Origin of the sequence: Pseudomonas poae RE*1-1-14, from assembly GCF_000336465.1 — a bacterium.
In the GTDB taxonomy this organism is placed as follows: domain Bacteria; phylum Pseudomonadota; class Gammaproteobacteria; order Pseudomonadales; family Pseudomonadaceae; genus Aquipseudomonas; species Aquipseudomonas poae.
Map to the genome: position 1 here is coordinate 2,466,521 of NC_020209.1, position 57,671 is coordinate 2,524,191.

Consider the following 57,671-nt stretch of genomic DNA (forward strand, 5'->3'; position numbering starts at 1 on the left):
AACTGCGAGAACGGCGACTTCAGCCTGTTCGACAAAATGCTCGGCACCATCGAAGAACGCTTTGGCGCGCTGCTGCACAAGGTCAAGTGGGTCAGCCTCGGCGGCGGCATCCACTTCACCGGTGAAGGCTATGCGCTGGATGCGTTCTGCGCGCGGCTCAAGGCGTTCTCCGAGAAGTACGGCGTGCAGGTCTACCTGGAACCGGGCGAAGCGGCGATCACCAACAGTGCGTCCCTGGAAGTGACGGTGCTCGACACCCTCTACAACGGCAAGCACCTGGCCGTGGTCGACAGCTCCATCGAAGCCCACCTGCTAGACCTGCTGATCTACCGTCTCAACGCCAAGCTGGCGCCGAGCGAGGGTGAACACACCTATATGGTGTGCGGCAAATCCTGCCTGGCCGGGGACATCTTCGGCGAGTATCAATTTGATCGTCCGTTGGCCATCGGCGATCGGCTGTCGTTCATCGACACCGCAGGCTACACCATGGTCAAGAAAAACTGGTTCAACGGCCTGAAAATGCCGTCCATCGTAGTGAAACAACTCGACGGTACAGTCGAAGTGGTTCGTGAATTTGGTTACGACGACTACCTGTCCAGCCTTTCGTAAGCTGGCGGATATAGGAGAAATAAAGCAATTGAAAAAGAACGTTCTTATCATTGGTGCAGGAGGTGTCGCCAAGGTGGTGGCCCACAAGTGCGCGCAGCACAACGACGAACTCGGTCGTATTGCTATCGCGTCGCGCAACATCTCCAAATGCCAGGCCATCATCGACAGCGTCAAGGCCAAGGGTAGCCTCAAGGTACCCGCCGACATCCAGGCCTTCGCGCTGAACGCTCTGGACGTGGAAGCGACCAAGGCCCTGATCCGCGAGACCGAATCGCAGATCGTCATCAACGTGGGTTCCGCGTTCCTCAACATGTCGGTACTGCGTGCCTGCATCGACACGGGCGTTGCCTACCTTGACACCGCCATTCACGAAGAGCCGGGCAAGGTCTGCGAGACCCCGCCGTGGTACGGCAACTACGAATGGAACCACCTGGAAGAGTGCAAACAGAAGAACATCACCGCCATCCTTGGCGTGGGCTTCGACCCGGGTGTCGTCAACGCGTATGCCGCGCTGGCGCAGCAACAGCATTTCGACCGCATTGATTCGATCGACATTCTCGACGTCAATGCCGGCAGCCATGGCAAATACTTTGCCACCAACTTCGACCCGGAAATCAACTTCCGCGAGTTCACCGGGCAGGTGTGGAGCTGGCAGAACAGCCAGTGGACCAGCAACACCATGTTCGAAGTCAAACGCACCGACGACCTGCCGGTAGTCGGTTCGCAGAACCTCTACCTCACCGGCCACGATGAAGTGCACTCGCTGTCGAAAAACCTCGACGTGCCCAACGTGCGTTTCTGGATGAGCTTTGGCGAACACTACATCAATGTGTTCACCGTCCTGAAAAACCTCGGCTTGCTGTCCGAAAAGCCGGTCAAGACCGCCGAAGGCCTGGAAGTGGTGCCGCTGAAAGTGGTCAAGGCCGTGCTGCCCGACCCGTCTTCGCTCGCACCTGGCTACACCGGCAAGACCTGCATCGGTGACCTGGTCAAAGGCACCAAGGGCGGCCAACCACGTGAGATGTTCATCTACAACGTGGCCTGCCATGAAGAAGCCTTCGCCGAGACCGACAGCCAGGGCATCTCCTACACCGCAGGCGTGCCACCGGTTGCCGCAGCGCTGCTGGTTGCCCGTGGCGAGTGGGACGTGAAACACATGGCCAACGTCGAGGAACTGCCGGCTGAGCCGTTCCTGAAAGCGCTGGACGTGATGGGCTTGCCGACCCGGATCAAGGATGAGAAAGGTGATCGGGCCTGGGATGCGATTGCCTGATAGGCGATAGCTGACCGAACAAAAAAATGCGCCCTCAGGGGCGCATTTTTTGTTGGGGGTGAGTAACGATTCCCAAAACACCGGAGATCCAAATGTGGGAGGGGCTGGCCCCCGATGGCAGTGTTTCAGTTAACACATTTCCATCTGACCCACCGCTATCGGGGGCAAGTCCCCCTCCCACACTTGAATCTGCAGTGGCTGTTATTCCAGATGCCTGGCCGAGTTACTCAATGCCCTTGAACACTGCAACAACGCCGACGCCAGCTGCTTCTCCGCATCCGCCCTGCTCCACCGGCTGGTCGGCGCCACCACATGCACCGCCGCCACCGGGCGGCCATTCGCCCCCAGTACCGGCGCGCCAATGGTCATGTCAACAGCTCCTGGCCATTCCTGTGGCGAGCAGGCTTGTCCTGCGCTGGGCTGCGCAGCAGCCCCAAAACCAGGCGCTGAGCCGTATCAGGTACACCGCGTTTTACTGGATTGGGGGCGCTTCGCACCCCAACGCGGGGCAAGCCCGCTCGCCACAGAGACTCCGGTTTGCTGCGCGACAGTGCCAAGTCGAAGTAATCAAAACACCGACCACCCAATCCGCTCACTCAATAACTCCAGCGCCTTCATCCCCGCCAGCGAGTTCCCCGCCGCGTTCAACTCTGGTGACCACACGCACACCGTGAACTGCCCCGGCACTACCGCGACAATCCCGCCGCCCACCCCGCTCTTACCGGGTAACCCCACGCGATAGGCAAAATTGCCCGCCTCGTCATACAGCCCGCTGGTGGCCATGATCGAGTTGACTTGTTTGGTCTGGCGCGCGGTAAGGATCTGTTCGCCGCTGTGGGCGCTTACGCCTTCGTTGGCCAGAAAGCTGAAAGCCTTGGCCAGGTCCAGGCAGCTCATCTGTAAGGCGCAGTAGTTGAAGTAGCTGTGCAACACTGCGTCGACGTCGTTGTGGAAGTTGCCGAAGGCTTTCATGAGGTAAGCCATGGCCGCGTTGCGCGCGCCGTGCTGGGCTTCGGAGTCGGCGACGATGCTGTTGACCAGGATCTGCGGGTTGCCTGACAGGCGCCGGACGAAGTCGCGCATCGACAGGATCGGCACGGCGAAGCGCGACTGGTTGATGTCGCAGATCACCAGCGCGCCGGCGTTGATAAACGGGTTGCGCGGGCGGCCACGCTCGAACTCCAGCTGCACCATGGAGTTGAACGGTTGCCCGGAAGGCTCATGGCCCAGGCGCTCCCAAATGGTTTCGCCGCCGTGGTCGATGGCCTGTACCAGGCTGAAGACCTTGGAGATGCTCTGCACCGAGAACAGCGTATCGGCGTCCCCCGCGCAGTAGGCCGCGCCGTCGTTGCCGTACACGGCGATGCCAAGCTGATTGGCGGGCACATCGGCCAGCGCGGGGATGTAGTCGGCGACTTTGCCCTGGCCGATCAGTGGACGAACTTCGTCGAGAATCGCGTCCAGCAGTGCCTGCATGTCTTGTCCTGTCATCGTGCCTTGCATCATGGATAAGCGGGGCGCGGAGGATACCGCAAAGCGGCGGATCAGGCAGGTGCAGCGCTCACATTAGCGCTGCACCGGAATGCGGATATCGCCGCCCCGGCACTGCGTCTTCACACTTCTGGGGCAACCGGCAAAGCGCAGTTCCTTGCTCAGGCATACGCGCACTTCGGACAATACCTTGCCCTTGCAGATGACCGCCACGCTGTGGTTGCCCATGGCAGGGTTGCTTTGGCGAAAAAGCGCTTCGATTTCAGCGGCCTCCAGATAATTGGGCACGTTGAACGGTTGCAGCTGTTGCGGAATCTGCACGGAGGCCAGCGCGGCGTCCGTCGCGTCGAGGTAGCGCGTAGCGTCCAGGCCGCTACATGTGCCGTGCTTGCTCCACTCGTGCTTGAGCAGCGCCCGCGTGGGGAAGATCAACGCGCCCTTGGCCAGCTCGGCGTCCGACAGCCGTGACCGTGAATCACACGCCGACGGCCAGCCACCCTTCGCATACTGCGGCCAAAGCCCGTGCAGCACGAAACCATAGCCCTTGCCCGAACACTGCTCGTTGTCCGGATGGGTGAGGCAGAACGTCGGTGACCACGACAACGACAACACATAAAAATCAAAATCCCCGGCCGGCCGCTGCTCCCGGGGCGCTGCGGTCACGGTTGCGGCCAGGACCAGCCACACGGCCATCCAGTATTTCATGGGTCAATTCCTTGAAAAGACTGATCCTGGCACGCTTAGCCGGGATGGTTGGGGTTACGTTGTAGCACCTTGTCGAGGATACGATCGGTCTTCAGCGCTTCGATGGCCTGGGATGGATGCTCGGCCTCACCACGGATGTGCGCGTTCATTGCCAGCACGTGATGCCATTGGATATGTGCGTGGCACGGCACTTCCAGCACCTCGTGGGTCTGTCCTTCAAGGCGCAGGGGCTGGTCTTCGAACACGGAGAAGGTAATGCGACCCAGGCTGCCGATCAGCTCGACCTTGTCTTCACGGCGATCCGCGACGAAATTCCAGCAGCCCATGCCCAGAGCGCCGTTGGCGAAGGTCCAGCACGCCGTCACCGCGTCTTCAGCCGCATAGTGCCCGGCCTGCCGTGCGGTAAAGCCCGACACCTCGACAATATCCCCGGCCAGGTACTGGAACAGGTCGAAGCCATGACTGGCCAGGTCGGCAAAATAGCCGCCGCCAGCAATGGCAGGGTCGGTGCGCCAGTTGGTGGCGCTGGCGTCATTGGCGGCCGGCGGCTTGCACAGGGTCCAGGTCAGGTGGCGCAGTTCGCCAATGCGGCCCTGCTGCAACCAGTCGCGTACCTGCTGAAAGCGCGGCAGCGAGCGCCGGTAATAGGATACGAACAAGTGCAGCCCGGCGCGCTCGAAGGTGCGCTGCATCAGGGCACTTTGCTCGGCATTCAGCGACATGGGTTTCTCGACGCAGCAGTGCTTGCCGGCTGCGGCCACCATCAGGCTGTAGTCGAGGTGGCTGTCGGGGGGCGTGGCGATGTAGACCGCGTCCACTTCGGGGTCGTCGATCAGCGCCTGGGCGTCAGTGTAATAACGTGCAATGCCATGGCGCGTCGCATAATCGCGCACGGCCTCCTCGCGACGCCCCATCACGGCCACCAGGGCAGAACCTGGCGCTTTATAGAAAGCGGGTCCACTCTTTAACTCAGTGACACTGCCACAGCCGATCATGCCCCAACGTACGGTGTTCATCGGTTTTCCTCGTCCGTTTCTTTCAATCGGGCAGTATCCACATACACACCCCGGCACGCCATAACCACTTAGCATGACAATTGCATTACACTTTTGTGACATTCATTTGCTGCGGGGGCACAGACAATGAAAATCAGGGCCACGGTCATTTGCGAACACGAAGGACATATCCTTTTCGTGCGCAAGGCCAGATCGAAATGGGCCTTGCCGGGTGGCAAGGTCGAGCGCGACGAGCGTCCGGTGGGCGCGGCAGAACGCGAGCTGGAAGAAGAAACCGGGTTGAACGTCGATGGCCTGCTGTACCTGCAGGAACTCAAGGCACGCGACACGCTGCACCATGTGTTCGAGGCCTCGGTGGTCAATATCGACGAGGCGCGACCGCGTAACGAGATTGTCGACTGTTGCTGGCATGCCTATGAGAACGTCGATCAACTCGATACCACCGACGTCACTCGGCATATCGTCAAATCGTTTGTACGACGCCTGTAACGTGCAGGGTGCGTTGGCTTGCCCCTTACTTGTGATCCTGCTCACTCAGTGTGCGGCAGTTTGCACTCAGTCTCACGCCCCGGACAGAGGCCACACTGGCGACCCTTTCCATCTGTGAGCACAGCAACCAACGCTCGACGGCCGCTTGCCGCTGCTGATCCACCTTGGCGTTGTACTGCACGAAGCAAATGCCCAGCAGCACCGCCACGCCCAGCACGGCGGCAACGAAGTAACCGAAACTATCGGACGATGAAGGTTCTGGCGCATTCATGAGTGACGGGCGCCCTGCTCTTTCCGGGGTGTGCATACAGGCCTCCAGGGTGAAGTGCGCGATTGTATGCAAATAGAGACACAGCATCTGTCGTGGATTTGTAAGCGCTCCGGCGGATAAACCGGCTTGCCTCAGCCCCTCACTTGCGCGCGACCCGGTAGCGCAGGCATTCCTGATAGAAGCTTTGGCGAATCGCCTCGGGTTTGAGCCGTGAGCGACTGTCGTAGGTTTGTTCGGTGATGCCCATGGCCATCATGTGCATCCACGGTTTGTTGAACTTGATAGTCTGGATCTTCTGTCGAGCGGCGTATAACGACACGCCCGACAGCTTGAGTTCCTGGGCTCTGGCCGCCGTACCGGCGCCCCAACTGCACATGTACTTGTCGCCTTCGCGCAGCTCCCGTGCCTGCACGGTAGCCGCGCCGCCGGCCAGGGAGCAGGCGAACAGCATGATTCCAACAGTGCGCATTTGCTTCCTCACCTAACCACCTGAAAATAAAAGCGATTCTGGCGAGGATTTTGTTACATGGGGGCCATCAGATTGCCTTATTTACCACTGATAAGTGGCGCTCGCCTGCACGGTGCGCTGTGAGCCATACCAGCACCACGAATACGACAGGCACGACGCCACATACTCTTTGTTCGCAAGGTTGGAGGCGTTCACAGCCAGGCGCAGGTTGTCTTTGGGGTTGGCAATATTCGGGATGTCGTAGTGCACCGCCGCATCGAACAAGGTGTAACCCGGCACCTTCAGGGTGTTGGCGGTATCGCCCCATGAAGAGCCGACATAGCGCGCACCGGCCCCCACACCAAAGCCTTTCAACTGGCCGTCGTGAAAGGTGTAGTCCGCCCACGCCGATGCCGTGTGACGCGGCAGACCGTAAGTCGTGGTGCCTTTGACCGGAACAGCCGGGCCGATGCCGACATCGCTGATCGGCGCATACTGCGCGGTGCTGTTGGACTGGCTGGCGCGGTTATCCAGGTAGGCATAGGCAGCGGTTAGATCCAGGTTGTCGTTGAGGCTGGCCTTGCCTTCCAGTTCAAAGCCGCGGGATTGCTGCTCGCCGTCCTGGATCGAACAGCGACCGTTGCCGCACATATGGGACGGGTCCGGATCAAGGGTCGGAACATTACGCTGGCGCAGGTCGAAAATAGCGGCGGTGATAAAGCTGTTGCTGCCCGGCGGCTGGTACTTGATGCCGATTTCATACTGCTTGCCTTCAGTCGGCTTGAACACCGAACCGCCGTAGCCGGTGCCCGACTGCGGGTTGAATGACTCCGCATAACTGGCATACGGCGCCAGGCCGTTGTCGAACAGATACACCAGGCCGACGCGGCCGGTAAATGCATGGCTGTCCAGGGAGGACTTGCTCTTGGCGCCGTTGCTCAGCGACTTGGTGGTGCTGTCGGTGCTGGCCCAGTCATAGCGACCGCCAAGCAGCAGCACCCATTTGTCCCACTTCATTTGCTCTTGCAGGTATACCCCGGTCTGTTCACTGCGCGACGTGGCGTCGGTGCCAAAGGCCGGTGTCGACACCGGTGCGCCGTAGACGGGGTCGAAGATATCCAGGCTTGGTCCCTTGCCGTAGCCCGCCTTGGTGTCGGTGCTGGTGTTCTGGTAATCCAGGCCCGTCAGCAACGTGTGCTGAAGCGGCCCGGTGTCGAATCGGGCCTGCAGCTGGTTATCGAGGGTGTAGGCGTCCATGTCCACATCGGTGGCGATGGTCGAGCGCGTGGCCGTGCGGTAATCGGCCTGCAGGTAGCTGTTGTAGATACTGCGGTAGACACCTTCGGCACGCAGGTAACGGGCGTTCTGGCGCACGGTCCAGACATCGTTGAAGTGATGTTCGAACGCATAGCCGAGGGAGTAGTACTCGCGGTCACTCTTCTCGAAATTCTTCTCGCCATCGTAGAAGTCCACATCGATTTTGCGCCCGGTCGGGCTGTGCAGCACCGAGCCCCAGGCCGGCACCGAACCGTAGGAAGCGCCCTTCGGGTCCTTCTGAAAATGCCCCAGCAAGGTCAGCGACGTGGCGTCATCCGGGCGCCAGGTGAACGCGCTGGACAGCGATTGGCGGCGGGTTTCGGTGTGTTCCACTTGGCCGTCGGCGTCATCGAAAAGTCCGGCAACGCGGTAGGCATATACCCCCTGATCGTCAATCGGTCCGCTCAGGTCGAAGGTGGTGCGTTTTTTGTTGAACGTGCCGTACTCCACGCCCACCTCATGGAACGGTGTGTCCAGCGGACGTTTGGTGACCATATTGATCACCCCGCTCGGCGTACCCTGGCCGTACAGCACCGAAGCCGGGCCGCGCAGCACTTCGACGCGCTCCAGATCGAATGCGTCCTTTTGCGGCAAGGCGTCGCGGCTTGACGGCACACGCAGGCCGTCCAGGTACGTGGCCGGGGCGAAGCCGCGAATGGTCAACTGGTCGAGACGCGAGGCTGTGGCGCCCCGCGTTTCCGGGACCACGGCGGCGCTGTAGCGCAGGATCTGATTGAGGCTTTCGGCATTCTGCGCGCGCATCTGGTCCTTGGTGACCACAGAAATAGACTGCGGGGTTTCGATCAACGCCGTATCGGTTTTGGTGCCCGACAGGCTGCGGCTGGCGACATAACCGACCACCGGCCCGGTGGGACTTTCGGTCTGGTAGGCAGCGCTGATGGTGGTGGCCTGCAACTCCATGGCACCGCCGCTATCCGGGACGGCTTCGAGCCGGTAACGGTCGGCGGCAATCTTCAGCGCCTGCAAGCCACTGCCTGCAAGCAACTGGGCCAGCGCCGTATCCGTCCCGTACTGCCCGTTGAGGCCATTGCTGCGCTTGCCTCGGGTCAGGCTCGCATCAAAGGCAAGTACCAGCCCTGCCTGTTCGGCCAGGCTGTTGAGTGCCTGACTCAGATCACCGGCCGCAACCTCGAAGCGGCGCACGGCGCTGTCGCTGTCTTCGGCAAAAACTGGCTGAGCCGCCAGCAACGGCACTGCGGCAAAGGCGATCGCCACTGACAGGGCCAGTGGATGCAAGGGACGGGCAAGGCGCGACATGGAAAATCCTGCGTAATGAAGGTTCTATTAACCATGACGGCCAGGTCGCGAAATCGGGCAAGGATGAGAGCGATTTTTATTTGGGCGGATATTTTGCAAGCAGACGGGTTGTGATTTTGTGTGGCTAGTTAGCCTGGTTTTCAGCGGGTTTTCTGCACGGTGTGTCGGCCTTTTCTGTTTTGTACAACCGTTCATCCGCGGGGCTTTTTGCTGGGGCAAACTTCGACGCCTTGCCCCCTCCCGAGACGTCACGGATGTCCCACGCTGCCTATACTCCAACTCACCAAAGGTTCGCAGAAAAATGAGCTATCTTGACGACGAAATAGTCAAAGATTTTAAACAACTGAATATCGAATTCGAAATCCCGCCAGAAGCCGAGCACGATTTAATTGTTGAAAAAATAAATGCAATCGTTCCTTTCTTTGGAAACCAGATAGCTTGGAGCCAATTCAAGGAAAACACTCATATTGGTCCGTCTCCATCACAGGCCACGCTAGCGTTATTAGAGAAAAAAATAAAAGAAGCCACTAAGCACAATGTAATTTTTATTGGTGACGCAACCAAGAATGCCTATTCAATTTCAGCCACAGACCTAATGCAATCACTGCAAATTTTTTCAAAAACACCCCAGCACACTTACATACTTCAAAAACAGCTGGATTGGATTGCTTGCATTTCATTTGAGGGCGACATTGATTTCGCGATTTTTTAGCTTGACCCAATAGATAACCAACACTTCTTGAAAAAACATATATCTTACGCAGCTCGCTAAAGAAACATCGTCTGACCCACCCACTAGTCCGCGAACTGGCAAACCTGACAAAGACCGGATCGTTTCTAAAGACTCAAAACGAAGTATTCGCTATGGTTCGCACAAAATGAATAGCAAACCAACCAAACACCACTATCATGAGGAAACGTGGACATTTGAGCTAAAAACAAAAACTATGAATTTGGACAATACAGTCGTTAGAGTTCCTTTAAGGATTCTCCGAACAAGTCCGCAAATGTGATGAAATGTGCCTGACCACCTGATCCGAGCCGCCCATGAGCCAGATGAGCTTTTCCGATTTCGAATACGCCGGAAAACGTAAGCAGACACGCCGCGAACGCTTCCTCGCCGAGATGGATCAAGTCGTGCCTTGGACAGACCTGCTGGGGCTGATCGAGCCGTTCTACCCCAAGGCCGGCGGTGGCAGAAAACCGTATCCGCTGGAAACCATGCTGCGCATCCATCTGTTGCAGAACTGGTTCTCCCTGAGCGACCCGGCCATGGAAGAAGCGCTCTACGAAATCACGCCCATGCGCCAATTCGCACGCCTGACGTTGAGCGCGCCGATCCCGGAAGACACTACGATCATGAACTTCCGGCACTTGCTGGAGCAGCATCAACTCGCACCTGCGATCCTCGCGGTCATCAACGCTTATTTACAAGAAAAAGGCCTGTCGCTGCGTCAAGGCACTATCGTTGATGCCACCATTATTCATGCCCCCAGTTCCACCAAGAACGAGGAAGGCAAGCGCGATCCCGAGATGCATCAGACCAGGAAAGGTAATCAGTATTTCTTCGGAATGAAGGCCCATATTGGCGCTGATGTCGAGTCCGGCCTGGTTCATCACGTTCATGGCACCGCCGCCAATGTGGCCGATGTCACACAGGTCGCCGAACTATTGCATGGCGAAGAAAACGCGGTGTATGCGGACGCTGGATACACCGGTGTCGAGAAGCGTGAAGAGCATGAAAATCGTGAAGTTATCTGGCAAATCGCAGCCCGCCGCAGCACCTATTCCAGGTTGAATAAACGCAGCCTGCTGTACAAAGCCAAGCGCAAGATCGAGTACTGCAAAGCTCAGACACGGGCCAAGGTTGAGCATCCGTTTCGGGTGATCAAGCGGCAGTTTGGTTACGTTAAAGTGCGCTTTCGTGGGCTGATGAAAAACACAGCTCAGTTGACCACGCTGTTCGCCCTGTCAAACCTGTGGATGGCTCGAAAACAGCTGATGGGTATGGGCGAGTTGCGTGTTTAACACGGAAGAGCAGACGAAATAGCCCTCAATACACGAAGCATCGGTCGTTTTTTGGCAAATAGCGCTGCGTCCCGAGGAAATTTGGACTTGCCGCCGCCGCGTGGCAAGTTGATCGGAGCTTCCTTAAAGAAGAAGTAACATGCAAGTACGAATAACCGAAACGTTCGCAAACGAGAACGCATCACATGTGAAATTCCGATCACCTGTTGGAGACGGAATTGGAGTATGTACAGATGCCAGTATTAAAACTGGAGCACGTCTCGACGTGGAACTCGACCTGGACGAGGTATTTTCATGGGGGCGAAATATCAGACCGTCGCTTTGTAAGACTCCGCAAATCATGGTTATAAACGGCATAACACACATCACCGCAAAGCTCATTCAGAGTTCCGACAATGAGTTCGCTGCCCTGCAGGTTGGCGACTCTATAATCCTAATTGAACTCGACGGGCCTATGCCTCAAGAACACGAATTCGTTGATCTAAAAGCTGCAAAGATCCATCTCTATCCGACAAATATCTGAGCAGGCTTGAATTCCAAACCGCTAACAAACGCCCATCGCCAAACACGACGGTGAATTAAAATACCTATTCAACTTGGCAAACCTCGCCCACCCGCCCTCTTGAAAGTCCATCAATTCCAATACTCAAATCATCCTCGCAATATCGCCATGACTATCGCGCCAAACCCATTGCAAATCGCAACAGTGGTACGGTGGCGAATTCGCGGCTGAGCTGTGCGGTGCACCGTTATTGCACCAGGGCTGCTTCGCAGCCCAACGCCGGGCAAGCCCCAATGCCGTTCAGTTAAGGAAAATGTGTGGGCTTATTGTGGCGAGCGGGCTTGCCCCGCGTTGGGCTGCGAAGCGCCCCCAGTCCAGCAAAACGCGGTGTACCTGATACGGCTCAGCGGATGGTTTTGGGGCTGCTGCGCAGCCCAGCGCAGGACAAGCCTGCTCGCCACAGGGAATCTGCGCTTAACTGAACGGCATTAGGGCAAGCCCGCTCGCCACACAAGCTCGCTTTCCATGTATGCAGTTGCCTGGCAAGGCACATGCCCCCTGGACAGCAGAACAGCTACTCCTTCAAACCAGCCTCAACCTTCTGCGCCACATCCGCCGTCAACCAGGCTTTCCACACCTCAGGATGTTCCTTGAGAAACGCCTGGGCCACTTGCCGTGGTGCCGTGTGGTTTTCGCTCATGGTGGCCAGGGCTTTGTTCAGTGGGTCGATGGGGAACTGGACTTTGGTGAAGAACTCGGCGATCTGCGGATATTGCTGCTGGAATGGCGTGGATACGCCGATGCTCAGCTTGGACGCCAGTGACCGGGTAGGACGAGGGTTGGGGTTGTCGGCGTCGGTGAGGGTCTTCCAGGCGTCGGCGTCAAACGGCGGTTCTTCCAGTTGAATCAATTTGTAGCGGCCCATCAACGGTGTCGGCGACCAGTAGTAGAACAGTACCGGCTTGCCTCGGCGGATCGATGAGGCAATTTCGGCATCCAGTGCCGCGCCCGAACCGCTGCGGAAGTTCACGTAGCTGTCGTCCAGGCCATAGGCCTTGAGCTTCTGCTTGTTGACCACTTCGGACGTCCAGCCGATGGGACTGTTGAGAAAGCGGCCCTTGCCGGGCGACTCCGGGTCCTTGAACACGTCCTTGTAGCGCGCCAGGTCCTGCACGGTCTTCAGGTCCGGCGCCAGCGGCTTGAGGCCTTTGGCCGGGTCCCCCTTGACCACGTACTCCGGCACCCACCAGCCTTCGGTCGCGCCCTTGACCGTATCGCCCAGACCCACCACTTTGCCTTCGGCTTCAGCCTTGATCCACACCGGGCTGCGACCGGCCCATTCTTCGCCGATCACCTGGATATCATTTTTCGCCAGTGCGGTTTCCAGGGTGATGGTGGTGCCGGGCAAGGTGTCGGTGGGCAGGTCATAGCCCTTTTCGACAATAAAACGCAGCACTTCGGTTATCAGGCTGCCGCTTTCCCAGTTCAGGTCGGCAAAATGCACGGGCGCCTGCGCCGCGGACACGGGCAACGATAGACTCAACGTCGTCACCGCCGCAGCCAACAGGGTTCTCAATCCTTTCATGCCTTCCCACCTCGCATCTGTGCAGCAACTGACGGACGGCTTGCTGCCTATGCGCGAAGCCTCTGAATAGTTAAGTCAGCTCAACTGTAGTAGAGGTTCCGCAAAGAGAAAGGAATCAAAAAAACCTGCTGCGACTACTCGCTGGCCTTGAAGGTCACCAGCTCACCCTTGCGCCACTTGGCGGCTTTGCCGGTCACGGCTTTGAGGGTCTTGGTCAGGCCTTCCTGCAGTTGTTCATGGGCGGCGAATACCAGCATCACGCTGTGGCCTTCCTTGAACACAATGCCCTGGCCTTCGGCCGACGAAACAAAGGCGTAGTCGCCCAGGCCGTACACCGTCAACTTGATCTCGCGAAATTTCAGTTCGAACTTGCCGCCTTCACGACTGGGCAACACAGCGGCGCGGAAATGATCACCTACCTTCAGCTCCAGACGCGGCTTGTCGTCGACGACCAGGGCCGCTTCGGTGTCTATTTCAGCGATGTAGATGCCTTCCGGCGTCTGCTCAGTGACGTAAACAAAACGTGATTGAAACTGCTTGACCAACTTTGCGCGCAAATCGCCCAGCACGAACAACGCGTGCATATCCAGATTACTGACTGCCAAGGAAACGCCCCCACATTGAAAGAGTGCCGCCCGCCGAAGCAGGCAGCACAAAAAACGGCCCTCAGGCACGATCACATATTCGTTAAAAAACTGAAGAAAACCCTGCTGCGCCTACAAGACTAGTACAGGCATGCACGATGGACCTTGTGCAAGGTCATCCGGCGTCACAGCAGATCACAGGTTCAACGGCCAGAGAATACGGGCCGTGCTACTTCAGAGAATAACCCGGCACGGCGCGCACAATTCCCACGCACCCTACAAAACAAAACACTTGAGCGTGGAACCAGACGGGTTGCCGGCGACAATACTAAAACAGCACCGCCGTTCAAAACCACTCGAAACGCTGCCGATGAGCGCACAGGATCAATCAAAAGGATCTGACCATGCAACCACGCCTACACGATGCTACGTCTTCCCGTACCTGTTCATCTGCGCAGGACGGGCGCCAATACTACTGCCTGCCTGACCCGGAGGGGTACTCCAATTCCGTTCTTTACCGAGTTGTACCGGCCGGACGCAATTTCTTCCATATTCTGGAAGTGACCAGCGGCAGGATTCGCGGCTTTCGTAGCCACCATGGCAAGGCCTGCGAACTGGCCAGGCAAATGGAAGCCAGCCTGAACACCATTCACGGGACGAGCGGTTCGTCACACCGATGACTTTACTGCGCCATCGCCCTTCAACAACTGCCATACTGCCGCGTCCATTGAAGTTTGCCCATGTGGGTGCGGTTTCAGCAGTGCAGTTACCTTGAAGGGAAGGCAATACGTGACGGAATTTGATATTGGCGAGTTTTTCATCCACGGCGATGCCCGGGAAGTGGAAGGAGAGTTTCAAGCGGTGATCGTCATGCGCGCCAAGCCGCCGCTGACCACCGTCACCACGCACCAGGTGGAAAAAGACCGTTGGTTCAAGACATTCGAGACGGCTGCGGTCGCAGGCCGGGAGCAAGCCCAGGCGCTCAAGGCAGCGGTGGATTCCGGCGCACTGACCTCCTGAGAATCGGATCGAACTCTGGCGCGCCACAGGTCTCCCATGCATAACGATGGTCAACCCGCATGGAGAACCCGATGGACACCACTACCCCGACGCTGGAAACCCTGTTCGATCAACTGGGCCTGGATTCAAGCCAGGAAGGCATCGAGCGCTTCACCGCAGAGCACCGCCTGCCTGATGATGTAAAGCTGATCGATGCGCCGTTCTGGACCGAGCAACAGGCGAACTTCTTCAAGGAGCAATTGCACGTTGATGCTGAATGGGCGCCGGCCGTGGATGATCTGAACGCATTGCTGCATGAGTCCCCAAAGGTTTGATTCATCCATAGCCCTATCACCGTGGCGGCGCGCTAAACCTTGGCCGCCTCGGGTTTATAGCCCAGGCGCAGGCCGCCCCAATGGCGCCCTTTCACCATGATCGGCACCGACAGATCATGCATCAACTCCCCCGTATCGCGGGTATAGGTTTGCAATAACACCGCCTGCTGGTGACTGCCGCAGCGAATCCCCGTTCGGTCCTCGAACTTGCGCTTGGTGCGATTTTGCACCGCATCCACCTGAGCATCCCCCGTCAACGCCTGTGAAAACGCCTGGTTATGCGTCGGCACGTAGCCCTGCGGCGTGCAGGCAATCGCAAACACCAGCCCCTCATGACGAGGCAGCAGGGCTTCCTGTATCGCCGGCAGCACTTTGTCGGTGTAGCCGTCAAAACGTGTGTGATATTTACTCGGGCGTGTATTGGGGATCAATGTGTAGCTGCGATCGAACAGGTCATCCAGACTGATTCGGCCCTCCTGCACATCCGCTTCGAACTGTTCGGCGATGCGGTTGGCGCCCTCGCGGGCGAGGTCGTAGACACGCTGGTGATAGTCATCCAGCCCCACCTCGGCCAAGCGCTCGCTGATGGTTTCCGCCTGCCCTTCCATCTGCACGGCGGCGTCGGCCAATTGCCGCGTCTGCTGGTCGCTCACCGTGAGGTCACTGCGCATCTGTTCCACCGCATGGAACAGGCTGTCGAGTTGCGCGCGATTGGTGTCGCTGCCCTGGGCGATTTCGTTGACCTGCCCTTCCACATCCGCCGCCAGGCTGGCGATGGTCTCCAGCTGTTCGCCCGCCTCTTCCACCTGTGCGACACCGGTGTTCAGGTCCGCCGACAGTTGGCGAATCTGCTCCACCACCTGGGCTGTGCGTTGCTGGATATCCGCCACCATCACCCCGACTTCATCGGTGGCCTTGGCCGTACGCCCGGCCAGCCCCCGCACTTCATCGGCCACCACCGCAAACCCGCGTCCGTGCTCGCCGGCCCGTGCGGCTTCAATGGCGGCGTTCAACGCCAGCAGGTTGGTCTGGCTGGCAATGGACTGGATCACCAGGGTCACGCGCTGGATTTCTTCGCTGCGCTGGCTCAAGGCTTCGATCAGCTCACGGCTGGCGCTGGCACGCTGGCTGAGCTGGTGCATGCGCGTAATAGACTGGGCCAGCACCTCGCGCCCTTCACTGCTGCGCTGATGGGCCTGGCTGGCCGCGCCAAGGGCTTCGCGGCTGAGCTGGGCTGTGGCCTGCTCGGTGCCGATCATCACTTCAGCGCTGCTGACGATCTGTTTGGCCGCACTCAACTGGGATTGCAGGCGCGCCGCCAGTTGCTTGACCGAATAGGCCACGCCTGCGGCTGACAGTGCGTTATGGCTGGTGGTATGGGAGAGGTCGCGCGTCAGTTCACTGATTGCGTCAACGGTGTTGAGCGATGCAATGGCAGGCGTACGGGGTTTCAAGCGCGGCAGCCAGATCACCAGCAAGGCCAGTGGCAGGCCCAGGTACAGCGGCAGGCCGGCAAATGCCAGACCCAGCAGCACCAGCACCATGGCGGCGCTCTGCACAAGCGGCGTCAGCCAGACGGGCAGCCTGCTCACCGCTTGCGGTGGCATTGCCGTGCCCATCAGAGATCCATCTCCAGCCATCGTCGTTACCCCACTGCTTGTCGTTGTTGTGCCTGCATTAAACGCCACTATCGGGCCATTATCCATGGGCCTTTAGTGGGGGCTTGCAGCACATCAACAGATGGGGTGTAACGGACATTGCCCTGGGGAGCCGTTTGCACGGCGCCCCAGCTTCAACGCATCAGGCCTGGCGCTGATGCTTGTCGATCTGCTCGTGACGCTCTTGGGCTTCGATGCAGTATTTGGTGGTCGGGCTGATCAGCAGGCGCTTGAGGCCGATAGGCTCGCCGCTGTCGTCACACCAGCCAAAGGAATCTTCCTTGATGCGCTCCAGGGCGCGCTCCAACTGCGGCAGCATGCGCTGGTCGCGGTCGATGGCATTGACCAGCCAGGTGCGCTCTTCTTCAACGGAGGCGGCGTCGGCCGGGTCGGCCGGGGTGTCCAGGCTTTCAATGGCGATACGGTTCTGCTCAATGCGCTCGTGGTGTTCGACTTTCATGTCCTGCAGCAACTTCTCGAAAAAAGCGTGCTGTTCGGCATTCATGTAGTCATCCGCCGGCATGGCCAGCAACTTTTCCTTTGTCATTGATTTCTCTATAAAAAATACGTGCATTAAGGCGAATAAGGGAGCGTTCCGGCCGACCTCTGCAGGTCTCGGAAGGGCGCCATCCATTCCAAGCGCCACCCGGCACTCAATTTAAGAGGGGCGGCAGTCTAAGGCCGACTTGAGGGCGCAGCAACTGAAATGACAGGCATTTTTCCCGATTAACCCCCAAAGGCACCAGGACGGGCTTGGCGAATGGTTATCGGAGTGCGTTTATAGCAGGAAAGTTCGTAAAGCGGCTATAAGCCGCACGCTGCAAGCGACAAGCTGCAAGACGTTCCCTGCAGCTTGCCGCTTGCCGCTCAGCGCTTGAGCTTGCGTTTGTTGCGGTATTGGTCAATCACCACCGCCACCACAATGATCAGCCCCTTGATGATGTCCTGAATATAGGCATCCACCCCCACGAAGGTGAACCCGCTGGCCATCACCCCGAGGATCAGCGCGCCAATCACCGTGCCGGTGATGCGCCCTACCCCGCCCGCCAGGCTGGTGCCGCCGATCACCGCAGCGGCAATCGCGTCCAGCTCATAAGACATGCCCATGCCGGCCTGGCCAGTGGCAGCCCGTGCCGAAGCCACCACACCGGCCAGCCCGGCAAGCAGGCCGGCGATGCTGTAGACGATAATCAGGTGGCGCTTGACGTTAATCCCCGAGGTGCGTGCCGCCTGCATGTTGCCGCCGATGGCGTAGGTGTACTTGCCGTACTTGGTGTAGCGCAGGGCGATGTGGAAGATCACTGCCACCACCAGAAAGATGATCACCGGCATGGCGCCATGGCCGATGGCGGTGTAGGCGTCCGACAGCATGCTCACCGGTTGCCCTTCGGTGTAGTAGCGTGCCAGGCCACGGGCCGAGACCATCATGCCCAGCGTCGCAATGAACGGCGGGATGCCAGTCACTGCAATGATGCTGCCGTTGATCGCGCCGGCCAGCAGCCCCACACCCAGCCCCATCGCCACCGGAATCCACACCGGCAGATCGGTGAGCGACGGAAACACCGCGCGGGAAAAGTCCGAGGTCTGCGCCAGACTCGCGGCAATCATCGCCGACAGCGCCAGCACCGAGCCCGAAGACAGGTCGATGCCGGTGGTGATGATCACCTGAGTCACCCCGATGGCCAGCAAACCGATGATCGACACCTGCAAGATCATCAGCACCAGCCGCTGGGAGTTCATCAAAAAGCTCTGGTCCCGCACGATCCAACCGAACAGCTCAAATACCAGTCCGATACCGATCAACACCAAAAAGATGCTCAGCTCGGTGGGCAAGCGCCGACGCTGCTTGACCGGCGCCGTGGCCGGCTTGTTGTCTGTTATCGCGTTCATAGCCCATTACCTTCTTGTTCTGTAGTCAGTGGACGGCGGTCATGCCGGAAGCCAGCTGCATGACGTTTTCCTGAGTCGCCTCGCTGCGATCCAGCGTGCCCATCAGTTCGCCTTCGTGCATCACCATCACTCGGTCACTCATGCCCAGCACTTCAGGCAGCTCCGACGAAATCATGATCACCGCCATGCCTTCGCTGGCCAGAAACGAGATCAAGCGATAGATCTCGGCCTTGGCGCCCACGTCGATACCGCGGGTCGGTTCATCGAGGATCAGCAAGCGAGGATCGGTCATCAGCCAGCGCGCCAGCAAAGCCTTCTGCTGATTGCCGCCAGACAAGGTGTCGATGCACTGCTCCAGCGACGGGGTCTTGACCCGCAGTTTTTTGCACATGTCTTCGCACAGCGCGCGCAGGGCTTTCTGCTGGATAAAACCGTTGTCCGAATAGTGCGGCAGCACGGCCATTTCCATGTTTTCCAGCACTGACAGGCAGGGAAACAGTCCGCTGAGCTTGCGGTCCTCGGTCAACAGCGCAAACCCTTTCTCGATGGCCATGTGCGGGTCGCTGATGCGCACCGGCTGGCCGTCGAGGGTGATCTGCCCGCTGGAGCTTGGGGTGATGCCGAAAAGGGTTTCCGCCACGTTGGTGCGGCCCGACCCCATCAGCCCGGCGATGCCGAGGATCTCGCCGGCATGCAGGTCGAAGGACACGTCCTTGAACACGCCAGCCAGACTCAGGTTGCGCACCGACAACAGCAAATCGCCGACAGGTGTCTCGCGAACGGGGAACAACTGGCTCAGCTCACGGCCGACCATCATCGAGATCAGGCTGTCGCTGTTCATGCTGTCGGCACGTTGCAGGCCGATGTAGCGGCCGTCGCGGAACACCGCCACTTCATCGGCGATGGCGAACACTTCGTTCATCTTGTGGGTGATGTAGACGATCCCTTTACCCTGGGACTTGAGGTCGGCAATGATCGAAAACAGGTGGGCGACTTCCTTCTCGGTAATCGCCGAGGTCGGTTCATCCATGATCAGGATGTCGGAGTCATAGGACACTGCCTTGGCAATCTCGACCATCTGCCGCTCGGCGATGCTCAGGTTGCCCACCTGCTCCTCCGGGTCCAGGTTGATGCGCAGGCGCGCCATTAACTCGGCGGTGCAGCGGTGCATTTCGCGGTGGTTGACCAGGTGCAGGCTGTTGAGCTGTTCACGGCCGATCCAGATGTTCTCGGCGATACTCATGTGCGGCATCAGGTTGAGTTCCTGATGGATCATCGCGATGCCCGCCTTCTGCGCGGCCAGCGGCGTTTCAAACACGACAGGCTGGCCCCGCAGACGGATTTCGCCGGCGTCGGGCTGGTAGATACCGGCGATGATTTTCATCAATGTCGACTTGCCGGCGCCGTTCTCGCCCATCAGCGCCAGCACCGAACCCGGGCGTACGCGCAGTTGCACATCGTCCAGGGCCACGACACCGGGAAAGCCTTTGCTGATGTTGACGATTTCCAGCAGGTAGGGTTCGTCCAGCGTCACTGGTCGGGTGTCAGGGGGCTGCGAGGCAGTCGCTTGAGCGAGCATGGGGAGGCACTCCATCTGCAGGGCGGTGATGACCGCCCTGCCGGCTTATTGTCGTTATGTCACTGCTTATTTGAAGTCGTTGACGTTGTCCGGGGTGATCAGCTTGAACGGGATAATCACGTTCTGCTCGACGGGCTCCTTCTTCGCCATCTTGCGCGCCGCTTCCACCGAGCCCACCGCCTGACCCTTGGCGTCCTGGAACGCCGAGGCGGCCATGTCGCCCTTGGTGATCGCGTTCAGCCCGTCCGGGGTTCCGTCGACACCGGCGATCAACACCGTGCCGGGTTTGGTGCCTGCCGATTTCAACGCCATGGACGCGCCGATGGCCATTTCATCGTTGTTGGCCAGCACCGCGTTGAACTCGCGGCCCTGGGTCAGCCAGTCATTGACCAGGGTCATGCCCTTGTCACGCAGCCAGATACCGGTCTGTTCCTGCTCGATCTTGATATCGGGGTACTTGGCCAGCACCTCTTTCACGCCCTTGGTGCGGTTGGTCGTGGAGTTGTTCGCCAGATCCCCCAGCAGGATCACGATCTTGCCCTTGCCACCGAGTTTCTCGGCGATGTATTGCATTTGCAGCTTGCCGGCCTCGACGTCATCGGAGGTCACGGCCACCACGCCCTTGGGCAGGTCTTTCTGGTCCGGGCGGCGGTTGACGAACACCAGCGGGATGCCCGCCTTGGTGGCTGCGCTGATGATGTTTTTGGTGGATGCGGTGTCCACCGGGTTGACGATGATCGCATCGACCTTCTGGCTGATGAAATTCTCGACCTGGCTCAGTTGCTTCACCACGTCGGCGCGGGCGTCTTCGAATTGCAGCTGCACGCCGTCGCCCTTGGGATAGGACTTGGCCTGCTTGTCCATGTCTTCGCGCAGATAGGTGAGGAAGGTGTCATCGAAGGCGGACATGCTCACGCCCACCTTGATGTCGGCGGCTGCGGCAATGCCGCTGGCCAGCCAGAGGGACAAGGCCAGCGCGGTAAAACGGATCGGGGTCTTCATGAACGGTCTGTCTCCACTTTATTGTTGGTTTTCTGGACGTTGCGTTGGTCAGGACTCGGCAGGCAGTCGAACCACCGGCGCGCCGGGAATGCAGCACAGCAGCGCGCCGTGGTTTTCGACGCACAGCATATTCAGGAAGGAGAAGTAGAACGGCCGCGCACGGGGCAGATCGCGGGGCGCATGGGCAGGGCGTAAAACGCGCAGTACAGCGTTGAAGATTTTCATCTGACGGTACCTGGTTGTTTTTGTTTTTGATTTTGTTTTTGTCGAGTCGCGCGAATCGAATCCGCGACGACCTTTATGCAACCTGGAAAAGACTTTATTGGAAAATAATTTCCATATCAATATCTTTTAGAATTTAATTCCATTTTTTACGCTCTCCCACACTGACGGTGATCAGCCGTAGAAACTCGGCCGATCCGGCAAGCTGACCTTGACGATCTGCTCACTGCCCTGCGCCTCTATGCACGCATCCGCCGCCACCGCCGCTGCGAAACCGTCCCACGCCGACGGCCCGCCGACGTACCCGGCGCGCACGCTGTCGATAAAGGCCTGCAACTCCACGTCATAGGCACCGATGAAGCGGTCCTTCCAATCCATCAGGATCGCATTGGACAGCTTGGCGCCACTGCGCAATTGCACCTGCGAAGGCTCCGGCAATTTGGCAATACCGGTCTCCCCCACCACTTCGCACTGGATGTCGTAGCCGTACTGGCAGTTCACAAACACCTCCACGTCAATGCGCGTGCCTTTGGCGGTCTCCAGCAGCACGATCTGTGGGTCGCGCAGATGGGCCAGGGCCTTGCTGCTCTTGCGCGGGAACACCACTTGCACCGAGACGTAGTCGTCGTCGAGCAGCCAACGCAGCACATCCAGCTCGTGGATCAGCGTGTCGGTAATTGCCATGTCGGTCTTGTAGTTGTCGCCCACCGTCGGGTTGCGGTGTGCGCAGTGCAGCATCAAGGGCTCGCCGATCTGGCCGCTGTCGATCACTGCCTTGAGGGCTCTATAACCAGGGTCGTAGGGGCGCATGAAGCCCACTTGCACCAGACGTTTGCCGTGGGCCACTTCGGCATCGACGATCGCCCGGCAGCCTTCGGCCGTCACGGCCAGGGGTTTTTCGCAGAACACCGGCTTGCCGGCGGCGATGGCGGCGAGCACAAACTCCTGGTGGCTCGGCCCCCAGGACGTCACCAGAATCGCCTCGACCTGCGGCGAATTGATCAGCGCATGGCCGTCCGGGTACACCTCGGCATCCAGCTGTAACTCGGCAACCACCCGGGCGGCCTGCTCAAGGTTAATGTCCGTCACCGCCACGACCTGGCTGTTGAGCAACGTCTGGCTGCACCGACGAATATGGTCTCGACCAATGGCGCCCGTGCCGATCACTCCAAGCTTCAAAGACATGCAAACACTCCTCTTGTTGTTAGTACTGCCTGGCCTTGGCCAACTGTTCATTGAGTTTTGCGGCGGCTGCACGGGTGCGTTCGCTGGTGGACACCTGCGCCACACCCACCCGCCACCACGACAGGTAGCCGTGAACCATGGTCTTGGGCAGCACCTTGATATCGATCAGGGTCGAGACGCTTTGCGTGCGCGCATCAGCCAGTGCCGCTTGCAGCTGTTCCACGTTGCTGACCTTGTAGGTCTTGCAGCCATAGGCCGCCGCGCTCATGGCGAAATCCACCGGCACCAGGCCGCCGTCGAGCTTGCCGCTCTCGGGGTTGCGGTAACGGAATTCGGTGCCGAAGCTGTCCATGCCGTTGCCGATCTGCAGGTTGTTGATGCAACCGAAGGCCATGTTGTCCAGCAGCACCACGTTGATCTTGCGCCGCTCCTGGATCGAGGTGGCCAGTTCCGAATGCAGCATCATGTAGGAGCCGTCGCCAACCAGCGCATACACCTCCTTCTGCGGTTCGGCGAGCTTCACGCCAAGGGCCGCATTGATCTCGTAGCCCATGCACGAATAGCCGTATTCGACGTGGTAGGTGTTGACGCCCTTGCTGCGCCAGGCACGCTGCAAATCCCCTGGCAGGCTGCCGGCGGCGGCCACGATAATGGCGTCGTCGGCCAGGCGTTCATTGAGCACGCCCAGAACGCGGCTCTGGGTGAGGCAGGAGCCGGTGAGTTCGATGAATTCGCGCAGTACCGCGCGGTCCAGCGCGTCGTCGACCTCGGGCACGAAATCATCGCCGTGGTATTGCACGCTGTGCACGCGATCCAGCTCAGCCTCCAGTTGCGCCTTCGCATCGCTCACCTGTTCGCCCCAGCCCGCGCGGTAGTCGCCGAGGGCATCGGCCAGCGCTTCGAGGGCCACCCTGGCGTCCGCCAACACCTGCACACCGTCCAGCTTCAACGCGTCGCACGGGCTGATATTGAGGTTCAGAAACCTCACCTCGGGGTGTTTGAACAGTGACTTGGACGAGGTAGTGAAGTCGGTATAACGGGTGCCGACGCCGATGATCAGGTCCGCCTCCGGCGCCAGCAGGTTGGCGGCCAGGCAGCCGGTTTCACCGATACCGCCCACATTGAGCGCATGGCTGGACAGCACCGCGCTCTTGCCCGCCTGGGTCTCGGCGAAGGGAATGTCAAACCGCTCGGCGAAGGCCTGCAACGCCGCATTCGCGCCAGCGTACTTCACCCCACCGCCGCAGATGATCAACGGCTTGCGTTTGCCCCGGAACGCGGCCAATGCATCGCCGATCATTGCGGCAGTGGGCGCACGCCGGTCGATGCGGTGCACGCGTTTTTGCAGAAAATAATCCGGATAATCCCAGGCTTCGGCCTGCACGTCCTGCGGCAACGCCAGGGTCACGGCGCCGGTTTCAGCGGGGTCGGTGAGCACGCGCATGGCGTGGATCGCAGCACTCATCAACTGCTCGGGACGGTTGATGCGGTCCCAGTATTTGCTCACCGAACGGAACGCATCGTTGGTGCTGATGCTCAGGTCGTGGAACTGCTCGATCTGTTGCAACACCGGGTCGGGTTGGCGGCTGGCGTAGACATCGCCGGGCAACAACAGCAATGGAATACGGTTGGCGGTGGCGGTCGCCGCCGCGGTGAGCATATTCGCCGCACCCGGGCCGACGGACGCGGTGCACGCATAGATTTTGCGGCGCAGGTGCTGCTTGGCGAACCCGATGGCTGCATGGGCCATGCCCTGCTCGTTGCGGCCTTGGTGCACCACCAGGTCGCCGCTGTCCTGCTCCAGCGCCTGGCCCAGGCCCAGCACATTGCCGTGGCCAAAAATAGTGAACACCCCGGCGACGAATTTGCTCTGCACGCCATCGACTTCGATGTACTGGTTATCCAGAAACTTCACCAGGGCCTGAGCCATGGTCAATCGGGTTGTGATCATCACTTGCACCTTGTGTCAATTCAGGTCCATTGGGTCTCGGTTATGCCCGGGACTTTTGCAACAGGGTCATGCTCGCCCCCAACGCCTGCTGAATATCGGCCATCGAATGCACGCTTTCGGCAAACGGTTCGAACGACAGATAGCCCCTGTAGCCGCTGCCGAGCAAGCGGTCGATCTGCGCCGCATTGCCGAGCATATCGCCCTCGCCCACCAGTACGCGGTGGCCGTCGCGGATCGAATTGAGCGGCGCATCGGTGTCTTCCACGCCGGAGATATGCACCAGCCCGGTGAGTGGCGCGAAGAACTCCTGCTCGCCGGCCAGGTGATGGTGGAAGGTGTCATGCACCAGGCGAAACACGTCCAGGCCACCGGTCGCCTGGATGGCGTCCACCGCCACACGCTTGCGGCGCATGGCGCATTCTTCAAAGCCCAGCGGCTCGATAAAACCGAGAATCCCGTACTCGCGCAGGATCGGCGCCAGTTCGCTCAGCGCGGTGCGCAGTCCGGCGGCGCGCTGGGCTTCGTTGCGCGTGTCGCCCGGTTCATTGAACGGGCACATCACCAAGCCCTGAGCGCCGCATTCACGGGCGTAGTTGGCGAGGTTGATTGCCTGGGCACGGCGCTCGTCATTCCACACATCAAAGGGGTACAGCGCGTTGATCGACAGCACGGTGATGCCCTGCGCGGCACACAATTCACGCACGCGGCTGGCCGGCGCACCGAATTCAATTTGCCGGTCGGCGAGGTCATTGCGGATTTCGATGGCATCGCATTCAAGCGCGACCGCCAGCTGGATGAACTCCGGCAGAGACAGGTGCGGCGCAACCATGCGGTTAAGCGCGAAACGTAACGGCGATTTCATTGTTGTTGTCCCCCGTCCAAAACAGCTTAAAGGTCCAGCAGCCAGCTGTGCTGCGGATCATTGTGGAAATGCCAGGCGCGCTTGGGCCCGGCCATCACGTTCAGGTAATAGGACTCATAGCCGTACGGCACGCTGACCGGGTGATACCCCTTGGGCACCACCACCAGGTCGCTGTTTTCCACGGCCATGGCCTGGTCGATGCTGCGATCATCGGTGTAGACGCGCTGGAACACGTAGCCCTGGGGCGGGTTGATCTGGTGGTAATAGGTCTCTTCCAGAAAGCTCTGGTGCGGCAGGTCGTCGGTGTCGTGCTTGTGCGGCGGGTAGCTCGACGAGTGCCCGGACGGCGTGCGCACTTCCACCACCAGCAGTGAATGGGCCGGCTCGCTGTCGGGCAGGATGTCGCACACATAGCGGGTGTTGGCGCCCTTGCCGCGCACGCTGCGCTTGCAGTGTTCGGGGCGGATCAGGCGCGGCTCGAAACCTGCGGCGCCGGGGGCGGCGCACACGGCGATTTGTACATCGCTCAAGGCGGTCACCTGGGCATCGGTGCCCGGCGGCAGGTAGGCGGCAAACGGCGATTTGTCCTCGAACACCGAGTGGCGATCACCAAGGTTCTGCCAGTCGAAACCTTCGCCTTGAATCGTCACCCGGCCACTGAGCAGCACCAGGCACAGCTCTTTGTCGCCGGCGCTGACCGGCAGGGTTTCGCCCAGGCTCAGGCGGTAAGCACTGAAGCCCACGTACTCCAGGCGCCCGGCTTCCAGGGCGACCATGGTTTGTCCGCGCTTGCTGCTTTTGACCAACAGGCTCATGGCTGAGTCCTCTCATTGAGCAGCGCGCGCAAGGTGTCATAGCCTTTTTTCGCATAGACATAGCTGGGCGCCACGGCAGGGTCCTGCTCGGCTTCCACCACCAGCCAGCCCTCGTATCGGGCCGCCAGTAATACATCGAGCAGTTCGGCAAAGTTGATGTCGCCATCGCCGGGCACGGTGAAGGTGCCGTTGACGATGCAGTCGGGAAAGCTCCACATCTGATTGCGCGCCAGTTGCACCACCGGTTTGCGCACGTCCTTGAAATGCACGTGGCAAACGCGGTCGATGTGTTTGCGCAGCACGTCAAGCGGTTCGCCGCCGCCCATGTAGCAATGGCCCGAATCGAACAGCAGGCCGACTTCGGGGCCGGTGCGCTGCATCAACTGGTCGATGTCCTGCGGGGACTCGACGTAGGCGCCCATATGGTGGTGGTAGGCCAGGCGCACGCCTTGGGACAGGGTAAAGCGCGCCAGCTCCGTGAGCTTGTCGGCGTAGTCCTGCCAGGCCTGTTCGCTGTGAAAACGCGGGCGTTCGATCAAACGGATGCGCGAACCCTGGATCGAGTCGGCGACTTCGCCGTATACCAGCACCGTGGCGCCGTTGTGTTTCAACAGGTCGACATGGCCGGCAATCGCTGCGATTTCTTCGGCAACCGAGCGGCGCGCCAAGCGGCTGGAGTACCACCCGGAGACCAGCGCCAGTTCGTAGGGCCGCAAGACGTCGGCGACGCCCTTGGCGTCTTTGGGGAACTTGCCGTTGAGTTCAAAGCCTTCGTAGCCGATCTCCCGGCCTTCGCTCAGCGCGGTGCTTAGCGGCGTTTCACCGCCCAGGGCCGGCAGGTCATCGTTGCTCCAGGAGATCGGGTTGATGCCAATTCGGATTGCGGGCATGGCTGCACCTTTTATTGTTTTCAGATACCACTGAGTTCTGCTTATGTGGGAGCGTTTAATTGCGAGCGCTGCGCCAGGCGTTGATGAGCTGTTCGAAGATAGCCTGCACCTGCTGGATCAAGCGCTCGTCATCGATCTCCCCCGCCATCCACGCGCGGCTCGGTTCCTGGAAGATCGTGCGGCCCACGGCGAACCCGCGACAGCTGCGGCTGCGGCTGGCCTGGCGGAAACCCTCGGCCAGACACTCGGCCGAGGCATTCAGCCCCAGCAACACCACGCCCCGGCAATACGGATCGCGCGCCTCGATCAGCTCATCGAGCCTGCTCCACTCATCGGCCGACTGCGCCTCGATCTTCCACCACGCCGGGTAAATGCCCAGGTTGTACAGGCGCTTGACGCTACGGTAGAGCGCATCCGGGCAGGTGGAAGGATGATCCTTGGGCGGTATGACTTCCAGCAGCAATTCGTGACCGCTGACCAGGGACGCCTCGTACACCGCCTTGAGTTGCGCCTCCTGTTCCAGGCGCAGCAGCGGCTCGTCATCAGGGTGAAACTGCACCAGGCATTTGATGATCTGTTCCTGGGGCCAGGCGATCAGGTTGCTTCCCACCGAACGCCCGTGTTCAAACGCCAGCGGCCGTGAGTTCTGCACTTCCACCGGACGCGCGATCCACCAGCCGCGACCGCTGGCGGCATTGAGCGCGTCCTGGCCGAAACGCTGATCGGCCAGCAGGCCCACATCGGCCTCGACGCCCTGCTCACGCAGCCGCGTTTCGACGCGCTCGATGGCCTGGATAAACAGCTGTTTGATGGCGCTGATGCGGGTCAGCTCCTGGCCGCCTTTTTGCGCCAGTTCCACCAGTTGCCAGCGGTGGTCGAAGGCAAATACAAACAGCTGCTTCCAGGTTTTGCGCGGCACCGTGACCCGGTGCAGGCGTTGCAGGGTTTCGTCCTGATCCGGCCGGGTGATGGGCACCGGGCTGCTGAACAGGTATTCCAGTTCAGCCGGGGTGGGCATGGCGGGCGCGCAGGCATGCCGCGACACCACAAGACCACCGCAGGCATTGGCCAACTGGCTGCAACGCTCATCACTGGCGTCATTGAGCCAGCCGCTTAAAAAGCCCGACATGAATGCATCGCCGGCCCCCAGCACGTTGAGCACTTCCACCCGCACGCCGGGGTAAATCGCGCCATCTTCCAGCCGGGCCGGAATCGCGCCGTGGATCACCGTGCAGCCTTGCGGCCCAAGCTTGACCACCAGCGTTGCCGGGGTCAGCTGACGAACCGTGCGCAATGCGCTCAGCAGGTCTTCGCTGCCGCCGGCGATCAGGAATTCTTCTTCAGTGCCGACAATCAGGTCGAATCGCGGCAGGATTTTCTGTACATGCTGGCTGACGCTCTGATCGGCCACGAAGCGTGTTTCGCCGTCGGCCTTGCCCGCCAGCCCCCACAGCACCGGGCGGTAGTCGATATCCAGCACGCACTTGACGTGGTGCCTGGCGGCGTAATCGAGCGCCTGAATGCTCGCCTTGTACACGCCGTCGCTGGAGAAATGCGTGCCGGTGATCAGCAGCGCCTTGCTCGAAGCAATAAAGGTCTCGTCAATGTCTTCGGCGCGCAGGGCCATGTCGGCGCAGTTTTCGCGGTAGAACACCAGCGGGAAGGTTTCGCGGTCCTTGAGACCCAGCAGCACCAGCGCGGTGAGGCGTTCCGGGTCGACCTTGACGGCGCTCACGTCGCAGCCCTCGCGGGCCAGGGACTCCAGCAGAAAGCGACCCATGTGATCGTCGCCGACGCGGCTGAGCATCGCCGACTTGAGCCCCAGCCGCGCGGTGCCGAACGCGATATTGGCGGAGGACCCGCCGAGGTACTTGGCAAAGCTGGTCACGTCCTCAAGCCGCGCGCCCACTTGCTGCGCGTAGAGGTCGACGCCCAGGCGTCCGAGGCAAATCAGATCCAATTGACGCCCACTGGCAAAACGAGTCTGGCCCATGCTGGCTCCTGTTATTTTTATCAGCCTGCGTCGTGCCGCCATGAACACGGCAAACGCTCTTGGTGGGAAGCAGACTAGAACGTCCGGCGAGCACGATCAATATTTATTCCATAATTATTTTTGTGGAATATTTTTTCCAATAAGCCATCATAGGCTCGCGCCAGCCACCGTGCATCGTTCCAGCCAGTCCCGTGTTCCCTGATGCCGAGGTATTTTTTTGCGCCTACCCTGTAGACTTGCGCCACCCCAGCGCACCAGACGAACACGCCAGAAGGATTGCCCATGCCCGAGACCCCTTCACAAGATGCTCTCGCCAGCCCCCCGCTCAATGCCGAACGCCTGTTGCAGCTGATCACCGACGAATACGAAAGCCTGCCGCGCCAGCTCAAACGCATTGCCAGCTACATCAGCCAGCAGAGCGACCGGATCATGGTCGACCGCATCAGCGACATCGCCCGTGAATGCGAAGTACACCCGTCAGCCATCGTGCGCTTTTCCCAGCGTTTCGGCTTCAGTGGCTTCAGTGAGATGCAGGCGCTGTTTCGCGAGGCGTATACGCACAAGACCACGCCGGTGCAGAACTACCAGCAGCGCATCCGCAGCATGATCGCCAACAAGTCGCAGAAGGCCAGCGGCGGCGACCTGGCACGCGAGTGCGTCAACGCCACCTTGTCAGGCATCGAGCGACTGGGCCTGGAACTGGATGACGTGGCGTTCGACAAGGCGGTAGACCTGGTGGTCAACGCCGAAAACATTTATGTGGTGGGCGTGCGCCGTTCGTTTGCGGTGGCCGACTACCTGGTCTACAACCTGCAGCACACCAACAAGCGCATCCATCTGGTCTCGGGCCTGGGCGGCAGTTATCGCGAGCAGATGCGCAGCGTGCGCGCCGATGACCTGGTCATCGCCATCAGCTTCACGCCGTACGGCAAAGAGACCCAGCACTGCCTGCGCATCGCCCAACATCATCAGGCCAGGACGCTGATCATCACCGACAGCAACCTCTCGCCTCTGGCCAAGCGCGCGAATGCGGTGCTGCTGGTCAACGAGGGGTCATCCTTTGCGTTTCGCTCGTTGAGCGCCACGCTGTGCCTGTGCCAGGCATTGTTCATCGCCGTGGCTTACCGCCTGGAATTGAAGGTGGACGAGATTCACGAGCAGTTGGGTTTCGACGACTGACGAAAAAATGTGTGAGGGGGCTTGCTCCCGATAGCGGTGCGTCACCGCTATCGGGAGCAAGCCCCCTCACACATCGGGATGGAGCCTGGTTCGGATCAGTGCATGAAGATCGCGATCAGAATGATCAACGGGATTGGCACGCCGAGGAACCACAGAAGTAATGAGCGCATGATGTTCTTCCTTATTTAACGAACGTAGTTTTCAGTTTCGACATACACCACCGCGTCACGACGGCGACCGCCGAAGGTGGCAGCGAAGCTGGCGAAGAACGCACCGATCAACAGCGACACGAAGGTCCACAGCGAAGCGTACGCAGCCACTTTTGCGGCAGTGTCGGCGGCTTGCTTGGCTTTGAGCTTGGCATCTTCGATGGCTTTGCGGGCGTCGCCATACACTTTGTCGATACGCGCTTCGGCATCCGCTTGGCTGAGGTTGGTGCGCTGGCTGATCAACTGAGCCAGGTAGGTGCGGTCTTCCGGAGCCAACTGGCCGTCGTTGCCCAGGGTACGGGCGAAGATGCGACCGACTACGGCATGGGCAGCGTCATCGCTGACCGCTGCAGGGCGATCGTCACGGAACAGGCTGTCGACGTAGTAGCCGAAGTCGCCGCTGTGGGCGCCATTGGCCATGCTGCCAGCTGCCTGGGTCATGCCGCTTGCCGCACCGGAGGCCACACTGGCACCGGCTTTGACGCCACCGCCGACGACGCTGCTCACCGAGCCGACGACCAGCATGGCCGTGATCAGGGTCGCCACAGCCCAGGCCAGGAAGCCGTGGGCGGTGTCGCGAAAGTACACTTCATCGCCATGCATGTTGGCCCACTTCACACGCAAGCGACCGGCGATGTAACCGCCCAGCCCTGACGCGACAATCTGGGTAAAGGCCAGCCAGATAATCGTGGAAATGCCAAGCCCCTTGGCACTCATGCCGCTGTCGGCCCACGGCGATACCGCCGAGAAACCCAGGCCGAAGCCCAGCAGTACGAGGATCAACGAGAGTGCGGCGGCTGCGGCCGCCCCGGCAAAAATCGCCCCCCAGGAAACCCCGGAGCGCGCGCTCGATTCTTGAAGCGTGGTGGATGATGTGATCATTGTTGTTGTGCTCCCGGCAGGAAAAAAGGTGTTACAAGTCTCAAAAAGGACAGTGCAGGCCGCGTGCCAGCGCACGACAAAAATAAAACCCTTGCATTTCAATTAGTTAGATAAATCGAACTTCTTCCATCCATGCAAGTTGCAATAAAACCCGGTTTTGAGCGGGCGTAATGCAATCCTCCATTCACAAAAAATCCCCTGCGCAAGGGGCTTGCTCCCGATAGCGCCAGGTCAGACGGCCGCCCTTTACCTGCTGCATTTCAAGGAGATGAAGTTTTATTTAGGAAACGTTCAGTTACTTATTGGCAAAATATGCGTACTTCTAGTGTGAATCGCTCACCAGGTACTCCTATGACCCGTATTTTGACCATCGAGGATGACGCCGTAACGGCCCGCGAGATCGTCGCCGAGCTGAGTAGCCATGGACTGGAGGTAGACTGGGTGGACAATGGCCGTGAAGGCCTGGTCCGCGCCGTGAGTGGTGATTACGATCTGATCACCCTCGACCGAATGCTGCCGGAACTGGATGGCCTGGCCATCGTTACCACCCTGCGCACCATCGGCGTTTCCACGCCGATCCTGATGATCAGCGCCCTCTCCGACGTTGACGAGCGTGTGCGTGGCCTGCGTGCCGGCGGTGACGATTATCTGACCAAACCCTTTGCCTCCGATGAAATGGCCGCCCGCGTCGAAGTGCTGCTGCGCCGCAAAAGCACGGTCAAGGAGTTCGAAACCGCGCTGCGCGTGGCGGACCTGGAACTGAACCTGATCAGCCGCGAAGCCAGTCGCGCCGAGCAGCCACTGACCCTGCTGCCCACCGAATACAAACTGCTCGAATTCCTGATGCGCAACACCGGGCAAATCCTCTCGCGCATGATGATCTTCGAGGAAGTCTGGGGGTATCACTTCGACCCCGGCACCAACCTGATCGACGTGCACATCGGGCGCCTGCGCAAGAAGATCGATCCCCCGGGCCTCACGCCGCTGATTCGCACGGTACGGGGCTCGGGTTATGTCATTGCTGAACCCCTCTAAGGGCTGGCGCTCCTCCAGCAGCCGCCTGCTGGCGTTGTACAGTTCGCTGTTCGTGGCCTGGAGCTGCATCCTCATGGGCGTGCTGTATTACGAGGTGTCTGGTTACCTGAGCGACTTGTCGCGCCATTCATTGCTGCAGCGCCAGCACCTGTTCCAGCGCTTCGACGGCCAAGAGCTGGTGGAAGCGCTGACCACCAGCATGACCTTCGACATGAAAGGTGTGGACGCCTACGGTCTGTTCGATGAGGCCTTCCGCCCCTTGAGCGGACCGATCCGCGGGGTGCCACCGGACCTGCCTCTGGACGGCAAGATCCATACCCTGGTCAATTGCGTCGAATCCGATGACCCCAAGCTGCCCAAGGACAGCTGCGACGCCGTCGCGACCCATACCGACGACGGCCGCTGGCTGGTGCTGGTGCGCGCCAACGGTTCGCTGTTCGGCGTGACGCGGATCATCTGGCACGCGCTGTTATGGGCGCTGTCGCTGACCATCATCCCCGGCATCGCCGGCTGGCATCTGCTGCGCCGCCGCCCGTTGCGGCGCATTCGCGGGATCCAGGCAAGCGCCGAAGCCATCGTTGCCGGCGACCTCACTCACCGCCTGCCGCTGTCCGACCGGCGTGATGAGCTGGACATGCTCGCGGCCATCGTCAACGCCATGCTCGACCGCATCGAGAAGCTGATGAACGAGGTCAAGGGCGTGTGCGACAACATCGCCCACGACCTGCGCACCCCGCTCACCCGTCTGCGCGCGCAGTTGTACCGCATCAAGCAGCAAGCCGAAGAAGACTCGGTGCACGCGGTGAAACTCGACGATGCGATTGCCGAAACCGACACGCTGATGGCCCGGTTTCGCGGGCTGTTGCGCATCTCGGAACTGGAGGACCATCAACGCCGCTCGGGCTTTCTGGTCATGGACCCGCTGCCGCTGCTGCGCGAGCTGCATGACTTCTACCTGCCCCTGGCCGAGGAAGGCGAATTGCAACTGCTGTTGCAGGTGCCAGCGTCTTTGCCGCCGATCAGTGGCGACCGCGCGCTGCTGTTCGAGGCCCTGTCCAACCTGTTGAGCAACTCGATCAAGTTCACCCCGCCAGGCGGTGAAGTGATTTTGCGTGGCGTAAATAACGCCGGCAGCACCCGCATTGAAGTGCACGACTCCGGGCCGGGCATTCCACTGGCCGAGCGCGATGCGGTGTTCCAGCGTTTTTACCGGGTGGACGAAAGCGACCAGCAAGGCGGATTCGGGCTGGGCTTGTCGATTGTGGCGGCGATCATCAACCTGCATGGGTTCAAGCTGGACGTGGGCAGCAGCCAGCGCGGCGGCGCCAGATTGGCGCTGGAGTGCCGACAGCAGCTGATGCCCAAATAGCCCAGCCACCGCTAAAGAATGTGGGAGGGGGCAACCACATCCCTGTGGTGCGGGCTATTGCTGTGGCGAGCGGGCTTGCCCCGCGTTGGGCTTCGAAGCAGCCCCAATCCAGCAAAACGCGGTGTGCCTGATACGGCTCAGCGCCTGGTTTTGGGGCTGCTGCGCAGCCCAACGCAGGACAAGCCTGCTCGCCACAGGGAATCTGCGCTTAACTGAAAGGCATTGGGGCGAGCCCGCTCGGCACAGGCTCAAGTTTCGGATCTGATCAGGCCGGGTAGTTGGCGCGCAGCGCCGCAAGTCCACCGCTGTACACGCCAATGAACAATTCCTCGACGGCCGCTTCGGTGGTGCCCGCCGCTGGCGTGAACACGCCGGACCAGGTCACCTTTGCCGACGTCTCGGTCAACGCCTCAACCTGCAATGTCGCCAGATAAGCAGTCACCGGAAACGACGATTGCTCGATGGTGTAGCTGTAGGTACGCGCTACATTGTCAAAGGTTTGCAGGCGCTCCACGATCACGGCGCCATCGGTGGTTTGCAGGTGACGCACGCGTCCGCCCTCACCCGGCTCGCTGCTGGCGATGAATGCCAGCCAGTCCGGCAGGCTGTTGAAGCCGCCCACCAATTGCCAGACCTGATTGGCCGAAGCAGGGATTTCAATGACGCAAGATGCGGTTGCCATGGCAGTAACTCCAGAAGGTCAATAAAAACTCAGCTCGCAGGCAGTGTACGCCACCCTTGCATGCAGCTCTCCCAATGACTTGTAAAACCGTGCCGTAATGCCTAGCTTATGCGCCCCCTCGCCCAACGCTTTAAGGCCCCGTCCATGGTTTTGCGTTTTCGCCCTTTTCCCTCTCTGGCCACTTCACCTTTTGCCCTCGGTCTGTTGCTCGGTAGCGGCATGGGCAGCAGCCAGGCGGCAGACATCGAGTTGCCGACGTTACAGGTCCAGGGCCAGGAGGCGTCCGGCTATCGCACCGAGAGCGCTTCGGTCGGCGGCTTCACTGACGCGCCATTGCTCGACACGCCAGCCTCGATCACGGTGATCAATGCCACGCTGATCAAGGACCAGCAGGCGCGCCTGCTCAGTGAAGTGCTGCGCAACGATGCCTCGGTGGGCGACAGCTATGCGCCGATCGGCTACTACGAAAACTTCGTGGTGCGCGGCTTCTCGCTGAATGCGGCGAGCAGCTACAAGATCAACGGGCGCACCATCACCGGCGAGCAGAACGTCGCGCTGGAGAACAAGCAGCAGGTGGAAGTGCTCAAGGGCCTGGCCGGGCTGCAAAGCGGGATTTCCGAACCCGGCGGCGTCATCAACTACGTGACCAAGCGCCCGGAAGAGGTGCGTTCGGTCACCGTCTCCACCGATGATCGCGGCAGCGGTTATGTGGCCACGGATGTGGGTGGCTGGTTCGGCAGCGAACAACAGTTCGGCCTGCGTGCCAATGTGGCCCATGAAGACCTCAATTCCTATGTGGAACACGCCAATGGTCAGCGCGATTTCGTGTCCCTGGCTTTCGACTGGAATCTCAGCCCCGACGCCGTGCTGCAACTGGACGCGGAATACCAGAACAAGCAACAACGCTCGGTCCCCGGCTATCAATTGCTGGATGGGACGCAAGTGCCCCACGGCGCGTCGCCAAAGAAACTGCTGGGCCACCAGAGCGGTTCCAGGCAGGTGGGCATCGACTCGCTGAACCTCAACGGCATGTTCGAGTACCGCTTCAGCGACCAGTGGACAGGCCGCCTCAGCGCAGCCCGCAGCAAGGTGGTGATCGACGACTACAGCGCGTTTGCCTGGGGCTGCTACGGGTCGGCCAGTTGCAGCGGATCGAGTACGCCCAACTTTTTCAGCCCCGAAGGCAATTACGACGTCTATGACTTCCGCAGCCCGGATGACACGCGCCGCGACGACGAAGTGCAGGCGGCCATGACCGGGCTGTTCGACACCGCCGGCATCGGTCATGAGCTGACCTTGGGCAGCAGCGTTTTTCGTCGGGTAGTCGACAAGCGCGCGCCGGTCAACGAGCTGATCGGCACGGCCAATATCGACGAGTATGTGCCGACCTTCACACCCGCCGACAAGCCGCTCAATGACAGCCACCGCGCACTCGACAGCCGCCAGTACGGCGTGTTCATCACCGATCACATGCGCCTGAACGAGCACTGGCAAACCATTCTGGGCGGTCGCGAAGTGCGCCTGGACGAGCGCGCCTTCGACAGCGACGGCAATCCGTCACGGCATACCCAACAGTACGTATTCCTGCCCCAGGCGGCGTTGATCTACAAGCCGGTCGAGGCTGTTTCGCTGTACACCAGCTATAGCAAGGGCCTGTCCCTGGGCGGCACGGCGCCATGGTTCGCGAGCAATCCCGATACCCCCCTGGCACCGACCCCGTCACGGCAGATCGAAGCCGGGGTGAAATACGACTGGCGCCGCATCAGCTTCGCCGCTGCCGTGTTCCAGACGCGCCAGGCTTATCAGTACGCCAGGCCCGACGGCGCTGGCAACTTCACGTATGTGCAACAGGGCGAACAGAAAAACACGGGACTGGAACTCTCGGCCAATGGCTGGGCCACGGACCGCCTGCAGATCGCAACCAGCGTGGCGGCCATCCGCGCACGGGTAAGCGGCAGCGGCACGCCGGCTTATGAAGATCATCAGGCGATCAACGTGCCCACGCTGCGCGCCAGTGTGTATGCCGATTATGCGTTGCCGTGGGTGAACGGTCTGGCGGTGCTGGGCGGCGTGCAATACAGCGCCAAAAAGTACGCCAACCGCACCGGCAATGCAGAGGTGGGGGATTACGCGGTGGTCAATGTGGGCAGTCGCTACACCACACGGCTTGACGGCTATGAAACGGTGTTTCGCCTGAGCGTCGACAACCTGTTCGACAAACGTTACTGGCGCGACGCGGGCGAGTACATGGGCGATGACTACCTGTTCCAGGGCGCACCATTGACGGCGCGCTTGAGTGCTTCGGTCAACTTCTGATTCAGCTATGAATGCAGATTTTACTGTAGGAGAAACCCTGCTTTTAAAGCCTGAAAGTTCAGACAACCACATCACTGTGACGAGCAGGCTTGTTGTGGCGAGCGGGCTTGCCCCGCGTTGGGGTGCGAAGCGCCCCCAATCCAGCAAAACGCGGTGTACCTGAGACACGGTTCAGCGCCTGGTTTTGGGGCTGCTGCGCAGCCCAACGCAGGATAAGCCTGCTCGCCACAGGGTATCTGCGCTTAACTGTGGGAGCGGTGGGTCAGTCGACATCAATGTTTGCTGGGCCGACGCCATCGGGAGCAAGCCCCTCCCACAGTGTGTACAGGGTTCGGCCGACAATCTCGGTCGGCTCTCAGGCCGCCGCGCTCTTGATCAGGCTTTGGGGCTTGCCCGCTCGCCACAGACGCTACAGCTGGCCTCGCGAAAGCGCTAAGCCTCGTACATTGCGCCTACCAGAACCGCTGCTGGGTCAGACGGCTCCACCAGGTCAGCAGCACCCGGTCCACTGAACCGCTGGCCGCCAGGCCCACGCGCTCCTGCAGGCTCTTGCGCTCGGCGTAGTGCAGGTGGAACACCTCGGCCGTCTTGGCCTTGGTGGCCAGGTATTCGTCGCTGGTCTGCAGCGCATCGACCAGTTGCTTGTCCAGCGCCGCCACGCCCAGCCATACCTCTCCGGTGGCAACGTCATCGATTGACAGCTGCGGGCGATAACGCGAGACGAAGTTCTTGAACAACTGGTGAGTGATATCCAGGTCTTCCTGGAACTTCTCCCGGCCTTTCTCGGTGTTTTCGCCGAACACCGTCAGGGTGCGCTTGTATTCACCGGCGGTCAGCACTTCAAAGTCGATGTCGTGCTTTTTCAGCAGGCGGTTGACGTTGGGCAACTGCGCCACCACACCAATGGAGCCGAGAATGGCAAACGGCGCGCTGATGATCTTCTCGCCAATGCACGCCATCATGTAGCCGCCGCTGGCCGCGATCTTGTCGATGCACACGGTCAACGGCACGCCTGCCTGGCGAATGCGCGCCAGTTGCGACGACGCCAGACCATAGCTGTGCACCATCCCGCCGCCGCTTTCCAGGCGCAGCACCACCTCATCCTCGGGCGTGGCCAGGCTCAGCAGCGCGGTAATTTCATGGCGCAGGCTCTCGGTGGCCGAGGCCTTGATATCACCATCGAAATCCAGCACGAACACCCGTGGCCGAGCTTCTGGCTTGGGCTTGCTCTGCTTCTTCTTTTCGGCCTTGCTTTCGGACTTGCGCAGGGCCTTGAGCTGATCCTTGTCGAGCAGGCTGGACTCCAGGCGCTCACGCAGGCCCTTATAGAAGTCATTGAGCTTGCTGACCTGCAACTGGCCGGACGACTTGCGCCGCCCCTTACTGCGCAGCGCCGCAAAGCTGATCAGCACGGCCAGTATGGCGACCACCAGGGTGACGGTCTTGGCCAGAAAGCTCGCGTATTCAACCAGAAAATCCATAGTTCCCCTTACAAAGTGCAGTGCGCCAGGCGCGGATGGCCCAGCATACCGGCGGCACTGCCTGCAAACCAGTGCCCAAACCGCCAGTAGCGGCCTTCCAACTCCCTTTTAAAACAAGCGTATGTTTTTCCATTGACAGCTTCCTGGCATCCCCATAACCTCGTCGGACGTTTCAACGTACCCAGGAAAACGGACGTGGGCAGTATCTATCTGATTCGGCATGGCCAAGCCTCTTTCGGGGCAGACGACTATGACGTCCTGTCGCCCATCGGTGTGGAACAGGCGCAGGTGCTCGGTCGTCACCTCGCCGATCTGGGTATTGCCTTCGACCGCTGCATCGCCGGCGACCTGCGCCGCCAACAGCACACCGCCACCGCCACATTCGAATCTTTCAGCGCCCTCGGCTTGCCGGTTCCCCCGGTCGAAACCGACAGCGCATTCAACGAATTCGACGCCGAAGCCGTGATCCGCGCGCTGCTCCCCGAACTGTTGAGCGAAGAGCCTGAAGCCCTCGACATCTTGCGCAACGCCGCGCAAAACCGCCGCGAATTCCAGCGCATCTTCGCGCTGATCATCGACCGCTGGCTGGCCGGCACCTATGACCCGCCGGGACTGGAAAGCTGGCTGGGGTTCGTCGAGCGCGTACAAGCAGGTTTGCAGCGTCTGCTGGAGGCTGCTGACGACGCCGACAAGATCGCCGTGTTCACCTCCGGCGGCACCATCACCGCCCTGCTCCACCTGATCACCCGAATGCCTGCCGCCCAGGCCTTCGAGCTGAATTGGCAAATTGTTAACACCTCGCTCAACCAGCTGAAATTCCGCGGTCGCGAGGTGGCCCTGGCTTCCTTCAACAGCCATGCACACTTGCAACTGTTGAAGGTGCCGCAGCTCATCACGTTCCGATGACTGCGGCCAACCGTGACCCCAAGGTCACTGGACTCTACCCTAAAGGATCGAAACCATGACTGACGTAGCCAAAGCCGTAGAAGCAATGAAAGCCAAATTCAACCCAAGCGCCGCCGAAGGTCTGGACCTGGTGTTCGGTTTCCGTATCGACGACACCAAGAACTTCTCGCTGGTGGTCAAGGACAAGACCTGCGAACTGCACGAGGGCGAAAACCCGGACGCCCAGGTCACGCTGGTGATGGACAGCGAAACCCTGGAAGGCATCGTCGACGGTTCCACCGACGGCATGCAGGCGTTCATGGGCGGCAAGCTGCGCACCGAAGGCGACATGATGCTGGCCATGAAGCTGAGCGAACTGTTCCCGTCCTGAGTACCGGTGGGAGGGGCTTGCCCCTCCCTCTTCAGTTTTTCGGTTGCAATAACAACGCCACCAACGCACTCCATCCCGTCTGATGCGACGCCCCCAACCCCCGCCCGGTTTCTCCATGAAAATACTCATGGAACAACACCAGATCGCGACTTGCCGGGTCCGCCTCCAGTTGCGCATACCCCGCCATCGAAGGCCGCAAGCCGTTTTCATCCCTGAGAAACAAGCGCGTCAGGCGCTGGCTCAGGCTGTCGGCGACGTCTTCAAGGGAGGCCAGATAACCGCTTCCCGTGGGGTACTCCACCGAAAAATTATCCGCGTAGTAGCGATGAAACTCGCGCAGCGACTCGATCAGCATGTAGTTCACCGGCATCCACACCGGCCCGCGCCAGTTGGAATTGCCGCCGTACAGCCGTGAATCGGATTCGCCGGGTTGATAGCGCGCGCTCAGGCTGTCGCCATTCATCTGCAGCGCCAGCGGCTGTTCGGCGAAGGCTTTGGACAAGGATCGCACGCCAAATGCCGAGAGAAATTCATCGTCATCCAGCATGCGCCGCAACAGGTCCTTGGTGCGCTCGCCGCGCAGCAATGCCAGCAACAGGCGATTGCCCTGCCCCGGTTCATTCCAGCGCGACACCAGTTTGGCCAGGTCTGGCCGGTGATGCATGAACCCCAGCAGCCGTTCGCGCAAACCTTCCAGGCCTTCATGCTCACGCTGCTCCAGCACCAGCACGGCGAACAGCGGCATCAGGCCGACAATGGAGCGCAGGCGCACCGGCTCGCTGTGGCCATCGGGACGGTGCAGCACGTCGTAGAAAAACAGGTCCTGCTCATCCCACAAACCTTCGGCGCTGTCGTCGACGCGGTTGATGGCGCCGGCGATATACAGGAAGTGTTCGAAGAATTTCACCGCAATATCGACGTACACCGCATTGCGTCTGGCCAGTTCCAGGCCGATACGCATCAGGTCCAGCGCATAGGCCGCCACCCACGCGGTGCCATCGGCCTGATCCAGTTGATAACCCGGCGGCAACGGCGCCGAGCGGTCGAACAAGGCGATGTTGTCCAGGCCCAGGAACCCGCCCTGAAACAGGTTGCGCCCCTCGGCGTCCTTGCGGTTGACCCACCAGGAAAAATTCAGCAGCAGCTTGTGGAAAATCCGCTCGAGAAAATCCATATCGCCCACGCCCGTGAGCGCCTTGTCCTGCTGATACACACGCCAGCTGGCCCAGGCATGCACCGGCGGGTTGGCATCGTCGAAGCGCCATTCATAGGCTGGCAGTTGGCCGTTAGGGTGCATGAAACGGTCCTTCACCAGCAGCAACAGCTGTTGCTTGGCATAGCCCGGATCGATCAGGGCAAACGCCACCGCCTGGAAGCCCTGGTCCCAGGACGCGTACCACGGGTATTCCCAGGTGTCGGGCATTGAGAGGATGTCGAAGTTGGACAGGTGCCGCCAATGGGTATTGCGAATGTGCAAGCGCTCGGGCGGCGGCGCCGGCTGGGCGGGATCGCCGTCGAGCCACTGGTTTACGTCGAAATAATAGAGCTGCTTGGACCACAGCAAGCCGGCCAAGGCCTGACGCTGCACATTGCGCGCGTCCTCGTCGGCGATGCCCTGTTGCAGGGCGGCGTAGAAATCATCGGTTTCCTGACGACGCTGTTCGAACAGCTTGCGCGCATTGAGCTCTGACGCGCCCACCGGCGCAAATCGCAGATACAGCGTTTTGCTTTCCAGCCCCGCCAGCTCAAGGATGAACCGCGCGGCGACCTTGGTGCCCGCGTTACGCCCGATTGCGGTCTGCACACCGTCCACCACGTAATCGTTGATGCCATCCTTGAACGGTCCGGGCGCGGCTTGCCCGTCGAGCCTCGGGTAGTTGGTTTCGTTCTCGCAGAACAGCCATTCCACGCCGTCCTGGCCCCAGGCGTCGAGACGGTAATCGGGCAATTCGTGGTGACGCGCCAGCACGTGCTCACCGTCGCGCTGCAACTGTGGCTTGGGGGCGTCAGCGGTCCAGCTCCAGTCGTTGCGCGCCCACACCTGGGGCAACACCTGCAGGCGCGTCGGCTGCTCGGCGCGGTTGTGCACGGTGACGCGCATGCAGATGTCGTCCGGCTGATACTTGGCGTACTCGACGCTGACATCGCAGTAGCGGTTGTCTGCGAACACGCCGGTGTCGAGGATTTCATACTCGGCATCGCCCAGGCCGCGTCGCGCGTTCTCGCTGATCAGGTCGGCATAGGGAAATGCTGCATGGGGGTATTTGTAGAGCATGCGCATATAGGCATGGCTCGGCACGCCGTCGACGAAAAAGTACAGTTCCTTGACGTCCTCACCGTGGTTGCCCTCGGCGTTGTTCAGGCCGAACAGGCGCTCCTTGAGGATCACGTCGCGCTCATTCCACAGCGCCAGGCCCAGGCACCAGCGCTGCGCCTTGTCACTGAACCCGGCCAGACCATCCTCGCCCCAGCGGTAGGCGCGGCTGCGCGCGTGCTCATGGGAAAAATAGCGCCAGGCATCGCCGTCGGCGCTGTAGTCTTCGCGTACCGTGCCCCATTGGCGCTCACTCAAATACGGCCCCCACGCGCGCCAATCCTCGGCCCCCTCGGTAGCGAGGCGCTGGCCTTCAACCGTTTCACGTAGCCGGGTATTGGGTGTGGCCGTCATGGAGTCCTCCGTCGCCTGCCTGATAGACGCAGTGTAGAGCCCAACCGCGCGCGGATGCACATGAAGACTTGGAAGAAGCCTTTCATTCATTTGCAGAATGAAGTCCTGAGGATTCTTCGTTTGCACACGCACCTCGCGCCCAACAAAATCCCGTGAACGGCCACGCTCACTGCCCCTGCCATCAGGAATTTTTCCATGTCCAGCACCGCCCATGTCAGCCCTGACGACATTCGCAAAGGTTTCTCCAAGGCCATGTCCGACATGTACCGCGATGAAGTCCCGCTTTACGGCGCGCTGCTGGAGCTGGTGGCCGAGACCAACCGCCGCGTGCTCGACAGCGACCCGGGCCTGGCGCAACAGCTGCAGCGCACCGGCGAAATCCAGCGCCTGGACAGGGAACGCCACGGCGCCATTCGCGTGGGCACGGCTGCGGAACTGGCAACCCTGCGCCGGTTGTTCGCGGTGATGGGCATGCAGCCGGTGGGCTACTACGACCTGACCCCAGCCGGCGTGCCGGTGCATTCCACGGCGTTTCGCGCGGTGCATGAAAGCGCTTTGCACACCAGCCCGTTCCGCGTATTCACCTCACTGCTGCGCCTGGAACTGATCGAAAGCACCGAGCTGCGCGCCTTCGCCGAAACCGCCCTGGCCAAGCGCTCGATCTTCACCGCTGGCGCCCTCGCGCTGATCGAACACGCCGAGCAACACGGTGGCCTCGACGCCGCGCAGGCCGATGAGTTTATCCGACAGGCCCTGGAGACTTTTCGCTGGCACCCCACCGCCACCGTCACCGGCGCGCAGTACCGGCAATTGAGCGACCAGCACCGCCTGATCGCCGATGTGGTGGCCTTCAAGGGCCCGCACATCAACCACCTAACGCCACGCACCCTGGACATCGACCAGGTGCAGGCCGCCATGCCCGGCAAAGGCATCACACCCAAGGCGGTGATCGAGGGACCGCCGCGCCGCCGCTGCCCGATCCTGCTGCGCCAGACCAGTTTCAAGGCGCTGGAAGAACCCATCGCCTTTACCGATGCCCACGGCAGTCACAGCGCGCGCTTCGGCGAAATCGAACAACGGGGCGTCGCCCTCACCCCCAAGGGCCGCGCGCTGTACGACCAACTGCTGAATGCCGCGCGCGATGAACTCGGTGCATTTCCCAACGAGGCCAACGCCGGGCGCTACACGCAGCTGATGGAGCAGCACTTCCAGGCCTTCCCCGACGATCATGGGCAGATGCGTGAGCAGGGCCTGGCCTACTTTCGCTATTTCGTCACCGAGCAGGGCCTGGCGGCACGCGACCAGGCCGACCGGCCGCGCACGCTGGAAGCACTGCTGCGCGCCGGCCACGTGGCGATCGAGCCATTGGTGTATGAAGACTTTCTGCCGGTGAGTGCGGCGGGGATTTTCCAGTCGAACCTGGGGGATGGGGCGCAGGGTCACTACGCGGCGAACTCGAACCAGGCCGAGCTCGAGCAGGCGCTGGGGTGCAGGACAATCGATGAATTGCAGTTGTATGCACAGACGCAGCAGCGTTCCATCGACGCCTGCACCCAGGCATTGCTGTAGGAGCAAGCGTGCTCCTACAGCCGTTGGCATTCAGCTCAGGCGGCCGCTGATCTTGTCCTTGATCAACAGGCGTTTCTTCTTGAGCCTTTCTACATCCTCATCGCTGGCACTGGCTTTTTCGGCCTCCAGCACCTCCTTGTCGAGGTCGTCATACTGAGTGAGCAGCGCGTCCAGCCGTTTATCGTGCGCCCTGTGTTTGTGAACATCATCCTTGCTCATTCCCAGGTCCTGATACAGGTCGTGTTTAACTGGCATGACGTACCTCCTCACAGTTTGATCAATGGCTTACGCCCTTGAAACTAGCCCATTCCTGACGCTCTTGTCATGTTTCAAGCCCATCGGTTCCGTTCGTCGCGGCGCGAGGGATGGGATCAAACCTTTGCGGCGCCCTGCCCTCCACTCTAGATCGCCACCCAAGGGAGACCGGTTCATGAATCACGCTGCCACCGCTGTCGACACCCAATGCATCAACACGATCCGCACCCTGGCCATGGACGCCGTGCAGAAGGCCAATTCCGGCCATCCGGGCACGCCCATGGGCCTGGCGCCGGTGGGGTATACGCTGTGGAGTCGCTTTCTGCGCTATCACCCCGAGCACCCGGATTGGCCCAACCGTGACCGCTTTGTACTGTCTGTGGGCCATGCGTCGATGCTGCTGTATTCGCTGTTGCACCTGGCGGGTGTGGTCGAGATCGACGCCCACGGCAAGCGCAGCGGCCAGCCGGCAATCAGCCTGGACGACATCAAGCAGTTCCGGCAGATGAGTTCCAAGACCCCCGGTCACCCCGAGTACCGCATGACCACCGGCGTGGAGACCACCACCGGCCCGCTCGGCCAGGGCTGCGCCAACAGCGTCGGCATGGCGATGGCCGAGCGCTGGCTGGCCAAGCGCTTCAACCGCGACGGTCAGGTGCTGTTCGATTACAACGTCTACACCCTGTGCGGTGACGGCGACATGATGGAAGGCATCAGCAGCGAGGCCGCGTCGATGGCCGGCCACTTGAAGCTGGATAACCTGTGCTGGATCTACGACAACAACACCATCAGCATCGAAGGCCACACCGAACTGGCGTTCAGCGAAGACGTGATCAAGCGCTTCCAGGCTTATGGCTGGCACACGCTGCACGTCACCGATGCCAATGACTTGCAGGCCTTGAGCGACGCATTGACAACCTTCCAGAGCAACACCGGCGCGCCGACCCTGATCGTGGTGGACAGCGTGATCGGCTACGGCTCGCCGCACAAACACAACACGGCGGCAGCTCACGGCGAACCGCTGGGCAACGACGAAATTCGCCTGACCAAGGCGGCGTATGGCTGGCCGGAAGATTCCAGCTTCCTGGTGCCCGAAGAAGCGCGCACGGTGTTGCGTGATGCGCTGCATGAGCGTGCCGAGCCGTTGTTTGCGCAGTGGAACCAGACCCTGTCGCGCCTCGACTCGCACCTGGCCGATGAACTGCAGCGCATGCGCGCCGGCGAAATGCCCGCGCAGTGGCAGGCGCAACTGCCCGACTATGCAGCCGACGCCAAGGGCGTCGCCAGCCGCGCCGCCGGCGGCGAAGTGCTGAACGCCTTTGCCCAACAGATTCCTTGGTTACTCGGCGGTTCGGCGGATTTATCGCCCTCGACCAAGACCAACCTCACCTTCGACGGCGCCGGGCGTTTCAGCGCCGATGACTACAGCGGGCGCAACCTGCACTTCGGCATCCGCGAGCACGCCATGGGTGCGATTGCCAACGGCATGGCGCTGTCTTACCTGCGGCCGTACACCTCGACGTTCCTGGTGTTCAGCGACTACATGAAACCGCCAATCCGTCTGGCGGCGATCATGGAGTTGCCGGTGGTGTTCGTGTTTACCCACGACTCGATCGGCGTGGGCGAAGACGGCCCGACCCACCAGCCCATCGAGCACCTGACCCAACTGCGCGCCACACCGGGGCTGCTGACGCTGCGTCCAGGCGATGCGAACGAAACCCTTGAAGTGTGGAAGGTGGCCCTGGCGCAAACCCATCGGCCCAGTTGCGTGGTGCTCTCGCGCCAGCCGCTGCCGACCCTGGACCGCACGAAGTACGCAGCGGCCAGCGGCGCGGCCAAGGGAGCTTATGTGCTGGCGGGCGCCGAGCAGCCTCAAGTGCTGCTGTTGGCGACAGGCAGTGAAGTGAGCCTGGCGGTGGCGGCGTATGAACAGCTCAAGGGTGAAGGGATTGCCGCGCAGGTCGTCTCGATGCCCAGTTGGGAACTGTTCGAAGACCAGGACCAGGCCTACCGCGACAGCGTCTTGCCGCCGGTGGTAAAGGCCCGCGTGGTAGTGGAACAAGCCGGCCCGCTCGGCTGGGACCGCTATGTCGGGCAGACCGGCGCCAAAGTGGTGATGAACAGCTTCGGCGCCTCGGCACCGCTGGCCAAACTGCAGGAAAAGTTCGGCTTCACCGTGGAAAACGTGGTCAAGCAGGCCAAACAGCAAATCCAGCTGAATCAACTGTAAGACGGGAGACCCTGTGGGGTGGGCTTGTTGTAGTAGTGGCGAGCAGGCTTGTCCCAATGCCGTCCAGTTAAGCGCAGGTTCCCTGTGGCGAGCAGGCTTGTCCTGCGTTGGGCTGCGCAGCAGCCCCAAAACCAGGCGCTGAGCCGTATCAGGTACACCGCGTTTTTCTGGAGTGGGGGCGCTTCGCACCCCAACGCGGGGCAAGCCCGCTCGCCACAGAGGTCCAGTCTGGAGCCTCCCACCGTTCATTCTGGTTGAGGGTTAGACCCGCTCGCGCGCCAGAAACGGCGCGGTGCGGCTTTTCTTGCTCTTGGCGACCTTTTGCGGCGTGCCGCAGGCAACCACGTTGCCGCCCTCATCCCCTGCCCCCGGCCCGATGTCGATCACCCAGTCGCTCTGGGCCACCACGCGCATTTCATGCTCCACCACAACCACCGTGTGCCCGGCGTCCACCAGTTGATTGAGCTGGCTGAGCAGGCGGTCGACGTCCCGTGGATGCAAGCCGGTGGTCGGCTCGTCGAGCACATACAGGGTCGCGCCCCGGGCATTGCGTTGCAGCTCGGTGGCGAGCTTGATGCGCTGCGCTTCGCCGCCGGACAGCTCGGTCGCGGGCTGACCCAGGCGCAGATAGCCCAAACCGATATCGCGCAGCACCTGCAATGAACGCAGCACGGCGGGCTGCTCGGCGAACACCTCAACCGCCTGTTCCACCGTCAGCCCCAGCACCTGGGCGATGCTCAGACCTTGCCATTTGATCGCCAGGGTCTCGGGGTTGTAGCGCGCGCCATGGCAGGTCGGGCATGGCGCGTACACGCTGGGCATGAACAGCAACTCAACGCTGACAAAACCTTCACCCTCGCACTGCGGGCAACGGCCCTTGGCGACGTTGAACGAGAATTGCCCGGCATCATAGCCGCGCTTGATGGCTGCCGGCGTGGCGGCAAACAGTTTGCGCACGTTGTCGAACAGCCCGGTGTACGTCGCCAGATTGGAACGCGGGGTGCGGCCGATGGGTTTCTGGTCCACCTGCACCAGCCGACGGATATGTTCGAGCCCGGAGCGGATGTGTCCGCCGCTGGTTTGCGGGGCGTCGTCCTCCAGGCTGGGTTCTTCGTCATTGACCACCCGGCTGCCGAGGCCGCTGCCTACCAGGTCCAGCAGCGCCTGGCTGACCAGGCTGGATTTGCCCGAGCCGGAAATACCGGTCACCGCCGTGAAACACCCCAGCGGGAAATCCACCTTCAAGTCATTGAGGTTGTTGCGCGTCACGCCTTCCAGTTTCAACCACCCGGCGGGTTCGCGCCGCGCAGGATTCAACGCCTGCCCTTCAGCAAACAGGTAGGCGCGGGTCTGCGAGGCCTGCACGTCCGCCAACCCGGCCGGCGGGCCGCTGTACAGCACTTGCCCGCCATGCTCACCGGCGGCCGGGCCCACATCGATCAGCCAGTCGGCGCGGCGCATGGTTTCCAGGTCGTGCTCCACCACAAACAGCGAATTGCCGGCGGCTTTGAGGCGCTCAAGGGCGGTGAACAGCGCCTCGCCATCAGCCGGGTGCAAACCCGCCGAGGGCTCGTCCAGCACATAGATCACGCCGAACAGCTGCGAACCCAATTGCGTGGCCAGGCGCAAGCGCTGCAACTCGCCGGACGACAGGGTCGGCGTACTGCGCTCCAGAGACAGGTAGCCCAGGCCGAGGTCGATCAAGGTGCTGACGCGTTCGAGCAGGTCCTGGGCGATGCGTTGCGCGGCGAGGCGTTTCTCCACCGACAGCTGCATGCGGTCCTGCCCCGCCGCCACCGGGCGCAACAGCTCGGCCAGTTGTGAAAGAGACAGCTGCGACAACTCGCCAATATCCACGCCGGCAAACTTCACCGACAGCGCCGCCTGGGTCAGGCGCTTGCCCTCGCACACCGGGCAGGCGCTGCCCTGCATGAACTGCGACACGCGCTTTTTCATCAGCGCGCTTTGGGTGTGACTGAAGGTGTGCAGGATGTAGCGCCGCGCACCGCTGAAAGTGCCCTGATAGCTCGGCTCCAGCTTGCGCTTCAACGCATCACGCGTCTGCGCCGGGGTGAAGCCGGCGTACACCGGCACCGTCGGGGTTTCTTCGGTGAAGAGAATCCAGTCGCGCTGCTTTTTCGGCAGGTCGCGCCAGGGGATGTCGACGTCATAACCCAGGGTCACGAGGATGTCGCGCAGGTTCTGGCCCTGCCACGCCAGCGGCCAGGCAGCCACCGCACGCTGACGGATCGTCAATGAAGGATCGGGCACCATCAACGCCTCGGTCACCTCATACACGCGACCCAGCCCATGGCACTCCGGGCAGGCGCCCTGGGGCAGGTTCGGCGAAAAGTCCTCGGCATACAGCATCGCCTGACCCGGCGGGTAGCTGCCGGCGCGCGAATACAGCATGCGGATCAGGCTCGACAAGGTGGTCACACTGCCCACCGAGGAACGCGCGCTCGGCGTGCCGCGCTGCTGTTGCAGAGCCACCGCCGGCGGCAGACCCTCGATGGAATCCACGTCCGGCACGCCGACCTGATCGATCAGGCGCCGCGCATAAGGCGCCACCGACTCGAAATAACGGCGCTGGGCCTCGGCATACACCGTGGAAAACGCCAGCGACGATTTGCCGGAACCCGACACGCCGGTAAACACCACCAGGGCATCCCGTGGAATATCCACATCGACATTGCGCAGGTTGTGTTCACGGGCGCCGCGCACCCGGACAAAACCTGGGCGTTGGGCGGAAATCGGAGGGATGGTGCGCTGTGAAGTCATTGGCAACCTTGTCGTGCGGTAAGCATGCTGCGCACCCGTAGCGTCAGGGCTTCGGGGCTGTAGGGCTTGCTCAGCAGATGAATGTCGGGGCTCAGCAGGTGGTTGCTGGAGAGGATGTCGCGGGTGTGGCCGGAGGTAAACAGCACCGGCACGGGCGGCTGTTGCTGGCGCGCCCAGTCGGCCAGGTCGGTACTTTTGACCCGGCCCGGCATCACCACGTCGGTAAAGATCAGCTCCGGTTGCAGGCCGGTTTGCAGTTTTTGCATGGCCTGGTCACCGTCGTCGGCGGTGAGCACCGTGTAGCCTGACTGTTCGAGCACTTCCACCACGGTGAGGCGCACGCCTTCGTTATCCTCGACCACCAGGATGGTTTCCTGGCCGCCGATGGGCTCCGCAGGTTCGTCCGACGACTCCTGGCATTCCTCGCCAAGGCTGCGCGGGAAATACAGCTGCACCACGGTGCCCTGGCCTTCTGCGCTGCACACGTCGACATGCCCGCCGCTTTGGCGCACAAAGCCGAACACCATGCTCAAACCCAGGCCGGTGCCGTGGCCGTCGCGCTTGGTGGTGAAGAACGGTTCGAACACCTTGGCCTGGATCGCCGGTGACATGCCCACCCCGTTGTCACTCACCGACAGGCGCACGTATTCGCCGGGGCAGATGCTTTTGCCCACGCAATCATTGGGGTTGAGGATGATATTTTCGCCGCTGATGCGAATCACGCCCTCGCCTTTCATGGCGTCCCGCGCGTTGATCGCCAGGTTGAGCAGGGCATTTTCCAGCTGATTGCGGTCGACGTGAATGCGCCACGGGTCGCGCGGCAGCTGCACGTCGATATGGATGGTTTCACCCAGCGCGCGCTGTAACAGCTCGCCGAGGTTTTCATAAATGCGCAAAGGGTTGTACACCGCCGGTGACAGCGGCTGGCGCCGGGCAAACGCGAGCAATTGCGAGGACAGCTTGGCGCCCCGGTCCACAGCGGCAATGGCCGCATTGACGCGGCGCTGCACCTGGGGGTTATCTGGCTCATGCCGGGCCAGCAGGTGCAGGTTGCCGGCGATCACTTGCAAAAGGTTATTGAAGTCGTGGGCCACGCCGCCGGTCAGGCCGCCGATGGCTTCGAGCTTCTGCGACTGGCGCAACTGCTCCTCGGCAGCCGAACGCGCCTGCACTTCGGCGGCAACGCGCTGCTCCAGGTTGTGGGTGAGTTCCTGCCGCACCCGTTCGGACTTCACCAGTTCGGTGGTCTCCACCACAATCGCCAGCACCCCGGCCGGTTGCTGGTTGTCGCCGGCGACCGGGCTGTAGTAAAGGTCCAGCCACAGGGTTTCAGGCTGGCCGTTACGCGACAGCACCAGTTCCTTGTTGTTGAACGACAGCGTGCCGCCGGCCAGGCAGGTGTCCACCACATGCCGGTTGAACTCGGCCACTTCCGGCCAGCCCTGCTCCACCGGTGTGCCCAGCAGGTAGGGATGGCGCCCGCCGGCGAACACCGAATAGCTGTCGTTATAGATCATGTAACCCGCCCGCCCCCACAGCATCACCATCGGCACCGGGGATGCGAGCATCATCTGCACCGTGCAGGCCAGGCTGGTGGACCATTCGTCTAACGGCCCCAGGTCGGTGTTCGACCAGTCGAACGCGCGAATGCGTTGGGCCATTTCACCGGCCCAGCCTTCACAGTCATGTGGGTTGGATAAAAATTGCATGATGGGGCTCTGCACAAAGAGAACGTTCGCAACGTTTGGAGCATGCCAGGTGTAGATGGTTTCATCCGGACTTATTTAGGGCGCAAACACCGTGCAATCAACGGCTTTAATGGAAATCCCGGCTGCGCACATGGATGCCGTCCAGCAATGGCGTCAGGTCGGTAAGACGGCCGGCGATAAGGTGGCGCACCTCGCCCACCGCCTCCCAGCGCCCGTCCACTTTGAGCAGTCGCGAACCCACCAGGGCCTGGCGTTGGCGTTCGGCCAGGTCGCGCCAGACCACCACGTTGAGGTTGCCGAATTCATCTTCCAGGGTGACGAAGGTCACGCCGCTGGCAGTACCGGGCCGTTGCCGACCCGTGACCAGCCCCGCCACGCTGACATTGCGCCCATGCTCCACCGTCGCCAGCTCCCGGGAACTGCGACAACGCCGCTTGCGCAGCTCCCCGCGCAACAAGGCCAGCGGGTGCGGGCCGAGCGTGGTGCCGAGGGTGGCGTAGTCGGCGTGCAGGTCTTCGCCCAACGTGGGCGCGGGCAACGCCACCGGGGTTTCGTCGGCGCTGGGCAGGCCGGCAAACAGCCCCAGCTGTTTATGCACCCCGGCCACGTCCCAGCGTGCCTGGTGCCGGTTGCCGGCCAGCGCGCGCAAGGCACCGGCATCGGCCAGCAGGGCCTGAGCGCGCGTATCCAGCCCGGCCCGCTCATCGAGATCGGCAATGTCGCCGAACACCCGGCGCCCACGCGCGGCCTCGATGCGCCGCGCGTCGTCTTCGCGAAACCCTGCGATCATGCGCAGCCCCAGGCGAATCGCCGGTTGCTGGCCGTCGATGGGCTCCAGGCTGCAATCCCAGTCACTGGCCAGCACGTCCACCGGCCGGATCTGCAGGCGATGGCGGCGTGCGTCCTGCAGGATCTGGTCCGGGCTGTAGAAACCCATGGGCCAGCTGTTGATCAGCGCACAGGCGAACGCCGCCGGTTCATGGCACTTGAGCCAGCAACTGGCGTAGGTCAGCAAGGCAAAGCTGGCGGCGTGAGACTCGGGAAAACCATAGCTGCCAAAACCCTTGATCTGCTCGAAGATCTGCGCGGCAAAGGCTTCGGTGTAGCCGTTCTTCATCATGCCGGTGCGCAGGCGCGCCTGATGGGGCTCCAGCCCGCCATGGCGTTTCCAGGCGGCCATGGATCGGCGCAACTGGTCGGCCTCGCCGGGGCTGTAGTCGGCGGCGACCATGGCGATCTGCATCACCTGTTCCTGAAACAGCGGGATGCCCAGGGTGCGCTCCAGTACCTCTTTTAATGCAGGCGATGGATAGGTGGTGGGCTCTTCTTTATTACGCCGACGCAGATACGGATGCACCATGCCGCCCTGAATCGGCCCGGGCCGCACAATGGCGACTTCGATCACCAGGTCGTAAAACGCTTGCGGCTTGAGCCTGGGCAACATCGACATCTGCGCCCGCGACTCGATTTGGAACACGCCAATGGTGTCGGCCTTGCTGATCATCGCGTAGGTGGCCGGGTCTTCCTTGGGGATCGACGCCAGCGTCAGGTCCAGGTTGCGGTGGCGGCGCAGCAGGTCGAAGCAGCGGCGGATCGCGCTGAGCATGCCCAGGGCGAGGATATCCACCTTGAGCAGGCCCACGGCGTCGAGGTCGTCCTTGTCCCACTGGATGATGGTGCGCTCGGCCATCGCCGCGTTTTCCACCGGCACCAGGGTGTCCAGCGGGTGTTCGGAAATCACGAAGCCGCCGGGGTGCTGGGACAGGTGCCGGGGGAAGCCGATCAACTGTTGGGTCAGCGTGAGCACCCGGCGCAGGATTGGACTGTCCGGGTCGAAGCCGCTTTCACGCAGGCGCGCCAGCGGTGGCGCATCATCACTCCAGCGCCCGCAGCATTCGGCCAGCGCGTTGATCTGATCGGCTGGCAAGCCCAGGGCCTTGGCCACGTCGCGCACCGCGCCGGCCGCGTGGTAACTGCTGACCACCGCCGTCAACGCCGCGCGGGTACGCCCATAGCGCTGGAACACATACTGCAATACCTCTTCGCGGCGTTCGTGTTCGAAGTCGACGTCAATGTCCGGCGGTTCGTTGCGCTCCCTGGAGAGGAAGCGCTCGAACAGCAGGCGGGTCAGGCTCGGGTCGATCTCGGTGATGCCCAGGGCAAAACACACCGCCGAATTGGCCGCCGAACCGCGCCCCTGGCACAGGATCGAACGGCTGCGAGCGAACCGCACGATGTCGTGCACCGTGAGGAAGTAACTTTCGTAGCCCAACTCGCTGATCAGCTCCAGCTCCGTGTGGATCTGCTGCAAGGTGTTGGGGGCGACACCCAGGGGCCAGCGCCGGGCGATGCCTTCTTCGGTGAGGGTACGCAGCCAGCTTTTGGCGCTGTGGCCGTCGGGCACCAGCTCGCGCGGGTAGTGGTAGCGCAACTGCTCGAGGTCGAAGGTGCAGCGTCGGGCGATGGCCAGGGTTTCATCGAGCAAGGCCTGGGGATACAGCGCGGCGAGTGCGTCGAGGCTGCGCAGGTGGCGTTCGCCATTGGGGTGCAGGCGCGTGCCGGCTTCGGCCACCGGCACGTGATGGCGGATGGCGGTCATGGTGTCTTGCAGGGCGCGGCGACCGCGTGCATGCATGTGCACATCGCCGCAGGCCACCGCCGGGAGGTGCAGGCGGGCGGCCAGCTGCAGGCGCTGCTCCAGATGGCGCGCATCGTCCTGGCCACAGTGCAGGTGCACCGCCAGCCACAGACAGTCGGCGAAGGTACGGCGCAGCCATTGGATATCGGTTTGGGTATTGCCATCTTCGGCCACCCACAGCGCCAGCAGGCCGGAAAACGGTGTGTCGAAGTCCTCCCGCAGCAGCCGATAGCGGCCCTTTTCGGCGCGTCGCCGGGCCAGGGTGATCAAGCGGCACAGGTGCTGGTAACCGTTGAGGTCCTGCACCAGCAACACCAGTTTCGGGCCGTTTTCGATGCGCATCTCGCTGCCGATGATCAGCGGCACTTCCACCGCCTTCGCCGCCTGCCACGCCCGCACGATGCCCGATAAGGTGCATTCATCGGTGATCGCCAGCGCGCGGTAGCCCTGCTGTTTGGCGCGCTCGAACAACTCCAGCGCACTGGAGGCGCCGCGCTGGAAGCTGAAGTTGGACAGGCAGTGCAGTTCGGCGTAGTTCATGCAAACCAGCCTTGCAGCCATAGTCCGTCGCTTTGCCCCACGCTGCGATAGGCCCAACCTTGCTGACCGGCACGGGTCTGGATCAGGTAGTAGTCGCGGCGAATATCGGCGCCGTCCCACCAGCCGGATTCGATGCGTTCCGGGCCCATCAGGATCTGCACCCCCTGCTCGGCCAGCAGGGTCGGCTCGCGCAGCAGCCAGCCAGGGCGTTGCACCTTGTTCAGGGTTGGGCAAGGGTGTTTGTCGACCGCCGCCTGCCAGGCACATTCGGGGCGGTGATCGGCATGAAAACGCAGGCCCTGCACCGCCTCATCCCCCAGGCGCGCGCGCAGGCGTTCGCGCAGTTGCTCCCACGGCAGGGTCTGTTGCGGGCGGTCGTCAAACAGGTCCTGGCGTTGCGGTACGAACAACGGCAGGTCCTCGGCCACCAGGCGAAAGCCGCGTACCGGCGCGGTGACCTGCACCTGCTCAAGCCGCCCGCGGGCCAGTTCGAACAGCATCGCCGGTTCACGCTCGGCGCTGAGCAGGCCGACCTTGATTACGCTGTCCGGCGCCTGGGCGTGTTCCAGGTGCAGGTCGAACCGTTGCACACCGCTGTCGCGGCCGCAGAGGAAGGCCGATAGATCGCCGGTTAAACGACGCAAGGGAAACAGCAGCGCCTGGTGGGAGTGCACGTCAAAATTCAACTCGATGCGCGCATCGAACTGGTCCGGCGGCTGATAGAAAGCCAGGGCCAGGGGCCGCTGCCCGCTCAAGGTATCCAGGTGCTGCAGCAGCTCGGCTTCAAACCGCCGCGCCAGGGTATGCCGGGGCAGCGCCTGCACCTGGGCCAGCGTGCGCAAGCCCATGCGCGCCAAGGCGGTGGCGACCTGCGGGTTGAGGCCTGCGCGGTCGACGGGCAGCGGCGCCAGGGCGTGCAGCAAGGCGCTGTCGTCGGCCACGGCCAGGCCATCGTAGAGGTTCGCCAGCACCCGCGCCGCCGCCGGGTTGGGGGCGGCGACGATGCGGTGGCGAAACCCCAGTTCGGTGAGCTCTTTGCGCAGGCGCGCCTCGAACTGCGGCCAGGGCCCAAACAGCCCCAGGCTCGACTCGATCTCGAACAACAGCGCGCGCGGGTAAAACACACTGACCTGGGAGCTGAAGCGGTAGGCCCAGGCCGCGAGAAACTGTTGCCAGTGTTCAATTTGGGCTGGGTCATACTCGGCGCTGGCAAAGGTTTTGCTGAGCGCATGGGCGGCCGTCAGCGACTGGCCGGGGCGCAAGCCCAAGGCGCGCGCGGCGGCATTGGCCGTTTGCACGACGCGTCGCTGCGGCGTGCCCGCCAGCAGCACCAGTGGTTGGTCCGGCTCGGGATGCAGACGCTGCACCCCGTCCAGCGCCAATTGCGGGAAGACAATACACACCCAGCGCATGGCAACCTCAGTGCCCGGCCAGCGCGATCGGCGCCGGGTGGGCCAGCCCGCCCCGACACTTGAGCACACTCACCTGCGCAGGCCGCGCCTCGACCGCCAGGCGCAGGGCCGCCGGCGACGCATTGACCGCCTCGCCCAAGGCGCGCCAGGCGAATGCCAGGGTCTGCCCGGTTTCCGCCGCCACCTGCAGGCGACGCAAGGCGCGGTCATCGGCCTTGCGCGGCCAGCACAGCACAGCACCGCAACTGCCGGAACGCAGGCACTGTTCCGCCGCCCACAGCGCGTCGCGCTCCTCGGCCTGGATGACGGCGAGCTGGCGCAGGTCCACCCCGGCGTTGTGCCAGGCATGGGCATACGGCGTGTAGGGCGGCGCCACCAGCACGATGCGCTCCCCCGCCGCCGACAGACGCGCCAGGGTCGGCAGCACCAGTTGCAATTCGCCCACGCCCTCCTTGGCCATCAGGATTTCGCTGAGGGCTGACTCCGGCCAGCCACCGCTGGGCAACACCGCATCCAGCGCCGCCAGCCCCGTGGGATGCACGCTGGCCGGTGGCGCGGCGGGCCGGCCTTTCCACACGCGGCCGCCATTGAACAGCGTGTCCAGCGCAATGACGGCGCCCATCAACCCTGCCTCACCAGGCCGCAGAATACACCTTCGATGGCCAGGTCCTGGTCGGGCCCCACCACGATGGGCTGATACGCCGGGTTGCGCGGCAGCAGACGCACGCTGTCGCCATGGCGCTCGAACCGCTTGATGGTGACTTCGCCATCCAGGCGCGCCACCACGATCTGCCCGTTTACGGCCTCGGCACTGCGGCGCACACCCACGAGGTCACCGTCGAGAATGCCGTCTTCGATCATCGAATCGCCCTGCACCCGCAGCAGGTAATCCGGAGTTTTGGCGAACGTGGCCGGGTCCAGTTGCAGGCGGCTGTGCACCTCGGCATCGGCACCAATGGGCAGCCCGGCGGCAACGCGACCGAGCACCGGCACATCCAGCCAGTCGGGCCGCGACGGCTGGTTGAGCAGCCGAATACCGCGAGCCTGGTTGGGGTTGACCTCGATAAAACCGGCCTCGGTCAGGGCCAGCACATGCTTGCGTGCCACGCTGCGCGAGGCAAAACCGAACGCCTCGGCGATCTCGGCGAGGCTGGGAGACTGCCCTTGCTGCGCGATGCGATCGCGGATAAAGGTCAGGATGGCAGTACGGCGGGGGGTTAGAGTTTTCATGGAGTACATTTGTACTCCTTCGGGAAATTTCTGACAATAGCCGGTAGTCGGGAGCGCTCACTGAAGCCAGGCGCACCAATAGCCCCAACTGACAGCCCAAATCATCGCAAGTCGATAGGGCCATCCGGTCCAGCGTTTGAGTGATAGCGGAACGGCGGATAACTCTGCCTCAGTCATAAAACTTTTTTTCACTGAGCCCTACAGAAGGCCAAAAACGACGAATGTGTCGATGAACATCACGAGGGTGTAGGCGACAAACCAGGACATCGTTAAGTCCCCTCTGGCCACCATTTGAACCACGCGTACCAAGCGCCTGTTGCGATAATCCAAATATAAGAAACACGATATGGCCACAATGCCCAACGCTTGAGCACCGGAGGAACAGATGCCAATTCCTCTTCAGTGACAAGGCCTGCTTTCAGAAAGCGCTTGGGCATCGAGAGGATGTCAATCATCAACCCCATACGATGAAACCGGTCGATTCGACTGTTTCTCTTCCAAAAGCGCTTATGTCTACGAACTTTTTCGTTATTGTCAAAGTAACTTTCCAGCTCGTCGAGTTTTGCATACTCGGCAAAAAGCATCAGGCTCAGGAGTACAAAAATACCCGCGAGGTGCACGATGATTAAGGCAAGAAAAAACGACACGGTCAGGCACCCTCTGGCTCGAAGATCAAGTCACCGTTGAGCTCAAGTATCTTTCCACCCAGAAATGCACTTTCATCACCAAGAACCGAACCTGCCTCATAGCCACCTGCAGCGCCGCCAATAACTGCGCAAGCAAGCGCACCCTGCCCTTTCATAGAAATACCCAACACCATATGGCAAACACTACGAGATAACTTCGCACCTACATGTCCACCAAAAACCGATCCCATTACCCCACCCACAAATCTGCCTGTCTCCACATACTTCGCCCTTCGACATTGCGCCTCTCTCCCCGTCACACACGCCTCCCTGACCTCCAACCCAGTAACGCCTACATCCAGCGCCAACCCAATGTAAGTCCCTTTGCCCAGCCATTTCGACATCTGCGCAATCTCCCGAATCCGCTTCGCATATCCCGCTATCTCACCTTTATGCAGATAGCTTCTGGTCGAAATTCCCAGCACTTTCCTCAACGACTCATTGCCGCGTAAACCTGTACCGAACCTCGCAGCACCTTGCAGTTGCAATTCCAACCGGCTGAACAACGTTTGGCGCTGGCGGATAAAGTTCTCCCTGCTCAGATCCC

At 61.4% G+C, this 57,671-nt stretch carries 49 protein-coding genes and 1 pseudogene (2 of these 50 running past the window's edge); 16 read left to right on the forward strand and 34 right to left on the reverse strand.

The genetic code is table 11. From position 1 onward, the window contains the following. A protein-coding gene (locus H045_RS10560) for a carboxynorspermidine decarboxylase (protein WP_003232314.1) crosses the window boundary here: on the forward strand, positions 1-609 show its 3' portion. 489 nt of this gene lie to the left of the window's left edge; the window shows 609 of its 1,098 coding nt (coding positions 490-1,098); its start codon lies off the left edge, out of view; the stop codon is at positions 607-609. Positions 610-637: 28 nt separating this feature from the next. Beyond that, positions 638-1,882, forward strand: a complete 1,245-nt coding sequence (locus tag H045_RS10565; RefSeq protein WP_003232312.1) for a saccharopine dehydrogenase family protein — start codon at positions 638-640, stop codon at positions 1,880-1,882. Positions 1,883-2,083: 201 nt separating this feature from the next. Here H045_RS10565 and H045_RS24505 read toward each other — a convergent pair. The 4 genes and pseudogenes from H045_RS24505 to H045_RS10580 form a co-directional block, all read right to left on the reverse strand. Further along, positions 2,084-2,254 (reverse strand): annotated as a pseudogene (locus H045_RS24505) (IclR family transcriptional regulator domain-containing protein); the annotation flags it as partial. A gap of 195 nt (positions 2,255-2,449) precedes the next feature. After that, positions 2,450-3,358 (reverse strand): glutaminase B, encoded by a 909-nt coding sequence (gene glsB / locus H045_RS10570; RefSeq protein ID WP_003232308.1) that lies wholly within the window; start codon positions 3,356-3,358, stop codon positions 2,450-2,452. Between the two features lie 90 nt (positions 3,359-3,448). Beyond that, entirely contained in the window at positions 3,449-4,078 is a 630-nt protein-coding gene (locus H045_RS10575) for a ribonuclease T2 family protein (protein WP_003232306.1), read from the reverse strand. A 35-nt stretch (positions 4,079-4,113) separates the two neighbouring features. Next, complete coding sequence (locus H045_RS10580; RefSeq protein ID WP_003232304.1) at positions 4,114-5,094, reverse strand: Gfo/Idh/MocA family protein; 981 nt, start codon at positions 5,092-5,094, stop codon at positions 4,114-4,116. Positions 5,095-5,220: 126 nt separating this feature from the next. Here H045_RS10580 and H045_RS10585 point away from each other — a divergent pair, with 126 nt between their 5' ends. Continuing rightward, positions 5,221-5,583: an NUDIX hydrolase gene (locus H045_RS10585; RefSeq protein WP_003232302.1), complete on the forward strand. Its 363-nt coding sequence runs from the start codon at positions 5,221-5,223 to the stop codon at positions 5,581-5,583. A 25-nt stretch (positions 5,584-5,608) separates the two neighbouring features. Here the strand turns inward: H045_RS10585 and H045_RS10590 are convergent, their stop codons facing one another. The 3 genes from H045_RS10590 to H045_RS10600 all read right to left on the reverse strand — a co-directional run bounded on the left by H045_RS10590 (position 5,609) and on the right by H045_RS10600 (position 8,897). Then, complete coding sequence (locus tag H045_RS10590) at positions 5,609-5,890, reverse strand: hypothetical protein (protein ID WP_176717671.1); 282 nt, start codon at positions 5,888-5,890, stop codon at positions 5,609-5,611. Between the two features lie 103 nt (positions 5,891-5,993). Then, complete coding sequence (locus H045_RS10595) at positions 5,994-6,323, reverse strand: hypothetical protein (RefSeq protein ID WP_015372346.1); 330 nt, start codon at positions 6,321-6,323, stop codon at positions 5,994-5,996. Between the two features lie 81 nt (positions 6,324-6,404). Continuing rightward, entirely contained in the window at positions 6,405-8,897 is a 2,493-nt protein-coding gene (locus H045_RS10600; RefSeq protein ID WP_003232292.1) for a TonB-dependent siderophore receptor, read from the reverse strand. Positions 8,898-9,198: 301 nt separating this feature from the next. Between H045_RS10600 and H045_RS10605 the strand changes: the two genes are divergently transcribed. The 3 genes from H045_RS10605 (at position 9,199) to H045_RS10615 (ending at position 11,448) form a co-directional block, all read left to right on the forward strand. Next, a complete protein-coding gene (locus tag H045_RS10605; RefSeq protein WP_015372347.1) occupies positions 9,199-9,609 on the forward strand; it encodes a hypothetical protein in 411 nt (136 codons plus the stop codon). Between the two features lie 335 nt (positions 9,610-9,944). Beyond that, positions 9,945-10,925 (forward strand): IS5 family transposase, encoded by a 981-nt coding sequence (locus H045_RS10610; protein WP_015371933.1) that lies wholly within the window; start codon positions 9,945-9,947, stop codon positions 10,923-10,925. A gap of 139 nt (positions 10,926-11,064) precedes the next feature. Further along, a complete protein-coding gene (locus tag H045_RS10615; RefSeq protein ID WP_141687591.1) occupies positions 11,065-11,448 on the forward strand; it encodes a hypothetical protein in 384 nt (127 codons plus the stop codon). A 553-nt stretch (positions 11,449-12,001) separates the two neighbouring features. Here the strand turns inward: H045_RS10615 and H045_RS10620 are convergent. Beyond that, positions 12,002-13,012 (reverse strand): ABC transporter substrate-binding protein, encoded by a 1,011-nt coding sequence (locus H045_RS10620; RefSeq protein WP_041931493.1) that lies wholly within the window; start codon positions 13,010-13,012, stop codon positions 12,002-12,004. 134 nt (positions 13,013-13,146) lie between these two features. After that, the gene (locus H045_RS10625) at positions 13,147-13,596 is read right to left on the reverse strand and encodes a hypothetical protein (RefSeq protein ID WP_003232289.1); all 450 of its coding nucleotides are present in this window, start codon (positions 13,594-13,596) and stop codon (positions 13,147-13,149) included. A gap of 789 nt (positions 13,597-14,385) precedes the next feature. On the opposite strand from H045_RS10625, the gene H045_RS10630 reads away from it, so the two are divergent. Then, the gene (locus tag H045_RS10630; protein WP_003232286.1) at positions 14,386-14,616 is read left to right on the forward strand and encodes a hypothetical protein; all 231 of its coding nucleotides are present in this window, start codon (positions 14,386-14,388) and stop codon (positions 14,614-14,616) included. Positions 14,617-14,687: 71 nt separating this feature from the next. Further along, positions 14,688-14,930 (forward strand): DUF2789 domain-containing protein, encoded by a 243-nt coding sequence (locus H045_RS10635; protein ID WP_015372350.1) that lies wholly within the window; start codon positions 14,688-14,690, stop codon positions 14,928-14,930. A 32-nt stretch (positions 14,931-14,962) separates the two neighbouring features. Here H045_RS10635 and H045_RS10640 read toward each other — a convergent pair whose 3' ends face one another. The 12 genes from H045_RS10640 to H045_RS10690 form a co-directional block, all read right to left on the reverse strand. Then, positions 14,963-16,636, reverse strand: a complete 1,674-nt coding sequence (locus H045_RS10640) for a methyl-accepting chemotaxis protein (protein ID WP_413469902.1) — start codon at positions 16,634-16,636, stop codon at positions 14,963-14,965. Positions 16,637-16,730: 94 nt separating this feature from the next. Beyond that, on the reverse strand, positions 16,731-17,135 hold the full coding sequence (locus H045_RS10645; RefSeq protein ID WP_003191666.1) for a TraR/DksA family transcriptional regulator: 405 nt from the start codon (positions 17,133-17,135) through the stop codon (positions 16,731-16,733). A 320-nt stretch (positions 17,136-17,455) separates the two neighbouring features. Beyond that, complete coding sequence (locus H045_RS10650) at positions 17,456-18,478, reverse strand: ABC transporter permease (RefSeq protein ID WP_003232279.1); 1,023 nt, start codon at positions 18,476-18,478, stop codon at positions 17,456-17,458. A 25-nt stretch (positions 18,479-18,503) separates the two neighbouring features. Continuing rightward, a complete protein-coding gene (locus H045_RS10655) occupies positions 18,504-20,057 on the reverse strand; it encodes a sugar ABC transporter ATP-binding protein (RefSeq protein ID WP_015372352.1) in 1,554 nt (517 codons plus the stop codon). Positions 20,058-20,123: 66 nt separating this feature from the next. After that, positions 20,124-21,059, reverse strand: a complete 936-nt coding sequence (locus H045_RS10660; RefSeq protein ID WP_003232276.1) for a sugar ABC transporter substrate-binding protein — start codon at positions 21,057-21,059, stop codon at positions 20,124-20,126. A gap of 48 nt (positions 21,060-21,107) precedes the next feature. After that, the gene (locus H045_RS25260) at positions 21,108-21,284 is read right to left on the reverse strand and encodes a hypothetical protein (protein WP_003232275.1); all 177 of its coding nucleotides are present in this window, start codon (positions 21,282-21,284) and stop codon (positions 21,108-21,110) included. 171 nt (positions 21,285-21,455) lie between these two features. Then, positions 21,456-22,466 (reverse strand): bifunctional inositol 2-dehydrogenase/D-chiro-inositol 1-dehydrogenase, encoded by a 1,011-nt coding sequence (iolG, locus tag H045_RS10665; RefSeq protein ID WP_015372353.1) that lies wholly within the window; start codon positions 22,464-22,466, stop codon positions 21,456-21,458. Between the two features lie 19 nt (positions 22,467-22,485). Then, positions 22,486-24,417, reverse strand: a complete 1,932-nt coding sequence (iolD, locus tag H045_RS10670) for a 3D-(3,5/4)-trihydroxycyclohexane-1,2-dione acylhydrolase (decyclizing) (RefSeq protein ID WP_015372354.1) — start codon at positions 24,415-24,417, stop codon at positions 22,486-22,488. A 40-nt stretch (positions 24,418-24,457) separates the two neighbouring features. Further along, positions 24,458-25,279, reverse strand: coding sequence for a TIM barrel protein (locus tag H045_RS10675; RefSeq protein WP_003232270.1), 822 nt, complete (start codon positions 25,277-25,279; stop codon positions 24,458-24,460). A 26-nt stretch (positions 25,280-25,305) separates the two neighbouring features. Beyond that, positions 25,306-26,094, reverse strand: coding sequence for a 5-deoxy-glucuronate isomerase (gene iolB, locus H045_RS10680; protein ID WP_003232268.1), 789 nt, complete (start codon positions 26,092-26,094; stop codon positions 25,306-25,308). Next, positions 26,091-26,984 (reverse strand): myo-inosose-2 dehydratase, encoded by an 894-nt coding sequence (iolE, locus tag H045_RS10685; RefSeq protein ID WP_003232267.1) that lies wholly within the window; start codon positions 26,982-26,984, stop codon positions 26,091-26,093. The genes iolB and iolE overlap by 4 nt, the downstream gene beginning before the upstream one ends. A 55-nt stretch (positions 26,985-27,039) precedes the next feature. After that, positions 27,040-28,977, reverse strand: a complete 1,938-nt coding sequence (locus tag H045_RS10690; RefSeq protein WP_003232264.1) for a bifunctional 5-dehydro-2-deoxygluconokinase/5-dehydro-2-deoxyphosphogluconate aldolase — start codon at positions 28,975-28,977, stop codon at positions 27,040-27,042. Between the two features lie 282 nt (positions 28,978-29,259). Between H045_RS10690 and H045_RS10695 the strand changes: the two genes are divergently transcribed. Next, positions 29,260-30,156: a MurR/RpiR family transcriptional regulator gene (locus H045_RS10695; protein WP_003232262.1), complete on the forward strand. Its 897-nt coding sequence runs from the start codon at positions 29,260-29,262 to the stop codon at positions 30,154-30,156. A gap of 185 nt (positions 30,157-30,341) precedes the next feature. Here H045_RS10695 and H045_RS10700 read toward each other — a convergent pair whose 3' ends face one another. Continuing rightward, on the reverse strand, positions 30,342-31,247 hold the full coding sequence (locus tag H045_RS10700; RefSeq protein WP_015372355.1) for a hypothetical protein: 906 nt from the start codon (positions 31,245-31,247) through the stop codon (positions 30,342-30,344). A gap of 351 nt (positions 31,248-31,598) precedes the next feature. On the opposite strand from H045_RS10700, the gene H045_RS10705 reads away from it, so the two are divergent. Beyond that, complete coding sequence (locus tag H045_RS10705; protein WP_003232258.1) at positions 31,599-32,282, forward strand: response regulator transcription factor; 684 nt, start codon at positions 31,599-31,601, stop codon at positions 32,280-32,282. Further along, positions 32,260-33,651, forward strand: a complete 1,392-nt coding sequence (locus H045_RS10710; protein ID WP_015372356.1) for a sensor histidine kinase — start codon at positions 32,260-32,262, stop codon at positions 33,649-33,651. Before H045_RS10705 ends, H045_RS10710 begins: the two co-directional genes overlap by 23 nt. Positions 33,652-33,916: 265 nt before the next feature. On the opposite strand, the gene H045_RS10715 is transcribed toward H045_RS10710, so the two are convergent. Then, entirely contained in the window at positions 33,917-34,333 is a 417-nt protein-coding gene (locus tag H045_RS10715) for an SRPBCC family protein (protein ID WP_003232253.1), read from the reverse strand. Between the two features lie 144 nt (positions 34,334-34,477). On the opposite strand from H045_RS10715, the gene H045_RS10720 reads away from it, so the two are divergent. Further along, complete coding sequence (locus H045_RS10720) at positions 34,478-36,649, forward strand: TonB-dependent siderophore receptor (protein WP_015372357.1); 2,172 nt, start codon at positions 34,478-34,480, stop codon at positions 36,647-36,649. A 452-nt stretch (positions 36,650-37,101) separates the two neighbouring features. Here H045_RS10720 and sohB read toward each other — a convergent pair whose 3' ends face one another. Next, entirely contained in the window at positions 37,102-38,130 is a 1,029-nt protein-coding gene (sohB, locus tag H045_RS10725; RefSeq protein WP_003232249.1) for a protease SohB, read from the reverse strand. Between the two features lie 195 nt (positions 38,131-38,325). Here sohB and H045_RS10730 point away from each other — a divergent pair, with 195 nt between their 5' ends. Beyond that, the gene (locus H045_RS10730; protein ID WP_015372358.1) at positions 38,326-39,036 is read left to right on the forward strand and encodes a histidine phosphatase family protein; all 711 of its coding nucleotides are present in this window, start codon (positions 38,326-38,328) and stop codon (positions 39,034-39,036) included. A 55-nt stretch (positions 39,037-39,091) separates the two neighbouring features. Further along, positions 39,092-39,406, forward strand: a complete 315-nt coding sequence (locus H045_RS10735) for an SCP2 sterol-binding domain-containing protein (protein ID WP_003232246.1) — start codon at positions 39,092-39,094, stop codon at positions 39,404-39,406. A gap of 31 nt (positions 39,407-39,437) precedes the next feature. On the opposite strand, the gene H045_RS10740 is transcribed toward H045_RS10735, so the two are convergent. After that, on the reverse strand, positions 39,438-42,074 hold the full coding sequence (locus tag H045_RS10740) for an MGH1-like glycoside hydrolase domain-containing protein (protein ID WP_015372359.1): 2,637 nt from the start codon (positions 42,072-42,074) through the stop codon (positions 39,438-39,440). Positions 42,075-42,269: 195 nt separating this feature from the next. On the opposite strand from H045_RS10740, the gene hglS reads away from it, so the two are divergent. Further along, positions 42,270-43,643, forward strand: coding sequence for a 2-oxoadipate dioxygenase/decarboxylase HglS (hglS, locus tag H045_RS10745; protein WP_015372360.1), 1,374 nt, complete (start codon positions 42,270-42,272; stop codon positions 43,641-43,643). A gap of 30 nt (positions 43,644-43,673) precedes the next feature. Here the strand turns inward: hglS and H045_RS10750 are convergent, their stop codons facing one another. Beyond that, complete coding sequence (locus H045_RS10750; RefSeq protein WP_015372361.1) at positions 43,674-43,898, reverse strand: HP1242/YdcH family protein; 225 nt, start codon at positions 43,896-43,898, stop codon at positions 43,674-43,676. Positions 43,899-44,073: 175 nt separating this feature from the next. On the opposite strand from H045_RS10750, the gene tkt reads away from it, so the two are divergent. After that, positions 44,074-46,128 carry a transketolase gene (gene tkt / locus H045_RS10755; RefSeq protein WP_015372362.1) on the forward strand — a complete coding sequence of 685 codons (2,055 nt, stop codon included), beginning with the start codon at positions 44,074-44,076 and terminating at the stop codon, positions 46,126-46,128. Positions 46,129-46,389: 261 nt separating this feature from the next. Here the strand turns inward: tkt and uvrA are convergent, their stop codons facing one another. From uvrA to H045_RS10795, 8 genes are all read right to left on the reverse strand, one after another. Further along, entirely contained in the window at positions 46,390-48,909 is a 2,520-nt protein-coding gene (gene uvrA, locus H045_RS10760) for an excinuclease ABC subunit UvrA (protein ID WP_041931494.1), read from the reverse strand. Further along, a complete protein-coding gene (locus tag H045_RS10765) occupies positions 48,906-50,618 on the reverse strand; it encodes an ATP-binding protein (RefSeq protein ID WP_015372364.1) in 1,713 nt (570 codons plus the stop codon). The genes uvrA and H045_RS10765 overlap by 4 nt, the downstream gene beginning before the upstream one ends. A 106-nt stretch (positions 50,619-50,724) precedes the next feature. Beyond that, positions 50,725-53,817, reverse strand: coding sequence for an error-prone DNA polymerase (locus H045_RS10770; protein WP_208597735.1), 3,093 nt, complete (start codon positions 53,815-53,817; stop codon positions 50,725-50,727). Further along, positions 53,793-55,208, reverse strand: a complete 1,416-nt coding sequence (locus tag H045_RS10775) for a Y-family DNA polymerase (protein ID WP_015372366.1) — start codon at positions 55,206-55,208, stop codon at positions 53,793-53,795. Before H045_RS10775 ends, H045_RS10770 begins: the two co-directional genes overlap by 25 nt. Positions 55,209-55,215: 7 nt before the next feature. Then, positions 55,216-55,830 (reverse strand): translesion DNA synthesis-associated protein ImuA, encoded by a 615-nt coding sequence (gene imuA / locus H045_RS10780; RefSeq protein WP_003232226.1) that lies wholly within the window; start codon positions 55,828-55,830, stop codon positions 55,216-55,218. After that, entirely contained in the window at positions 55,830-56,447 is a 618-nt protein-coding gene (lexA, locus tag H045_RS10785) for a transcriptional repressor LexA (protein ID WP_041931495.1), read from the reverse strand. Before lexA ends, imuA begins: the two co-directional genes overlap by 1 nt. Before the next feature lie 260 nt (positions 56,448-56,707). Then, entirely contained in the window at positions 56,708-57,085 is a 378-nt protein-coding gene (locus H045_RS10790; RefSeq protein WP_015372368.1) for a hypothetical protein, read from the reverse strand. Between the two features lie 2 nt (positions 57,086-57,087). Next, a protein-coding gene (locus tag H045_RS10795) for a hypothetical protein (RefSeq protein ID WP_015372369.1) crosses the window boundary here: on the reverse strand, positions 57,088-57,671 show its 3' portion. Its footprint extends 412 nt past the window's final position; 584 of the gene's 996 nt are visible here — the last part of the coding sequence; the start codon falls outside the window, past its right edge; it ends in the stop codon at positions 57,088-57,090.

Excerpts from the sequence above, each read along its gene's own strand:
- glsB (WP_003232308.1), bottom strand. The coding sequence starts at position 3,358 with ATGCAGGCACTGCTGGACGCGATTCTCGACGAAGTTCGTCCACTGATC.
- H045_RS10575 (WP_003232306.1), bottom strand. The coding sequence starts at position 4,078 with ATGAAATACTGGATGGCCGTGTGGCTGGTCCTGGCCGCAACCGTGACC.
- H045_RS10580 (WP_003232304.1), bottom strand. The coding sequence starts at position 5,094 with ATGAACACCGTACGTTGGGGCATGATCGGCTGTGGCAGTGTCACTGAG.
- H045_RS10585 (WP_003232302.1), top strand. The coding sequence starts at position 5,221 with ATGAAAATCAGGGCCACGGTCATTTGCGAACACGAAGGACATATCCTT.
- H045_RS10590 (WP_176717671.1), bottom strand. The coding sequence starts at position 5,890 with ATGCACACCCCGGAAAGAGCAGGGCGCCCGTCACTCATGAATGCGCCA.
- H045_RS10595 (WP_015372346.1), bottom strand. The coding sequence starts at position 6,323 with ATGCGCACTGTTGGAATCATGCTGTTCGCCTGCTCCCTGGCCGGCGGC.
- H045_RS10600 (WP_003232292.1), bottom strand. The coding sequence starts at position 8,897 with ATGTCGCGCCTTGCCCGTCCCTTGCATCCACTGGCCCTGTCAGTGGCG.
- H045_RS10605 (WP_015372347.1), top strand. The coding sequence starts at position 9,199 with ATGAGCTATCTTGACGACGAAATAGTCAAAGATTTTAAACAACTGAAT.
- H045_RS10610 (WP_015371933.1), top strand. The coding sequence starts at position 9,945 with ATGAGCCAGATGAGCTTTTCCGATTTCGAATACGCCGGAAAACGTAAG.
- H045_RS10615 (WP_141687591.1), top strand. The coding sequence starts at position 11,065 with ATGCAAGTACGAATAACCGAAACGTTCGCAAACGAGAACGCATCACAT.
- H045_RS10620 (WP_041931493.1), bottom strand. The coding sequence starts at position 13,012 with ATGAAAGGATTGAGAACCCTGTTGGCTGCGGCGGTGACGACGTTGAGT.
- H045_RS10625 (WP_003232289.1), bottom strand. The coding sequence starts at position 13,596 with ATGCACGCGTTGTTCGTGCTGGGCGATTTGCGCGCAAAGTTGGTCAAG.
- H045_RS10635 (WP_015372350.1), top strand. The coding sequence starts at position 14,688 with ATGGACACCACTACCCCGACGCTGGAAACCCTGTTCGATCAACTGGGC.
- H045_RS10640 (WP_413469902.1), bottom strand. The coding sequence starts at position 16,636 with ATGGATAATGGCCCGATAGTGGCGTTTAATGCAGGCACAACAACGACA.
- H045_RS10645 (WP_003191666.1), bottom strand. The coding sequence starts at position 17,135 with ATGACAAAGGAAAAGTTGCTGGCCATGCCGGCGGATGACTACATGAAT.
- H045_RS10650 (WP_003232279.1), bottom strand. The coding sequence starts at position 18,478 with ATGAACGCGATAACAGACAACAAGCCGGCCACGGCGCCGGTCAAGCAG.
- H045_RS10655 (WP_015372352.1), bottom strand. The coding sequence starts at position 20,057 with ATGCTCGCTCAAGCGACTGCCTCGCAGCCCCCTGACACCCGACCAGTG.
- H045_RS10660 (WP_003232276.1), bottom strand. The coding sequence starts at position 21,059 with ATGAAGACCCCGATCCGTTTTACCGCGCTGGCCTTGTCCCTCTGGCTG.
- H045_RS25260 (WP_003232275.1), bottom strand. The coding sequence starts at position 21,284 with ATGAAAATCTTCAACGCTGTACTGCGCGTTTTACGCCCTGCCCATGCG.
- iolG (WP_015372353.1), bottom strand. The coding sequence starts at position 22,466 with ATGTCTTTGAAGCTTGGAGTGATCGGCACGGGCGCCATTGGTCGAGAC.
- iolD (WP_015372354.1), bottom strand. The coding sequence starts at position 24,417 with ATGATCACAACCCGATTGACCATGGCTCAGGCCCTGGTGAAGTTTCTG.
- H045_RS10675 (WP_003232270.1), bottom strand. The coding sequence starts at position 25,279 with ATGAAATCGCCGTTACGTTTCGCGCTTAACCGCATGGTTGCGCCGCAC.
- iolB (WP_003232268.1), bottom strand. The coding sequence starts at position 26,094 with ATGAGCCTGTTGGTCAAAAGCAGCAAGCGCGGACAAACCATGGTCGCC.
- iolE (WP_003232267.1), bottom strand. The coding sequence starts at position 26,984 with ATGCCCGCAATCCGAATTGGCATCAACCCGATCTCCTGGAGCAACGAT.
- H045_RS10690 (WP_003232264.1), bottom strand. The coding sequence starts at position 28,977 with ATGGGCCAGACTCGTTTTGCCAGTGGGCGTCAATTGGATCTGATTTGC.
- H045_RS10695 (WP_003232262.1), top strand. The coding sequence starts at position 29,260 with ATGCCCGAGACCCCTTCACAAGATGCTCTCGCCAGCCCCCCGCTCAAT.
- H045_RS10700 (WP_015372355.1), bottom strand. The coding sequence starts at position 31,247 with ATGATCACATCATCCACCACGCTTCAAGAATCGAGCGCGCGCTCCGGG.
- H045_RS10705 (WP_003232258.1), top strand. The coding sequence starts at position 31,599 with ATGACCCGTATTTTGACCATCGAGGATGACGCCGTAACGGCCCGCGAG.
- H045_RS10710 (WP_015372356.1), top strand. The coding sequence starts at position 32,260 with ATGTCATTGCTGAACCCCTCTAAGGGCTGGCGCTCCTCCAGCAGCCGC.
- H045_RS10715 (WP_003232253.1), bottom strand. The coding sequence starts at position 34,333 with ATGGCAACCGCATCTTGCGTCATTGAAATCCCTGCTTCGGCCAATCAG.
- H045_RS10720 (WP_015372357.1), top strand. The coding sequence starts at position 34,478 with ATGGTTTTGCGTTTTCGCCCTTTTCCCTCTCTGGCCACTTCACCTTTT.
- sohB (WP_003232249.1), bottom strand. The coding sequence starts at position 38,130 with ATGGATTTTCTGGTTGAATACGCGAGCTTTCTGGCCAAGACCGTCACC.
- H045_RS10735 (WP_003232246.1), top strand. The coding sequence starts at position 39,092 with ATGACTGACGTAGCCAAAGCCGTAGAAGCAATGAAAGCCAAATTCAAC.
- H045_RS10740 (WP_015372359.1), bottom strand. The coding sequence starts at position 42,074 with ATGACGGCCACACCCAATACCCGGCTACGTGAAACGGTTGAAGGCCAG.
- hglS (WP_015372360.1), top strand. The coding sequence starts at position 42,270 with ATGTCCAGCACCGCCCATGTCAGCCCTGACGACATTCGCAAAGGTTTC.
- H045_RS10750 (WP_015372361.1), bottom strand. The coding sequence starts at position 43,898 with ATGCCAGTTAAACACGACCTGTATCAGGACCTGGGAATGAGCAAGGAT.
- tkt (WP_015372362.1), top strand. The coding sequence starts at position 44,074 with ATGAATCACGCTGCCACCGCTGTCGACACCCAATGCATCAACACGATC.
- uvrA (WP_041931494.1), bottom strand. The coding sequence starts at position 48,909 with ATGACTTCACAGCGCACCATCCCTCCGATTTCCGCCCAACGCCCAGGT.
- H045_RS10765 (WP_015372364.1), bottom strand. The coding sequence starts at position 50,618 with ATGCAATTTTTATCCAACCCACATGACTGTGAAGGCTGGGCCGGTGAA.
- H045_RS10770 (WP_208597735.1), bottom strand. The coding sequence starts at position 53,817 with ATGGCTGCAAGGCTGGTTTGCATGAACTACGCCGAACTGCACTGCCTG.
- H045_RS10775 (WP_015372366.1), bottom strand. The coding sequence starts at position 55,208 with ATGCGCTGGGTGTGTATTGTCTTCCCGCAATTGGCGCTGGACGGGGTG.
- imuA (WP_003232226.1), bottom strand. The coding sequence starts at position 55,830 with ATGGGCGCCGTCATTGCGCTGGACACGCTGTTCAATGGCGGCCGCGTG.
- lexA (WP_041931495.1), bottom strand. The coding sequence starts at position 56,447 with ATGTACTCCATGAAAACTCTAACCCCCCGCCGTACTGCCATCCTGACC.